This window comes from Qipengyuania atrilutea (genome assembly GCF_013370205.1).
GTDB classification, from domain to species: Bacteria; Pseudomonadota; Alphaproteobacteria; order Sphingomonadales; family Sphingomonadaceae; genus Actirhodobacter; species Actirhodobacter atriluteus.
The window spans coordinates 230687-286902 of sequence record NZ_JABWGV010000003.1 but is presented as its reverse complement, the minus strand read 5'-3'; the positions used below and the strand labels follow the sequence as shown (position 1 = coordinate 286902).

Annotated in this window: 54 protein-coding genes, 1 tRNA gene and 2 pseudogenes (2 of these 57 running past the window's edge); 36 read left to right on the top strand and 21 right to left on the bottom strand. The window is 61.4% G+C overall.

What is annotated here, in order from left to right; all coding sequences use genetic code 11:
- The 3 genes from rpoC to gltX all read left to right on the top strand — a co-directional run.
- On the top strand, positions 1–3123 hold the 3' portion of the coding sequence (gene rpoC / locus HUV48_RS09550; RefSeq protein WP_176267556.1) for a DNA-directed RNA polymerase subunit beta'. 1203 nt of this gene lie to the left of the window's left edge; the window shows 3123 of its 4326 coding nt (coding positions 1204–4326); the start codon falls outside the window, past its left edge; the stop codon is at positions 3121–3123.
- A gap of 206 nt (positions 3124–3329) precedes the next feature.
- Complete coding sequence (locus HUV48_RS09545; RefSeq protein WP_217906764.1) at positions 3330–5711, top strand: putative bifunctional diguanylate cyclase/phosphodiesterase; 2382 nt, start codon at positions 3330–3332, stop codon at positions 5709–5711.
- A 49-nt stretch (positions 5712–5760) separates the two neighbouring features.
- Positions 5761–7107 (top strand): glutamate--tRNA ligase, encoded by a 1347-nt coding sequence (gene gltX / locus HUV48_RS09540; protein ID WP_176267554.1) that lies wholly within the window; start codon positions 5761–5763, stop codon positions 7105–7107.
- Between the two features lies 1 nt (position 7108).
- Here the strand turns inward: gltX and HUV48_RS09535 are convergent, their stop codons facing one another.
- Positions 7109–7921, bottom strand: a complete 813-nt coding sequence (locus HUV48_RS09535; protein WP_176267553.1) for a TerC family protein — start codon at positions 7919–7921, stop codon at positions 7109–7111.
- Positions 7922–8100: 179 nt separating this feature from the next.
- On the opposite strand from HUV48_RS09535, the gene HUV48_RS09530 reads away from it, so the two are divergent.
- Positions 8101–9141, top strand: a complete 1041-nt coding sequence (locus tag HUV48_RS09530; protein ID WP_176267552.1) for a histidine kinase dimerization/phosphoacceptor domain -containing protein — start codon at positions 8101–8103, stop codon at positions 9139–9141.
- On the opposite strand, the gene pyk is transcribed toward HUV48_RS09530, so the two are convergent.
- The gene (gene pyk / locus HUV48_RS09525) at positions 9138–10649 is read right to left on the bottom strand and encodes a pyruvate kinase (protein ID WP_176267551.1); all 1512 of its coding nucleotides are present in this window, start codon (positions 10647–10649) and stop codon (positions 9138–9140) included. The two genes, HUV48_RS09530 and pyk, sit on opposite strands and share 4 nt — an antisense overlap.
- Positions 10650–10711: 62 nt before the next feature.
- Here pyk and HUV48_RS09520 point away from each other — a divergent pair, with 62 nt between their 5' ends.
- The 4 genes from HUV48_RS09520 to HUV48_RS09505 all read left to right on the top strand — a co-directional run bounded on the left by HUV48_RS09520 (position 10712) and on the right by HUV48_RS09505 (position 12690).
- Positions 10712–11020 carry a DUF1244 domain-containing protein gene (locus HUV48_RS09520; protein WP_176267550.1) on the top strand — a complete coding sequence of 103 codons (309 nt, stop codon included), beginning with the start codon at positions 10712–10714 and terminating at the stop codon, positions 11018–11020.
- Between the two features lie 88 nt (positions 11021–11108).
- The gene (locus HUV48_RS09515; RefSeq protein ID WP_160682945.1) at positions 11109–11345 is read left to right on the top strand and encodes a DUF2312 domain-containing protein; all 237 of its coding nucleotides are present in this window, start codon (positions 11109–11111) and stop codon (positions 11343–11345) included.
- 186 nt (positions 11346–11531) lie between these two features.
- The gene (locus HUV48_RS09510) at positions 11532–12347 is read left to right on the top strand and encodes an SDR family oxidoreductase (RefSeq protein WP_225871652.1); all 816 of its coding nucleotides are present in this window, start codon (positions 11532–11534) and stop codon (positions 12345–12347) included.
- Positions 12348–12372: 25 nt separating this feature from the next.
- Complete coding sequence (locus HUV48_RS09505; RefSeq protein ID WP_176267833.1) at positions 12373–12690, top strand: heavy metal-binding domain-containing protein; 318 nt, start codon at positions 12373–12375, stop codon at positions 12688–12690.
- 9 nt (positions 12691–12699) lie between these two features.
- On the opposite strand, the gene HUV48_RS09500 is transcribed toward HUV48_RS09505, so the two are convergent.
- Complete coding sequence (locus tag HUV48_RS09500; protein ID WP_176267548.1) at positions 12700–13485, bottom strand: CPBP family intramembrane glutamic endopeptidase; 786 nt, start codon at positions 13483–13485, stop codon at positions 12700–12702.
- Positions 13486–13536: 51 nt separating this feature from the next.
- On the opposite strand from HUV48_RS09500, the gene HUV48_RS09495 reads away from it, so the two are divergent.
- The 7 genes from HUV48_RS09495 (at position 13537) to HUV48_RS09465 (ending at position 17992) form a co-directional block, all read left to right on the top strand.
- The gene (locus HUV48_RS09495; protein WP_176267547.1) at positions 13537–14283 is read left to right on the top strand and encodes a YebC/PmpR family DNA-binding transcriptional regulator; all 747 of its coding nucleotides are present in this window, start codon (positions 13537–13539) and stop codon (positions 14281–14283) included.
- 9 nt (positions 14284–14292) lie between these two features.
- On the top strand, positions 14293–14757 hold the full coding sequence (gene ruvC / locus HUV48_RS09490) for a crossover junction endodeoxyribonuclease RuvC (RefSeq protein WP_176267546.1): 465 nt from the start codon (positions 14293–14295) through the stop codon (positions 14755–14757).
- 110 nt (positions 14758–14867) lie between these two features.
- Complete coding sequence (locus tag HUV48_RS09485; protein WP_176267545.1) at positions 14868–15212, top strand: hypothetical protein; 345 nt, start codon at positions 14868–14870, stop codon at positions 15210–15212.
- Between the two features lie 254 nt (positions 15213–15466).
- Entirely contained in the window at positions 15467–15703 is a 237-nt protein-coding gene (locus HUV48_RS09480) for a hypothetical protein (RefSeq protein WP_176267544.1), read from the top strand.
- Positions 15704–16111: 408 nt separating this feature from the next.
- A complete protein-coding gene (locus HUV48_RS09475) occupies positions 16112–16468 on the top strand; it encodes an ArsC family reductase (RefSeq protein WP_176267543.1) in 357 nt (118 codons plus the stop codon).
- A complete protein-coding gene (locus HUV48_RS09470) occupies positions 16455–17501 on the top strand; it encodes a glycerophosphodiester phosphodiesterase (RefSeq protein ID WP_176267542.1) in 1047 nt (348 codons plus the stop codon). Before HUV48_RS09475 ends, HUV48_RS09470 begins: the two co-directional genes overlap by 14 nt.
- Positions 17498–17992: a nucleoside deaminase gene (locus HUV48_RS09465; protein WP_176267541.1), complete on the top strand. Its 495-nt coding sequence runs from the start codon at positions 17498–17500 to the stop codon at positions 17990–17992. Before HUV48_RS09470 ends, HUV48_RS09465 begins: the two co-directional genes overlap by 4 nt.
- A gap of 3 nt (positions 17993–17995) precedes the next feature.
- Here the strand turns inward: HUV48_RS09465 and ubiG are convergent, their stop codons facing one another.
- Positions 17996–18733, bottom strand: a complete 738-nt coding sequence (gene ubiG, locus HUV48_RS09460) for a bifunctional 2-polyprenyl-6-hydroxyphenol methylase/3-demethylubiquinol 3-O-methyltransferase UbiG (RefSeq protein ID WP_176267540.1) — start codon at positions 18731–18733, stop codon at positions 17996–17998.
- Positions 18734–18786: 53 nt separating this feature from the next.
- Between ubiG and HUV48_RS09455 the strand changes: the two genes are divergently transcribed.
- The gene (locus tag HUV48_RS09455; protein WP_318656078.1) at positions 18787–20067 is read left to right on the top strand and encodes an aspartate kinase; all 1281 of its coding nucleotides are present in this window, start codon (positions 18787–18789) and stop codon (positions 20065–20067) included.
- 169 nt (positions 20068–20236) lie between these two features.
- On the opposite strand, the gene HUV48_RS09450 is transcribed toward HUV48_RS09455, so the two are convergent.
- Complete coding sequence (locus HUV48_RS09450; protein ID WP_176267539.1) at positions 20237–20758, bottom strand: hypothetical protein; 522 nt, start codon at positions 20756–20758, stop codon at positions 20237–20239.
- On the bottom strand, positions 20748–21296 hold the full coding sequence (locus HUV48_RS09445) for a hypothetical protein (protein ID WP_176267538.1): 549 nt from the start codon (positions 21294–21296) through the stop codon (positions 20748–20750). The genes HUV48_RS09450 and HUV48_RS09445 overlap by 11 nt, the downstream gene beginning before the upstream one ends.
- A 136-nt stretch (positions 21297–21432) precedes the next feature.
- Between HUV48_RS09445 and HUV48_RS09440 the strand changes: the two genes are divergently transcribed.
- Positions 21433–21894: a hypothetical protein gene (locus tag HUV48_RS09440; RefSeq protein WP_225871624.1), complete on the top strand. Its 462-nt coding sequence runs from the start codon at positions 21433–21435 to the stop codon at positions 21892–21894.
- A gap of 102 nt (positions 21895–21996) precedes the next feature.
- Here HUV48_RS09440 and katG read toward each other — a convergent pair whose 3' ends face one another.
- Positions 21997–24213, bottom strand: coding sequence for a catalase/peroxidase HPI (gene katG / locus HUV48_RS09435; RefSeq protein ID WP_176267831.1), 2217 nt, complete (start codon positions 24211–24213; stop codon positions 21997–21999).
- 248 nt (positions 24214–24461) lie between these two features.
- On the opposite strand from katG, the gene HUV48_RS09430 reads away from it, so the two are divergent.
- Complete coding sequence (locus HUV48_RS09430) at positions 24462–25472, top strand: NAD(P)H-dependent flavin oxidoreductase (RefSeq protein ID WP_176267537.1); 1011 nt, start codon at positions 24462–24464, stop codon at positions 25470–25472.
- On the opposite strand, the gene HUV48_RS09425 is transcribed toward HUV48_RS09430, so the two are convergent.
- The gene (locus HUV48_RS09425; RefSeq protein ID WP_176267536.1) at positions 25473–26900 is read right to left on the bottom strand and encodes an aldehyde dehydrogenase family protein; all 1428 of its coding nucleotides are present in this window, start codon (positions 26898–26900) and stop codon (positions 25473–25475) included. It lies immediately after the preceding gene.
- Positions 26901–27077: 177 nt separating this feature from the next.
- Here HUV48_RS09425 and HUV48_RS09420 point away from each other — a divergent pair, with 177 nt between their 5' ends.
- The 3 genes from HUV48_RS09420 to HUV48_RS09410 all read left to right on the top strand — a co-directional run bounded on the left by HUV48_RS09420 (position 27078) and on the right by HUV48_RS09410 (position 29547).
- Positions 27078–27959 (top strand): dienelactone hydrolase family protein, encoded by an 882-nt coding sequence (locus HUV48_RS09420; protein WP_176267535.1) that lies wholly within the window; start codon positions 27078–27080, stop codon positions 27957–27959.
- 68 nt (positions 27960–28027) lie between these two features.
- Positions 28028–29020, top strand: coding sequence for an SPFH domain-containing protein (locus tag HUV48_RS09415; RefSeq protein ID WP_176267534.1), 993 nt, complete (start codon positions 28028–28030; stop codon positions 29018–29020).
- Positions 29021–29034: 14 nt separating this feature from the next.
- Positions 29035–29547: an NfeD family protein gene (locus tag HUV48_RS09410; protein WP_176267533.1), complete on the top strand. Its 513-nt coding sequence runs from the start codon at positions 29035–29037 to the stop codon at positions 29545–29547.
- On the opposite strand, the gene HUV48_RS09405 is transcribed toward HUV48_RS09410, so the two are convergent.
- Positions 29535–30485, bottom strand: a complete 951-nt coding sequence (locus tag HUV48_RS09405) for a complex I NDUFA9 subunit family protein (protein ID WP_176267532.1) — start codon at positions 30483–30485, stop codon at positions 29535–29537. The genes HUV48_RS09410 and HUV48_RS09405 overlap by 13 nt on opposite strands.
- Before the next feature lie 187 nt (positions 30486–30672).
- Here HUV48_RS09405 and HUV48_RS09400 point away from each other — a divergent pair.
- Together HUV48_RS09400 and HUV48_RS09395 are read left to right on the top strand one after the other, a co-directional pair.
- Positions 30673–30759 (top strand) — tRNA-Leu (locus HUV48_RS09400).
- Between the two features lie 165 nt (positions 30760–30924).
- The gene (locus tag HUV48_RS09395; RefSeq protein WP_176267531.1) at positions 30925–32148 is read left to right on the top strand and encodes a tyrosine-type recombinase/integrase; all 1224 of its coding nucleotides are present in this window, start codon (positions 30925–30927) and stop codon (positions 32146–32148) included.
- Positions 32149–32284: 136 nt separating this feature from the next.
- Here HUV48_RS09395 and HUV48_RS14685 read toward each other — a convergent pair whose 3' ends face one another.
- From HUV48_RS14685 to HUV48_RS09380, 3 genes are all read right to left on the bottom strand, one after another.
- Complete coding sequence (locus tag HUV48_RS14685; RefSeq protein WP_176267530.1) at positions 32285–32479, bottom strand: DUF6961 family protein; 195 nt, start codon at positions 32477–32479, stop codon at positions 32285–32287.
- The gene (locus HUV48_RS09385) at positions 32470–33021 is read right to left on the bottom strand and encodes a thermonuclease family protein (protein ID WP_176267529.1); all 552 of its coding nucleotides are present in this window, start codon (positions 33019–33021) and stop codon (positions 32470–32472) included. Before HUV48_RS09385 ends, HUV48_RS14685 begins: the two co-directional genes overlap by 10 nt.
- A gap of 64 nt (positions 33022–33085) precedes the next feature.
- Positions 33086–33670, bottom strand: coding sequence for a lytic transglycosylase domain-containing protein (locus tag HUV48_RS09380; RefSeq protein WP_176267528.1), 585 nt, complete (start codon positions 33668–33670; stop codon positions 33086–33088).
- Positions 33671–33907: 237 nt separating this feature from the next.
- On the opposite strand from HUV48_RS09380, the gene HUV48_RS14680 reads away from it, so the two are divergent.
- The gene (locus tag HUV48_RS14680; protein WP_176267527.1) at positions 33908–34606 is read left to right on the top strand and encodes a DUF7146 domain-containing protein; all 699 of its coding nucleotides are present in this window, start codon (positions 33908–33910) and stop codon (positions 34604–34606) included.
- Positions 34549–35289, top strand: a pseudogene (locus HUV48_RS09370) (IS3 family transposase); the annotation flags it as partial. The gene HUV48_RS14680 and the pseudogene HUV48_RS09370, both read left to right, overlap by 58 nt.
- 138 nt (positions 35290–35427) lie before the next feature.
- Here the strand turns inward: HUV48_RS09370 and HUV48_RS09365 are convergent.
- From HUV48_RS09365 to HUV48_RS14370, 3 genes are all read right to left on the bottom strand, one after another.
- Positions 35428–37014, bottom strand: coding sequence for an ABC1 kinase family protein (locus tag HUV48_RS09365; RefSeq protein WP_006834199.1), 1587 nt, complete (start codon positions 37012–37014; stop codon positions 35428–35430).
- A complete protein-coding gene (locus HUV48_RS09360) occupies positions 37011–37577 on the bottom strand; it encodes a MarR family winged helix-turn-helix transcriptional regulator (RefSeq protein ID WP_006834198.1) in 567 nt (188 codons plus the stop codon). Before HUV48_RS09360 ends, HUV48_RS09365 begins: the two co-directional genes overlap by 4 nt.
- Positions 37578–37907: 330 nt before the next feature.
- Entirely contained in the window at positions 37908–38093 is a 186-nt protein-coding gene (locus HUV48_RS14370; protein WP_228135198.1) for a MarR family transcriptional regulator, read from the bottom strand.
- 263 nt (positions 38094–38356) lie between these two features.
- On the opposite strand from HUV48_RS14370, the gene HUV48_RS09350 reads away from it, so the two are divergent.
- Both HUV48_RS09350 and HUV48_RS09345 read left to right on the top strand, forming a co-directional pair.
- Positions 38357–39244, top strand: coding sequence for an alpha/beta fold hydrolase (locus HUV48_RS09350; protein WP_006834196.1), 888 nt, complete (start codon positions 38357–38359; stop codon positions 39242–39244).
- On the top strand, positions 39241–39654 hold the full coding sequence (locus HUV48_RS09345) for a hotdog fold thioesterase (protein ID WP_006834195.1): 414 nt from the start codon (positions 39241–39243) through the stop codon (positions 39652–39654). The genes HUV48_RS09350 and HUV48_RS09345 overlap by 4 nt, the downstream gene beginning before the upstream one ends.
- Positions 39655–39810: 156 nt before the next feature.
- On the opposite strand, the pseudogene HUV48_RS09340 reads toward HUV48_RS09345, so the two are convergent.
- The 6 genes and pseudogenes from HUV48_RS09340 to HUV48_RS09315 all read right to left on the bottom strand — a co-directional run.
- Positions 39811–39990 (bottom strand): annotated as a pseudogene (locus HUV48_RS09340) (IS3 family transposase); the annotation flags it as partial.
- A gap of 311 nt (positions 39991–40301) precedes the next feature.
- Complete coding sequence (locus HUV48_RS09335; RefSeq protein WP_063506921.1) at positions 40302–43034, bottom strand: TonB-dependent receptor; 2733 nt, start codon at positions 43032–43034, stop codon at positions 40302–40304.
- A 166-nt stretch (positions 43035–43200) separates the two neighbouring features.
- Entirely contained in the window at positions 43201–44271 is a 1071-nt protein-coding gene (locus HUV48_RS09330; protein ID WP_006834193.1) for an acyl-CoA dehydrogenase family protein, read from the bottom strand.
- A gap of 18 nt (positions 44272–44289) precedes the next feature.
- A complete protein-coding gene (locus HUV48_RS09325; RefSeq protein ID WP_006834192.1) occupies positions 44290–45501 on the bottom strand; it encodes an acyl-CoA dehydrogenase family protein in 1212 nt (403 codons plus the stop codon).
- A 68-nt stretch (positions 45502–45569) separates the two neighbouring features.
- Positions 45570–45896 (bottom strand): 2Fe-2S iron-sulfur cluster-binding protein, encoded by a 327-nt coding sequence (locus tag HUV48_RS09320; protein WP_006834191.1) that lies wholly within the window; start codon positions 45894–45896, stop codon positions 45570–45572.
- A 28-nt stretch (positions 45897–45924) separates the two neighbouring features.
- On the bottom strand, positions 45925–47187 hold the full coding sequence (locus tag HUV48_RS09315) for a cytochrome P450 (protein ID WP_176267526.1): 1263 nt from the start codon (positions 47185–47187) through the stop codon (positions 45925–45927).
- Positions 47188–47388: 201 nt separating this feature from the next.
- On the opposite strand from HUV48_RS09315, the gene HUV48_RS09310 reads away from it, so the two are divergent.
- The 9 genes from HUV48_RS09310 to HUV48_RS09270 all read left to right on the top strand — a co-directional run.
- The gene (locus HUV48_RS09310; RefSeq protein ID WP_006834189.1) at positions 47389–48117 is read left to right on the top strand and encodes a FadR/GntR family transcriptional regulator; all 729 of its coding nucleotides are present in this window, start codon (positions 47389–47391) and stop codon (positions 48115–48117) included.
- 50 nt (positions 48118–48167) lie between these two features.
- Positions 48168–49310 carry an NAD(P)H-dependent flavin oxidoreductase gene (locus tag HUV48_RS09305; RefSeq protein WP_006834188.1) on the top strand — a complete coding sequence of 381 codons (1143 nt, stop codon included), beginning with the start codon at positions 48168–48170 and terminating at the stop codon, positions 49308–49310.
- Between the two features lie 80 nt (positions 49311–49390).
- The gene (locus tag HUV48_RS09300) at positions 49391–50083 is read left to right on the top strand and encodes a Coq4 family protein (protein ID WP_006834187.1); all 693 of its coding nucleotides are present in this window, start codon (positions 49391–49393) and stop codon (positions 50081–50083) included.
- Complete coding sequence (locus HUV48_RS09295; protein ID WP_006834186.1) at positions 50080–51252, top strand: thiolase C-terminal domain-containing protein; 1173 nt, start codon at positions 50080–50082, stop codon at positions 51250–51252. Before HUV48_RS09300 ends, HUV48_RS09295 begins: the two co-directional genes overlap by 4 nt.
- Positions 51249–51725: a Zn-ribbon domain-containing OB-fold protein gene (locus HUV48_RS09290; RefSeq protein WP_006834185.1), complete on the top strand. Its 477-nt coding sequence runs from the start codon at positions 51249–51251 to the stop codon at positions 51723–51725. The genes HUV48_RS09295 and HUV48_RS09290 overlap by 4 nt, the downstream gene beginning before the upstream one ends.
- A 6-nt stretch (positions 51726–51731) precedes the next feature.
- Positions 51732–52982, top strand: a complete 1251-nt coding sequence (locus HUV48_RS09285) for an acyl-CoA dehydrogenase family protein (protein ID WP_063506922.1) — start codon at positions 51732–51734, stop codon at positions 52980–52982.
- Entirely contained in the window at positions 52982–54073 is a 1092-nt protein-coding gene (locus HUV48_RS09280) for an acyl-CoA dehydrogenase family protein (protein ID WP_050599567.1), read from the top strand. The genes HUV48_RS09285 and HUV48_RS09280 overlap by 1 nt, the downstream gene beginning before the upstream one ends.
- A 63-nt stretch (positions 54074–54136) precedes the next feature.
- Positions 54137–55747: an acyl-CoA synthetase gene (locus HUV48_RS09275; protein WP_006834182.1), complete on the top strand. Its 1611-nt coding sequence runs from the start codon at positions 54137–54139 to the stop codon at positions 55745–55747.
- Positions 55744–56216 carry the 5' end (the start) of a flavin-containing monooxygenase gene (locus tag HUV48_RS09270; protein ID WP_160682993.1) on the top strand. Its footprint extends 1165 nt past the window's final position, so the window shows 473 of its 1638 coding nt (coding positions 1–473); it begins with the start codon at positions 55744–55746; the stop codon falls past the right edge of the window. The genes HUV48_RS09275 and HUV48_RS09270 overlap by 4 nt, the downstream gene beginning before the upstream one ends.

The window sequence follows — 56216 nt, the reverse complement described above, 5'->3', positions numbered from 1 at the left end:
GTTGAGAAGGAGCGCAAGGAAGTCTGGGACATCCTCGATGAGGTGATCCGCGAGCACCCGGTTCTGCTGAACCGTGCGCCCACGCTTCACCGCCTCGGCATCCAGGCGTTCGAACCCGTCCTGATCGAGGGCAAGGCGATCCAGCTCCACCCGCTCGTCTGCTCGGCCTTCAACGCCGACTTCGACGGCGACCAGATGGCCGTCCACGTGCCGCTTTCGCTGGAAGCCCAGCTCGAAGCGCGCGTGCTGATGATGTCGACCAACAACATCCTCTCGCCCGCCAACGGCAAGCCGATCATCGTGCCCTCGCAGGACATGGTCCTGGGTCTCTACTATCTGTCGATGGAACGGCAGGAAAAGCACCCCGAGTATGTCGACGGCGACGACGGTGAAGAGCACGAGAAGCTGAAGACCTTCGCCGACATGGCCGAAGTTCACCAGGCGCTCGAAACGAAGAGCGTATCGCTCCACACCCGGATCATGGCCCGCGTCCCGCAGGCCGATGAAGACGGCAAGGTGGCGATGAAGCGCTTCGTCACGACGCCGGGCCGGATGCTGATCGGCGAATGCCTGCCCAAGAACCACAAGGTTCCCTTCGACATCGTCAACCGCCTTCTCACGAAGAAGGACATCGGTGACGTGATCGACGAAGTGTATCGTCACACCGGTCAGAAGGACACGGTGCTGTTCGCCGACGCCATCATGGTGCTGGGCTTCCGCAACGCGTTCAAGGCCGGCATTTCGTTCGGTAAGGACGACATGATCATCCCTGACAGCAAGGACGGGATGGTCGAGGAAACCAAGTCGCTGGTCGCTGATTACGAGCAGCAGTACCAGGACGGCCTCATCACGCAGCAAGAGAAGTACAACAAGGTGATCGACGCCTGGAGCCGCTGCGGCGACCAGGTTGCGGACGCCATGATGGACGAGATCAAGTCGCGCCCGATCGACAAGGAAGGGCTCGAGGCGGAGATCAACTCGATCTACATGATGAGCCACTCCGGTGCGCGTGGTTCGCCAGCGCAGATGAAGCAGCTTGCCGGGATGCGCGGCCTGATGGCCAAGCCTTCGGGCGAGATTATCGAAACGCCAATCATCTCGAACTTCAAGGAAGGTCTGACCGTTCTTGAATACTTCAACTCGACCCACGGCGCCCGTAAGGGTCTTGCCGACACGGCGCTCAAGACGGCGAACTCGGGCTACCTGACCCGCCGCCTCGTAGACGTGTCGCAGGACTGCGTCATCGTGGAAGAGGACTGCAAGACCGACAACGCGCTCGACATGCGTGCCATCGTGCAGGGCGGCAGCGTGATCGCCTCGCTCGGCGAGCGCATCCTTGGCCGGACGCTGGCCGAAGACATCGTTAACGCGGCGACCGGCGAGGTCATCGTGAAGGCAGGCACCCTCATCGATGAGCCCATGGTGAAGGATATCGAGGCTGCGGAAACGCAAGTCGCGAAGATCCGTTCGCCGCTGGTCTGCGAAGCCGATCAGGGCGTGTGCGGCAAGTGCTACGGCCGTGACCTCGCTCGCGGTACGCCGGTGAACATCGGCGAAGCCGTCGGCGTCATCGCGGCGCAGTCGATCGGTGAGCCGGGTACGCAGCTGACGATGCGGACGTTCCACATCGGCGGTGCGGCACAGCTGAACGAGACGAGCCACCTCGAATCCATCTCGGACGGTAAGGTCGTTTACCGCGACATGCCGACCATCGTAGACAAGAAGGGCCGCATCCTGTCGCTCGCCCGAAACGGCGAACTCGCGGTCATCGACGCCGAAGGGCGCGAGCGCGAGATCCACAAGGTGCCTTACGGTACGGTGCTGATGCACAAGGACGGCGAGCAGGTTAAGGACGGCGACCGGCTGGCGGAATGGGATCCGTTCTCGCTACCGATCATCACCGAAACCGCCGGTGTCGTGAAGTATCAGGACCTGATCGAAGGCAAGACGCTGGAAGAGCGCGTGGACGAGGCCACCGGCATCGCCCAGCGCGTCGTGACCGAGAACCGGGCGACCGGCCGTGCGAAGAAGGACGATCTTCGTCCGCGCATGACCCTGCTCGGCGAAAGGGAGACCGACGAAGATACCGAAGCGCAGCGCTATCTGCTCGCTCCGGGAACGACGCTCTCGGTCGATGACGGCCAGTCGGTCGAGGCAGGCGACATTCTCGCCCGTGCCAGCCGCGAAGCGGCCAAGACCCGCGACATCACCGGCGGTCTGCCGCGTGTTGCGGAGCTGTTCGAAGCGCGTAAGCCTAAGGATAATGCGATCATCGCCAAGATTTCGGGCAAGATCGAATTTGTCCGCGAGTACAAGGCCAAGCGCAAGATCGCGATCGTGCCGGAGGAAGGCGAACCCGTCGAGTACCTGATCCCCAAGACCAAGGTGATCGACGTTCAGGAAGGCGACTTCGTGAAAAAGGGCGACACGCTGATTTCCGGCTCGCCCGACCCGCACGATATCTTGGAAGTACTTGGTATCGAGCCGCTGGCGGAATATCTCGTCAACGAAATCCAGGAAGTCTACCGTTTACAGGGCGTTAAGATCAACGACAAGCACATCGAGGTGATCGTTCGCCAGATGCTGCAGAAGGTCGAGATCACCGATGGCGGCGATACCACGCTGCTGCCGGGCGAACAGGTCGATCTGGAAGAGATGAACGCAGTCAATGCGAAGCTGACGAAGAGCAAGAAGCCGGCAGAAGGCAAGCCCGTGCTGCTCGGCATCACGAAGGCTTCGCTGCAAACCCGCAGCTTCATCTCCGCCGCTTCGTTCCAAGAAACTACGCGCGTGCTGACGCAGGCCGCGGTCGAAGGGAAGAAGGACACGCTGATCGGTCTGAAGGAGAACGTGATCGTAGGCCGCCTCATCCCTGCCGGTACCGGTGCGGGCATGAACCGGATGCGCGTCACTGCCTCCAGCCGCGACGCTGCCCTGAAGGCGCAGTGGAAGAAGCAGCAGGATGCGCTGGCCGCTGCCGAGGAAGCCAAGGAAGAGGCGAAGGCCGAAGCCGCGGCAGAAACGGAAGAGCCGGTCGACACCGTGGCCGACGAAGATGCGATGCGCGCCGCAATGGCGGGCAATGCGCCGGCCGCAGCCGAGACGGACGCCAGCGAAGACTGAGCCTTACCGCTGGTTGCTGAACTGAAAGACCCCGCCGGAGGAAACTTCGGCGGGGTTTTTCGCGCCCGCTCCGCCTTGCCGCAGAGAGCGCTCGTCCAAGCGCCCTTGGCTCCGGTGGAATTAGCCACGCGCCATGAGCGCCACCATTTCCCGGGACCGTTTCACTGCGGTGAAACATTAAGAATTCTTAGGAATGATCGGTTAGCTTGCCGAAAGCTTATACCGCACGGGAATTGTCGAACGCGATGGCGCGAGCGTTGTCCATAGAGGAATCGATCAAGCGGGAGCTGCTCGTCCGGCGGCTCGACGCCGTGATGCGTGCCGCGCCGCTCGGGCTGTTCGCCTCGCTCGTATCCGTGCTGGTGCTCGCCGCTTCGCTCGTGAACGTCGTAAATGCGTTCTTCATACTCGGTTGGACGCTGGTGAGCGCCGCCTCGATCTTTCACCGTGCCTGGCTGCTGCGCGACATCAGCCTCGGCCAGACCCCGCTTCCCGATCTCGAACGCCTGTGGAAGCGGGTCAACCGCGCGATGCACGCCAGCAGCGCGGGCTGGGCGATCAGCCTGGTCGTCGCGGCGAGCGTTTCCAGCGGACTGGCGCTGACGCTGGTGGTGGCCGTCGGAACGGGCATCTTCGTGTCCGCCCTGCTTATGTGCCGCCACGCACCGGCAGCAGCGCAGGTCCACGTCACGCTGCTGTGCATCGGTTTTCTCGTGGCGGGCTGGATCGTCGCCGGCGAGACGTCGCTGATCTTCAGCCTACTGATCCTTGCATACGCCTTCACGCTTCTCAGATCGATCAGCATTCAGGAGCGGACCTTCGTCGCGAGCGTGCGCCACGAGGTCGAACGCGCGGAAAGCGCCTCGACCGTCCGGATGCTGCTTAATGATTATGAGGAGCATTCCTCAGACTGGCTGTGGACGGTCGACAAGGCGGGCAAGCTTCTCGACGTTTCGCGGCGCTTCGGACAGGCCGCTGCGCGGGTGCCGGCAAACCTCGAAGGCCAATCGTTCCTAGAACTGTTCGAACAGGGCAGCGCGCGCAGCCGCCTCGCCGAACACCTGAACGCGCTCGAAGCTTTTCGAGAACTCGTCGTCCCGATCAAGGCGGCGGGCGAAACGCGGTACTGGGAACTGTCCGCGCGGCCGCGGGAAAACGGCATGATGAGCGGCGTGGCCCGCGATGTCACGGATACGCAGCTTGCCGAACAGCGCGTCAGCCAGATGGCGCATTTCGACGGCCTGACCGGCCTTGCCAATCGCTACCTGTTCAACGAGCGGCTGCGCAGCGCGCTCGATCGCGCCTGGTGCGAGAAGCGCAACGTCGTACTGTTCTATCTCGACCTCGACGATTTCAAGGGCATCAACGACACCAAAGGCCACGTCGTGGGCGATCTGCTGCTGTGCGAAGTCGGCGCCCGGCTGCAGCTCGAGGTCAGGCCGGACGACCTCGTCGCGCGCCTCGGCGGAGACGAATTTGCCATCCTGATCGAGACGAGCGCTGGCGATGCCACACTCATGGAACGCGCGCACCGTTTCCTGACCGTCATGCGTGCGCCGTTCGAGATCGATGGGATCATCTACCGCATCTCGACCAGTGTCGGGGTCGCACGCTGCGCGGATGCGGACTGCAACGCGCTCGAACTGCTGCGGCAGGCCGATCTCGCGCTCTATGCAGCCAAGGCGAAAGGCCGCGACCAGTTTGCGCTGTTCGACCCCTCGCTCGACGATGCGAGCCGCGATCGCCGCATCATCGAACAACAACTGCGGGAGGCGATAGTGCGCGAGGAGCTGGTCATGCATTACCAGCCGGTCGTCTCGCTCGCGACTGGCGCGCTGACCGGCTACGAGGCGCTGGTTCGCTGGAAGCATCCGGAGCGCGGATTGCTGCACCCCAACGCTTTTCTCGACGTTGCCGAGACGAGCGGGCTCATCGTGCCGCTGGGCGAGTGGATCACGCACTGCGCGATGATGGATGCGGCACGTTGGCCCGATAACCTGCGCGTCGCGATCAACCTCTCGCCGACGCAGGTCAAAAGCCCCCGGCTCGCGAGTGCCGTCAGCGAAGCGATCGAAGACAGCGGTATCGACCCGGCGCGCGTCGATTTCGAGATCACCGAGCACGTCATACTCGACGGCAGCGAAGCCAACCAGCAGACGCTCATCAAGCTTCGGGAAATGGGCACATCGATTTCGCTCGACGATTTCGGAACGGGCTATTCCTCGCTTAGCTACCTCAGGAAATTCCCCTTCGACCGGATCAAGATCGACCGCGATTTCGTGACTGAGGTGGCCGAAAGCCGCAGCAGCCAGGCGATCGTCACGACTATCACCCGGCTTGCCGATGCGCTCGGCATGACGACCATCGCGGAAGGGGTGGAACGTCCCGAACAGCTCGAACTGCTTCGGCGGCTCGGCTGTACGGAAGCGCAGGGGTTCCTCATCTGCGAGCCGCTGCCCGCCGGCCGGCTTTCAGGCGCAGCGCTCGATACGAGCGGGCTCGGCGAACCCGAAGAGGGCATTCTCGACTACCGGCGCAAGCGCGACGAAGCTCGCGGACGGACTTCCGATAGCGACCTGCGCGCCTGAACTGCCCTTCCCTATCGCCAAAACGCAGGCGCGCCGCTAAACGCCGCGCATGTCTGATACCCCTCGTACCGTAACCCGTTTCGCTCCCTCGCCGACCGGCCGCCTGCACGTCGGCAATATCCGCACGGCCCTGCACAATTTCCTGAAAGCGCGGCAGCAGGGCGGCACGTTTTTGCTGCGGATCGACGATACGGATGCGGAGCGTTCGAAAGAGGAATATGTCGAAGCCATTCGCAGCGATCTTGCTTGGCTCGGCATGGGGCCCGATGGCGAGGAACGTCAGTCGCAGCGCCTCGAAACTTACGAAGCTGGTTTTGCGAAGCTCAAGACGAGCGGGCGCGTATATCCGGCCTACGAAACTGCACAGGAACTGGACCTCAAGCGCAAGATTCTGCTCGGCCGCGGCAAGCCACCGATCTACGACCGGGCAGCCCTCGCGCTGACGGACGAGCAGCGCGCCGAGAAGGAAGCCGCCGGGATCGCGCCGCATTGGCGCTTCAAGCTTGACCACGATACCCCCATCAGCTGGGAGGACGGGGTGCGCGGGCCGCAGTCGTTCGATCCGGCGCAGCTATCCGATCCGGTAATCCGCCGCGCGGACGGCTCGTGGCTCTACATGCTGCCGAGCGCGCTCGACGATATCGCGATGGGCGTAACCGACGTAATCCGCGGCGAGGATCATGTGTCCAACACCGCGATGCAGATCCAGATGTTCGAAGCGATGGGCGCGGCGCAGCCCGCTTTCGCGCACACCGCGCTGCTGGTCGGCAAGGAGGGCAAGCTGTCGAAGCGGCTCGGTTCGCTCGGCTGCGATGCATTCCGCGAGGCCGATATCGAGCCGATGGCGATAAACGCCTTGCTCGCACGGCTTGGCACCTCGCGGCCGGTCGAGCCGATCGCCGACATGAACACGCTCGTGGAAGGCTTCGACCTCGCAACTTTCAGCCGTGCTCCGGCGAAATTCGACGATGAAGAACTGACGCGCCTCAATGCCGCGCTGGTCCACGCGATGGACTACGCCGAGGCAGCACAGCGCCTGCCCGAAGGGATGGACGAAGCCGCGTGGCACGCCGTCCGGCCCAACCTTAGCAAGGTAAGCGAGGCGCAGGACTGGTGGCGCATCGTCACCGGCCCGATCGAGCTTCCGCAGTTTTCGGTAGAGGACCAGTCCTTCCTCGCCCTCGCTGCCGATACCCTGTCATGGGACAGCGAAGACCCGTGGCATGAGCTGACCGGCGCGCTGAAGGAACAGACAGAGCGCAAGGGCAAGGCGCTGTTCCTGCCACTGCGCCTTGCGCTCACCGGACAGGGCTCTGGCCCCGACATGCGCGAATTGCTGCCCGTCATTGGGGAAGAAAAGGCGCGCTCGCGGCTGCAGCGCGCCGCCGGCGGCTAGGCTATTCGCCGGCCGCCACGGCCCTTTCCTTCGCCCGCCGGTTCCGCTGAACCATGTTGAGCAGTTCGACCCCGACCGAGAAGCCCATCGCCGCGTAAATATACCCCTTGGGCACATGGAAGCCGAGGCCGTCCGCGATCAGCACCAGGCCGATCATCACGAGGAACGCCAGCGCCAGCATCACCAGCGTCGGGTTCTTCTCGATAAAGCGGGCCAGCGGGTCGGCGGCGACCATCATCACGCCCACGGTGATGACGACGGCGGTGACCATGATCGGAATCTCGTCGGTCATGCCGACTGCGGTCAGGATGGAATCGACCGAGAAGACGAGGTCGATGGCGATGATCTGCGCGATGACTGCACCGAAGCTCGCCTTGGCGGCGTCCGCCATGCTCGGCGTCTTGTCCATGATGTCGCCCGAATTGTCTTCCGGTTCCATCGAATGGTGGATTTCCTTCGTCGCCTTCCACAGCAGGAACAGCCCGCCTGCGAGAAGGATCAGGTCGCGGCCTGAAAAGGCGGTTTCGAAGCTGGCTTTGTTCGTGCCCTCGACCGGCGGACCGGTAATGCCGAGATCGAACAGCGGCTCCTGCAGCGTCACGATCCAGCCGATCAGCATAAGAAGGCCGATGCGCATAATCAGCGCCAGCGACAGGCCGATGCGCCGCGCCTTCGACTGCTGATGCTCGGGCAGCTTGTTCGACAGGATCGCGATGAAGATGAGATTATCGACGCCGAGAACGACTTCCAGCGCGATGAGGGTCAAAAGCGCGAGCCAAGCGGCAGGATCGCTCAGAAGGGCAATGATATCCATGCGCATCGTTTGTCCGTACGCAGACAAAAATACAAGAGTCCGCGGTGCTGATGAGCGAAACGATTTTCGCCTGAGGACTTAACTATGTTGGCCGTGGCGCAATTCATTTTACCAATAAGACGATACGATCTAATGTAGCGGTGAGGGAAGCTGTCTTGAGCAGGGGTCAATTAAGAGCGATGGCAAATGCCCCACTGATCAGCAGGTTGACCGAGTTCGACGTCGTCCGGCTCGTCGAAGGCAAAGCAAGCCAGAGGCTCGCGCAGGTCGTGTTCGGCCTCACCTGCGCCGTGGCGATGATCCTGCTGCGCAGTCTGATCGATATCGTTGCGCCCACGTCAGGTCCATTTGCCTTCGTTTACCCCACGGTGCTGCTCGCGACATTGTTCGGGCGCTGGCTGTCAGGCCTCGTCGCCTATCTCATCTGTTTCTTCTGGGCGTGGTATTTCGTGCTGCCGACCGCGAATTCGCTGCATTTCGAGGACCCAAGCGATCCGGCGCGCGTCGTGCTCAATTCCACCGCCGCTCTCATCGTCCTCATCTTCGCCGAGATGTTCCGCTATTCGGGCTGCGTCTACGCGCGGGAGCGCGACGAAGAGATCGAACGCCGCCAGATGCTGCTGAGCGAACTCGACCACCGGACGAAGAACAACTTCGCGTTGTCGGTCAGCCTGCTCGAACTGCAGCAGCGCGGGCTCGAAAACGAGGAAAGCAAGGCGGTCCTCACCCAGGCGATCGGCCGGCTGCATTCCTTCGCCAGCGCCTATACCAATCTCAGCGACAGTCACGGCAAAGGCGCTGCGGTCGAGATGGACAGCTATCTGCGCGACGTGGTCGAGCGGTTTCGCAAGGCAGCGCTCGACGATACGATCAAGGTCATGGTACAGGTCGATCCCGTCGAGATGGACCGCGAAACGGCAGTGGCGATCGGCCTGTTCACCAACGAGGCGCTCACGAACTGCGCGAAATACGCTTTCGCCGATGGTGAAGGCGGACGGATCGACGTGGCTCTGAGCCAGCGACCCGAAGGATGGTCGCTCGTCGTCAGCGACACCGGACGCCCGAGCGAAGCCGCGCTGGCGCAGGCGCAATCCACCGGGCTCGGTACACGGCTGTTCGAAGCGTTCGCGCGCCAGGCCGGAGCGAGCTTCGATATTGATCTGACCCCGCAGGGTTGCCGCGTCAGCCTGACGCAGCAACAGGCAGAACCCGCCGCCTAGCCCGGTTCGAGCGCCCGCTGTGCGTCGTATTCGTCGAGTTCGTTACCCGTCAGCGTGACGACGTGCAGCAGGTTGGTCGCGCCGGGTGTGCCGAACGGGACCCCTGCCAGCGCGATGAGCTTGTTGCCAGCTTCGCCAAACCCGTGACGAAGCGCCATGCGCTTGCCCTTGGCGATCATCTCCTCGAAGCTGCCGATGTCCTTGGTGGCGACCGGATGCGCGCCCCACAGCAGCGCCACGCGCCGCGCCGTGCGCTGCGAGGGAGTGAGCACCAGCATTGGCACCGAAGGCCGCTCGCGCGCCACGCGCCGCGCGGTAGAGCCGGAGCCGGTGAAAACGGTAATCGCGCGGATGTCGACCGTGTCGGCGATGGTCATGCAGGCATGGCTGAGCGCGTCGGCGGTCGTCCGGTCGGGCGGCGTGTCGAGCAGCCGCACGCGTTCCAGATAGGCGTCATCCCGCTCCACCTGAACCGCGATCCGGTCCATGATCGTGACCGCTTCCTCCGGCCATTCGCCTGCCGCGGTCTCGGCCGACAGCATCACGCAGTCCGCCCCGTCGTAGACCGCGTTCGCCACGTCGGAGACTTCGGCGCGGGTCGGCGCAGGGCTTTCGATCATGCTTTCGAGCATTTGCGTGGCGACGATCACCGGCTTGCCCGCGTTGCGGGTGGCATTCACGATCTTCTTCTGCAGCGGCGGCACTTCTTCGGGATTGAGTTCCACGCCGAGGTCGCCGCGCGCCACCATGACGCCGTCCGACAGTTCGATGATCTCGTCGAGCCGGCGAACCGCCATCGGCTTCTCGATCTTGGCGCACAAAGCGCCGTACCCGCCCATCAGCTTGCGGGCTTCGGCAAGGTCTTCGGGCCGCTGCACGAAGCTGAGGCCGATCCAGTCCGCATCGTGCTTCACCGCGAAGGCAAGGTCCCGGCGGTCCTTTTCGGTCAATGCGGGAATCGGCACTTCGGCATCGGGCACGTTGACGCCCTTGCGGTCGGAGATGACCCCGCCGACTTCCGCCGAGCACAGGATTTCGTCGTCGTCGGCGCGGATCACCTTCAGGCGGATCTTGCCGTCGTTGATAAGCAGGCGTTGCCCCTTCTCCAGCAGTCCGAAAAGCTCGGGATGCGGAAGCTGGACGCGAGTCTCGTCGCCGGGCTCGTCGCGCCGGTCGAGCGTGAAATGCCCCGAATGGCGGATGACCGCCTTTCCGTCCTTGAATGTGCCGACGCGCAGCTTCGGTCCCTGCAGGTCGCACAGGATCGCGATGGGGTGGTTCACCTCACGTTCGAGCGCACGGATATTACCAATCGTTTCGGCATGTGTGGCGTGGTCGCCGTGGCTCATGTTGACGCGGAAGGCATCCACGCCCGCCTTGAACAGCCGCCTGAGCATTTCGGGCGAGCGGCTCGCCGGGCCGATCGTCGCCAGGATCTTGATCTTGCGGCCGCGGGGATCGAGGTCGGGCTTGCGGTCGTTCTCGGTCTGCATATCGGGGTTTTGCATGGCGCAGTCCTATGGCAGACGCGCATTCCAACACAAGTTATATAGAAAGCGGGAAGCAAGCGATGGATACGAATTCTGCAGACGAACTGGACCGGCTGGACGATGCTGTCGCAGCGGAAGCCTTCCGGCGGCTGGTGCGCCATCTGCGGCACCGACACGATGCACAGAACATCGACCTGATGGGTCTGTCGGGCTTCTGCCGCAATTGCCTCGCCGACTGGATCCGCGATGCGGGCTACGAGGGGGACAAGGTCGAAGCGCGCGAACTCATCCACGGCATGCCGGCAGACGAATGGAAAGCGACGCGGCAGACACCCGCGACCCAAGAGCAGCTCGACCGGATGCAAGCGAGCGTCGCGAAAAACGCTTGAGGATAATTGCGCGCTCCGGTTCACGGCTCCCGATTGGCTGGCTATCGAGGCGCCAACCGATTCTCACATCCAATCCGGAGACTACCCCATGGCCGAAGCCACCGACGACCGCCTGCGCCTTCTGATCGAGCGGATCGAGCGCCTCGAGGAAGAAAAGAAAGGCATCGCCGACGACATTCGCGACGTCTACGCCGAAGCGAAAGCGGTTGGCTACGATCCCAAGATCATGCGGCAGGTGGTGCGCCTTCGCAAAATGAAGCCCGACGACCGCAGCGAGATGGAAACGATTCTCGATACCTACAAAGCGGCACTCGGCCTCGGCTGATATAGCCGCGCTGCCATAGCCGGGCGGGCGCGTTCGTGCGCCGGGATGCGGAACGCGCCCCGCCCCACCTTCGTTGAATGGTTAACGAGCCAATCAGCGAAGGAAGACCCCATGAGCAGCGACAATGACACCCTCGACAAGCACGAGAACGCCGACTTCATCGAGCCGATCTCCGAAGAACCGCGGATGCCGGGCCACGAAAGCAAGATGGAGCGCAAGCCCAAGTGGCAGCCGCGCTATCTCGGTTCCGGTCGGCTCAAGGACAAGGTTGCGATAATCACCGGCGCGGACAGCGGCATCGGCCGCGCGACCGCCGTGCTGTTCGCACGTGAAGGTGCGAAGGTCGCGATCTCCTACCTCTGCGAACACGACGACGCTGCAAAAACGAAGGAACTGTGCGAGGCGGAAGGTGCGGAAGCCTTCACGCTCGCCGGCGACCTCGGCAAGAAGGAAGAAGCGGACAAGCTAGTAGCCAAGACGATCGAGATCTTCGGCCGGATCGACACACTCATCCAGATCGCGGGCGAGCAGCACCCCGATTACGATGTCGAGGACATAACGGCGGAGCAATTGCAGCGCACCTTCCAGTCGAACATCTTCTCCATGTTCTACATGGTTCAGGCCGCCCGCCCCCATCTGAAAAAGGGCGCGACCATCGTGAATTGCACGAGCGTGACGATGTACAAGGGCGCACCGATCCTGCTCGACTACAGTTCGACCAAGGGCGCGATCACCGCTTTCACTCGGTCGCTCTCGGGCAATCTCGTCGAGGACGGCATCCGCGTGAACGCGGTCGCGCCAGGACCGATCTGGACCCCGCTCAACCCCTTCGGCGGCCAGCCGGAAGAGGAGATGGACGACTTCGGCGAAAGCACGCCCATGGGCCGTGCGGGCGAGCCGAACGAAGTTGCGCCCGCCTTCCTGTTCTTGGCCTGCGAGGACTCCTCCTATATGTCGGGACAGGTTCTTCATCCCAACGGAGGAATAATCGTCAATGGCTAGTCCGTGGAGTAACGCAAAAGGCGGCATGATCGTCACCACCACCACCTCGCTCGAAGGGAGGCCGGTGAAGCAGTATCTCGGCGTCGTGACGGGCGAGGTCATTGTCGGCGCGAACCTGTTCCGCGACATCTTCGCCTCCATCACCGACCTCGTCGGCGGGCGCAGCGGGAAGTACGAGGAAGTGCTTTCCCGCGCCCGCAAGGAAGCGATCGCAGAAATGCAGGCGGAGGCCACCTCGCTCGGCGGCAATGCCGTGATCGGCGTCGATATCGACTACGAAGTGCTCGGCCAGAACGGCTCGATGCTCATGGTGTCGGTCAGCGGAACCGCCGTCAGCGTCTAGGGCGCCGGTCTAGGTCGCCGCTTCCCCGATACTCAGCACCAGTGCGACAGCGAGACCGTTATGCAGGGCGTGGGTCAGGATGCTGGCCCACAGCCCGTAATGCACGCGCACGTAGCCGAAGATCGAGCCGGCCACGAACTGCGGCACTACGAAGGGCAGCAGGTAGGCGAGCGAGCCTTCGGTGTAATTCCACAGGTGCACCAGCGCGAATGCCAGGGTGCTGAGCCAGAAAAGCAGCGGGAACAGGCGTTTGAACCACCCCATAGCGGGCGCCTTGCGAAAATAGTACAGCGCGCCGACGATCAGGGCGAGCATCACGGCTAGCGCGATATAGGACGCCGCGCCGGTCTCGGTCCCGGTTGCCCTCGCAACGTAGCTCAGCACCGCTCCCGTAAGGAGGAAGACCGCCCAGGCGAGGATGTGTCCCGGCCTTCCCGACAGCCAGCCGCGGAAGCCGGTTTCCTCGACGATCGGCGCGACGATCACCACCGCCGCGATGATTTCCGGCCCCCAGCTTAGGCCGGACAGCGCATTCTCCGGCAAATCGATGCCGATCATCACGATGAGGCCCGCAATGCTGAGCAATATGCCCATCAGCACCACGTCGAGTGCCCACATCCGCGCGATACCGAGCACGCTCCCGCCGCTCACCGTGTGCGCCGCATCGGGCAGCACGGGGCGGCGAACGAAATCGAGGTAGCGTCGCCACTCGCCGAACATCGTGTCGGCAGCGACTGCGCGGGTCTTCAGCGGCGCATCTTCGCGCTCTGAAAGGCTTGAGGTTTCGGTCATCATGGGGCTATGCGCTCGCCTAGTTAATAAAAACCAGACTGGTGTAGAAAACCCATGGCCGGCCATTCCAAATTCAAGAACATCATGCATCGCAAGGGCGCTCAGGACAAGAAGCGTTCCAACCTCTTTTCCAAGCTGAGCCGCGAAATCACCGTAGCGGCGAAGATGGGCATGCCCGATCCCGACATGAACCCGCGGCTGCGGCTGGCAGTCAATGCGGCCAAGGCCCAGTCGATGCCGAAGGACAACATCCAGCGCGCGATCGACAAGGCGAGCGGCGGCGACGACGAGAACTACGAAGAAGTGCGCTACGAGGGCTACGGCCCGGGCGGCAGCGCGATCATCGTCGAGGCGCTGACCGACAACCGCAACCGCACCGCCACCAACGTCCGCACCGCCTTCAGCAAGAACGGCGGCAACATGGGCACCGAAGGCAGCGTCGCCCACGGGTTCGAGCGGCTGGGCTTCATTCTCTACCCTGCCGATGCGGGCAGCGAGGAAAAGGTGCTCGAAGCCGCAATGGAAGCGGGTGCGGAGGATATCACCTCGACCGAAGACGGGCACGAAATCTGGACCGCGCCCGAAGACCTGCACCAGGTCGCAGCCGACCTCGAACAGGCGCTGGGCGAAGCGGAAACGGTGAAGCTCGCATGGAAGCCCAACCTCACCGTCGACATGGACGAGAAGAACGCCGCGACGCTGCTTAAGCTGATCGACGCGCTCGACGATGACGACGACGTGCAGACCGTGTGGGGCAATTACGACATTTCCGACGAGGTGATGGACAAGATCGACGCCTGATCTGCGCTAATGCTGATCCTCGGCCTCGACCCCTCGCTTTCCTGCACCGGCTGGGGCGTGATCCGCAGCGAGGGAAGCCGCATCACGCATATCGCCAACGGTCAGATCGCGACCAAACCGGGCGAGTCGATGCCGCTGCGCCTCGCCGCGCTGCAGACGGGCCTGCGCGAAGTCATTCGCGAGCACCGGCCCGACCGCGCGGCGGCAGAAGAAGTGTTCGTCAACAAGAACCCCCAATCAACGCTCAAGCTGGCGCAGGCGCGCGGCGCGGTGCTGGCGACTTGCGGCATGGCCGGGCTAGACGTGCGCGAACACGCGGCGCGGCTGGTGAAGAAGGCGGTCGTGGGAACCGGCGGGGCGGACAAGGCGCAGGTTCAGGCGATGCTGAAGGTGCTGCTTCCCGGCGCGGAAATCGCCGGAGCCGATGCCGCCGACGCGCTCGCGGTCGCCATTGCCGACGCGCATCTGGGCTGACCTGACTAGCCCCGAGCCGGACCCTCGCTCGGAACAAGCCGCATGGGGTTTGCGTAGATTATCCATCAGGCGCGGGTAGGGCGTGTCGCTAACCAAGTGGAGAACAACCCATGCGCAAACTATTCATTCCCGCCGCTCTCGCCGCAACGCTCGCCCTTGGTGGCTGCGCTTCGTACGGCGGTCTTGGCGGTGGCCTCGGCGGCATCTTCGGCGGCGGCAACGATTACGGCTACGGCTACAACAATAACAGCAACGTCGAGTTCGAGCGCGCCGCCGTGCGTGCTTGCGGCCGTGAAGCGGAACGCTACGGCCAGGCGCGCATAACCTATGCCGAAGAGCGTTCGCGCGGCGTCTACACCGTACAGGGCCAAATCGACACGCGCGACAACCGCCGCGACCAGTTCACCTGCGACTTCCGCGACGACGGTCGCATCGTCGACTTCCGCTTGGGCTGATAGCTCGGCAATTTGGTGCGAAAGGGGTCGGCATTGACTCGGTCCCACTTTGCATTCGGGCGCTTCCAGAGTGGGGGTTGAAAGCCTCAATTCTCGCGATCGGTTATGTCATGCTCCATTGGCAGGGAGCTGTGATCTCGAAATTGGTCAGCGTAAAACCCTGATTGCATTCATCGCGCTCAAGCTTTAGTGTGTTAATACAGCCGTACGCAGGAGCAATCGCAACTTTGGAAAGTTCATCGTTACAAGCGCGAGTGAACCCGGATACTGTTCCTCGTTTTCGGACCCTCGCGCAAGGCATCTTGTTTGCCACGGTGTTGGCCGCGGGTGTTTCCGGTGGTTACTTGATCTCATCCTCACAGGAAAGCTATTCACCGGTTGCCTACGAAGCCGGCAGCCTTATCGCTGTTGGCGAACTGGAAAGCGTTCTTTACAACCCAACGTTAAATACGGGCGAGGATGGTCGCATGGTAGGGGGACGAGTTCCGTAACTCGGTTGGAGAACTTTGCCGCACGTTCAGCGAAAGATCCGTGACCGGTGTTGCATGTCGGCGCCGTGGTGACTGGAGCATCAGCGAACTCCATCAGCAATCTATCCTCCCCGCTACGAATGGTTTGGAAAAGTAGAGGTTGGATTTGCATTATGCGAGCATGCGAACTCAACCAGTCGAAGGAAATATGCTACGGCAGGTTCTTGCGATCAAACTAACTTTCGCACGTGGTTGCCGAACAACTAGCGGTCCGCTGGTCGTCAAGCGTGGTAACTCGAAAACTTCCGCAATGAGGGCGTCAGCGGCTGGGCCGGTTTTTGCTATGGCGCTAGGAATGCAGCAGTAGCTTTTGGCATACGCGATTGCGTGCGGTAGAGGATGCCAGCGCAGCAACCCGTTCGGAAAACAATGACCAACATCACCATCTACGGCATCCCCAATTGCGACACCGTCAAGAAGGCACGCAAGTGGCTGGATGCGGAATGCATCGACTACACCTTTCACGACTACAAGAAGGAAGGCGTCGACGAAGCGGAACTGGCGCGCTGGGCCGATACGGTCGGCTGGGAAGTGCTGCTCAACCGGCGCGGCACGACTTACCGCAAGCTGCCCGACGACGAGAAAGCCGACGTCGACCGCGAGAAGGCGCTGCGGCTGATGGCGGAGCATCCCTCGCTCATCAAGCGGCCCGTTGCGATGAAGGAAGACGCGCACGCCATTCTCGTCGGCTTTACCCAAAGCGAGTGGGAGAATGCCTTTGCCTAAGCGCCTCGCTGCGGCGGTGCTGCTATCCTTGATCGCCGCACCCGCCCTTCCCGCAGCCGCCCAAACGGACAACGACGACATGCTCATCATCGCACATCGCGGAGCCAGCGGAGAGCGGCCCGAACACACGCTCGCCGCCTACGAGCGCGCGATCGATCAGGGGGCGGACTATATCGAGCCTGACCTCGTGGTCACGAGCGACGGAGTGCTGGTCGCGCGGCACGAGAACGACATTTCCGGCACGACCGATGTCGCCAGCCGCAAGGAATTCGCGGGCCGCGAGCGCACGAAGGAGGTCGACGGGCAGCTCATCACCGGGTGGTTCGTCGAGGACTTCACGCTTGCCGAACTCAAGACACTGCGCGCAAAAGAGCGGCTGCCCGGTATCCGCACCGCAAATGCGCGCTTCGACGGGCTGTACGACATCCCGACCTTCGCCGAGATCGTCAGCTTGCTGCGTGCCAAGGAGGCCGAGACCGGCCGCACCATCGGCGTCTATCCCGAACTGAAGCATCCCGAATTTCTGCTGCAGGAAGTCGGCATCGACGTGGTCGATCTGATGGTGAACGAGCTTCAGAAAGCCGGTTACGACAGCGCTGATGATGCGATTTTCGTCCAGTGTTTTGAGGTCGGCCCGCTCCAGCGGCTCGACAAGCGCACCGACGTACGGCTGGTGCAGTTGATGGCGGCGGAAGGCGGCCCGGCGGACGAACCGGCCATGCGCTATGCCGAGATGGCGAGCGCTTCCGGGCTCGCCGAAGTCGCTGCCTATGCCGACGCGATCGGGGTAGACCTCGTTATGATCGTGGGCGCGGACGGGCAGGCGACGCCGCTCGTTGGCGACGCGCATGACGCAGGCCTCGAGGTTCACGGCTGGACGCTGCGCAAGGAGAACGTCTTCCTGCCCGCCCCCTTCAAGTCCGGCGGCGGCGAAAGCGCGGTCGGTAATTACGCAGGCTTCTATGGCGCACTCGCGGCAACCGGGCTCGACGGGATCTTCACCGACGATCCGGCGCTCGCGGCGCGGCAATGAGCAAGTCCGACGAAGACTGGATGCGGATCGCCCGCGATCATGCGGTCGCGGAGAAAGGCACCGATCCTGCAGACACGCCGATCGGCGCGATCCTCGTGCTGGACGGCAAGGAAGTCGCGCGCGGCATCAACCGGACCGCGGAGGACTGCGATGCGACCGCCCATGCCGAGATCGTCACGCTGCGCGCCGCGGGAAAAGCGAAAGGCGAAATGCGGATCGAGGGCGCGACGCTCTATTCGACGCTGCAGCCGTGCGGCATGTGCACCTTCGCCAGCATCTGGGCGGGCGTCAGCCGGATCGTCTACGGCGCAGGCCGCGAAGACGTGCACGAGATGTATTTCGAGGACCGCCACCTATCGACGCTGGACTACATCGCCGATGCCTATGCCGACGACCTCGAACTGGCGGGCGGCGTGCTGAAGGATGAATGCGCGCAGCTCTACTTCCGCCCGTGGGACGACGTGCCCGAAGACATGCAGGCGAACGATTAGGCCTTACGCGCGGCGCGCGGTGACGATGTAATTGAGCGACAGGTCGCCGGACAGGTGCAGCCCCTTGACCGGCGAGAAGGCGATGCCCTCCGGCTCGCCCATCGTCAGCCCCGCCCCGCTGAGCAGATCGCGCAGTTCTTCGGGCGTCAAGAAGTCGTTCCAGTCGTGCGTCCCGCGCGGGATCAGGCCGACCGCTTCCGCCGCGCCGACCATCAGCACGCGCGATTGCGGCGTGCGGTTCGGCGTGGAGAGGATCATCAATCCGTCCGGCGCCAGCCGCGCCGCCAGTTCGCGCATGAAGGCGCGCTTGTCGGCCACATGTTCGAGCACTTCCATCGCCGTGACGAGATCGAACGTGCCGATGTCCTGCGCGGCAAGCTCGCCCGCCATGTAGCGGATGTCGAGCCCCGCCCCTTCCGCATGGGCGCTCGCCGCCGCGATATTCTCGGGCGCCGCATCGACGCCGGTGACGTCTGCGCCGAGTCTCGCCAGCGGTTCGCTCAGCAGTCCCGCCCCGCAGCCGACGTCGAGCGCGCTCTTGCCGGAAAGCGGCTTTCGCGCTTCGACATCGCTCGCCCAGTGCATATCGATCGCCCGCCGGATGAACTTGAGCCGCACCGGATTGAGCCGGTGGAGCATCGCGGACGAACCCTTCGGGTCCCACCACTCGGCCGCCAGCTTGCCGAAATGGGCGGCTTCATCTTCGCGGATAGTAAGATTTGCTACGGTTGCATCGGGCATGGGCGGACCTTAACAGCCAATCCCGAGCGGTTCCAGCAGGGAGACAGCCAAACGTGGCCCGCATAGTGATGAAATTCGGCGGCACGTCGATGGCCGGGACCGAGCGCATTCGCCGGGTCGCCAATATCGTGCGCCGCCAGCAGGCCGCCGGGCACGAGGTGGCGGTAGTCGTCTCCGCCATGGCTGGCGAGACCGACCGGCTCGTCAACTTCTGCCGCGAGGCGCACGCGCTTTACGATCCGGCTGAATACGACGTTGTCGTCGCCAGCGGCGAGCAGGTGACGGCGGGACTTCTCGCGCTCACATTGCAATCGATGGGCGCGAAGGCGCGCAGCTGGCTCGGCTGGCAGCTTCCGATCAACACGATCGAGGCCCATGCGAAGGCGCGGGTCGATACGATCGACGCGCCCGACCTCGTGGCCTCGCTCGAACGCGGAGAGATCGCCGTCATTCCGGGCTTTCAGGGCGTGTCGGCGGAGGGCCGGATAACGACCATGGGCCGGGGCGGTTCGGATACCTCGGCAGTCGCGGTGGCGGCGGCGCTGAACGCCGACCGGTGCGACATCTACACCGATGTCGACGGGGTCTACACGACCGACCCGCGGATCGTCGCCAAGGCGCGCAAGCTGAAGGCGGTGACTTACGAGGAAATGCTCGAACTCGCGAGCGTCGGCGCGAAAGTGTTGCAGACGCGCAGCGTCGGGCTTGCCATGAAAGAGGGCGTGCGGGTGCAGGTCCTCTCCAGCTTCATCGACGACGACGCTACCCCGGCCGACGATCTGCCCGGCACGATGATCGTCTCGGACGAGGAAATGGAACGCATTTACGAGGAGGGCGATATGGAACGCCAGCATGTCACCGGCATCGCGCACGACAAAAACGAAGCGAAGATCATCCTGACCCGCGTACCGGACAAGCCCGGCGCGGTGGCGCATATCTTCTCGCCGCTCGCCGATGCGTCGATCAATGTCGACATGATCATCCAGAACGTCGGCCGAGACAAGGGCGAGACCGACGTGACCTTCACCGTGCCGCAGACCGACCTTGCGCGGGCGCAGGCGCTGCTCGAGGACCGGCGCGGCGAAATCGGCTTCAACCGGATCATCACCGACAGCAAGATCGCAAAGATTTCCGTCGTGGGCGTAGGCATGAAGAGCCATGCGGGTGTCGCGGCGACAATGTTCACCGCGCTGTCCGAACGCGGCATCAACATCCAGGCGATTTCGACTTCGGAGATCAAGGTTTCGGTGATGATCGACGAGGACGAAACCGAGCTGGCCGTGCGTGTGCTGCACACCGCCTACGGGCTCGACGCGAAGGACGAAGCAGCCTGAGAGCGGTCGCCAGTGCTGTCCTACAGGGCGGCGGCCGGGTAGACTTCGCGCCGCTCCTTCCCATCGTAGAAACCGCTGAATTCCTACGCGTTACAGTGCGAGATTTGTTTGCCCTGTACCGTGTTCCATGCGTTCCATCCTGTAGGACTTCGCACAGGGCTCGCGGAACTCAGCGCAACGTAATGTCCCGGTCTAGCACCGCGATCAGCGGCGTACCTGCGGGAATGACCGCGCTTTTGCCGGTAATCACGAAGGCGAACCCGCTGACGAGCGCCGTTGCCGCAGTCGCAAGACCCGTCTGGCTCCGCCCTGCGGCTGCCAGTTCGCCCGACAGGCGCACCGGACCGGACGGCAGCTCAATATAGAGCGTGCGCGCCTCTAGCTTGCCCGCGTGGCCCATCAGCCCCTTCTTCTCCACCAGCGTCAGTTCGGCGACGACCGGCGTGCCTTTCGCAATGGCAAGGTGCCCGTCGATGACGACGTCCTCGCCGACTTCGAGCGTCACGAGATCGCCCTTCCGGTGCCGCTGACTGGTCAGCTCCTCGCGCGTCACGACCGGGACGAGCGAGCCGCTCGGCAGCGTGACCGGCACGGGCTCGGGAAGAACGATCGCCGGCGCGGCGTCCTGCGCGAATGCCGGGGCAGCGAGTGCAGCGAACAGAACCACAGCCGTCAGCGCATCACGGCGCATGGGGAAGCTGCGTGTCTTCGGCGACGAAGGCGGTCATCTTCTCGCCCGCCTTGATCTTCGCATTGTTGCCCTTGGCGAACAAGCCGAGCGGACCCATCGCCAGAACGCCGAGCAGCGTCTCGCCCTTACCGCTCTTGCCGTCGGCGGTCGTTCCGCCCTCGATCGGAATGGCGAGACTGCCGAGTTCGATATGTGTCAGCCGCGCAGACAGCTTGCCGGACTTGCCCGCATTGCCGCTGCTTTCCGCTTCGGTCAGTTCGCCCCAGGCGGGCGTTCCCGCCGGAACGAGGGTGCGGCCCGCAACCACCACCGGCTTGTCGACCCGCAGGCGGAAGCGGTGGCCCGCATCATGATCCTTTGTCGAGACCTCGTTCAGCACCATCAGGTGCACCGGCGTATCTCGCGGCAGCATGAGCGCGCTCGGCGCAGCTGGCTCCGGCAGAACGATTGCCGCCGGTGCGCTGGCCGTTTCCTGGGCCGCAACAGGCGCAGCGATAAGCGTTGCGGCAAAAAGCCCGCCCATTCCAAGCGATTTCATATTCCGTTTCCCCCTTGTCCCGCGCAATATAGCGAGACGCGATTCCTGCAGAAAGCCAATAATTGAAGGGGGTTAATCAACTTTTTACAGGGCCGAGTGCAATTGCAAGTCACCTAACACGACGGGGGATTACAGTATGACTTTTGCTAAATACGCCGCAGCACTTGCAGCGGCTTCGATGGTTCTGCCGACTACTGCCGCGCTTGCCGGCAAGAAAGACGAACACGTCATCGTCAACGAAGAAGTCGGCGTGCCCGTATTTCCCTACGATCTGACCGACCGGCCCTATGTCGTCCTCGGCCCGGTGAAGGCCGGCGTGCGCAAGGCCACGATCTTCAGCAAGGAGCCCTCGCAGGAGAAGATCTACAAGGAACTGTGGGAACGCGGCGAGAAGATGGACGCCGATGCGGTCATCAACGCGACCTACGGCGACAGCCACATGACGGCATTCAGCTGGGGCAAGACCAACGCGCTCGGCATCGCTGTGCGCTTCCTCACGCAGGCGGAGATCGACGCCGGCGCCGTCAGCGACCACGCACCGGCGCCTGAAGACTTCACCGAAGAAATGTTCGACGACGCGAACCAGGAGCGCGGCTAACACAAAGCATTCGTTGATAACGAAAAACCCCCCGGCATCGCTGCCGGGGGGTTCCCGCGACCCGGAGGCACTTGAATGCGCCTCTAGGGTGTTTGTTACCGATCAGTGATACTTGGCGTAGGTCAAGTCGAACCGGTCGGCATCCATCACTTTGGTCCAGGCAGCCACGAAGTCGTTCACGAACTTCCGCTCATTGCCGTCCTCGGCATAGACTTCGGCAATCGCGCGTAGCTGCGAGTTCGACCCGAAGACGAGATCGGTACGCGTCGCGCGCCACAGCTCGCTCCGGTCGCCGCGCTTGCGGCCGACGAATTCCTCGTCGCCGCTCTCGTCCACGACTTCCCACAGCGTGCCCATGTCGAGCAGGTTGGTGAAGAAGTCGTTGGTCAGCTTGCCCGGACGGTTCGTCAGCACACCGATGCTGGTTCCGTGCTCCGCGTGCTTCGACACCGCGCCGAGGACGCGCAGTCCGCCGACCAGCACGGTCATCTCGGGGATCGACAGGCCGAGCAGATTCGCCCGGTCCACCAGCATATCCTCGGTCTTCACCTGCGCCTTGGTCTTGAGGTAGTTGCGGAATCCGTCGGCGAACGGCTCCAGCGGCTCCCAGCTTTCGGCGTCGAAATGCTCTTCGCTCGCATCGCCGCGGCCGATCGTGACCGGAACGGTGATGTCGAAGCCGGCGTCCCGCGCCGCCTTCTCCACCGCGGCCGAACCGGCGATCACGATGGCGTCGGCCAGCGAGATGTCGCCGCGCAGTTCGTCGAGCTTGTCGAGCACCGGTCCCAGTTCTTCGGGATCGTTCACCGCCCAATTCTTGATCGCATCGAAGCGGATATGCGCGCCGTTCGCGCCGCCGCGGTGATCCGAATTTCGATAGGTCGAAGCCGAAGCCCACGCTGCCTTGACGAGCGAGGATATGGACAGACCGCTATCCAGAACCTTGTCCGCGAACGCCTGTACGACACTTTCGGACTGCTGCGTTCCGGCGGGGATCGGGTCCTGCCAGATCAGGTCTTCGGAGGGTACGTCGGGGCCGAGATAGCGGATCTTCGGTCCCATGTCGCGGTGCGTCAGCTTGAACCAGGCGCGTGCGAATGCGTCGTCGAGTGCAGCCTGATCGTCGCGGAACCGCTCCGAAATCTTGCGGTATTCGGGGTCCCGCTTCAGCGCCATGTCCGCCGTGGTCATGATGGTCGGAACCTTCTTCGAAGGATCGCGCGCATCAGGCGCCATATCGGCTTCTTCCGGATCGATCGGGGTCCACTGCTTCGCACCGGCCGGGCTTTCCGTCAGTTCGTATTCGTATTTGAACAGCAAGCGGAAATAGTCGTTGCCCCACTCGGTCGGGTTGGGCGTCCACGCACCTTCGATCCCGCTGGTGGTGATGTGGCCCTTGCCGATCTCTTCAGGATCGGTGAGCCAGCCGAAGCCCATCGTGTGAAGCGCTTCGCCTTCAGGAGCCTTGCCGAAAGTATCGGCCGGCTTCGCGCCGTGGCACTTGCCGAACGCGTGGCCCCCGGCGGTGAGCGCGACCGTTTCCTCGTCGTTCATCGCCATGCGGGCGAAGGTCTCGCGCATGTCGCGCGCCATGCCTTCGGCATCGTGCGGATTGCCGCCCGGGCCTTCCGGGTTAACGTAGATGAGACCCATCTGGATCGCGGCGAGCGGGTTCTCGAGCGCCTTGCCTTCGTCGGGCTGGATGCGCGTTTCCGCGCCGGTATCGACCCACTGCTCTTCCGTGCCCCAGTAGACCATTTCGGGCTCGAACACATCTTTGCGGCCGCCGCCGAAGCCGAACACCGGCCCGCCCATGCTTTCGATCGCCATGTTGCCGGTCAGTACGAAGAGGTCGGCCCAGCTGATGTGCTTGCCGTATTTCTTCTTGATCGGCCACAGCAGACGGCGTGCCTTGTCGAGGTTGCCGTTGTCCGGCCAGCTGTTGAGCGGAGCGAAGCGCTGCTGGCCGCTCGATGCACCGCCGCGGCCGTCGCCTGTGCGATAGGTGCCGGCTGCGTGCCACGCCATGCGGATGAAGAAGGGACCGTAATGGCCATAGTCGGCCGGCCACCACTCCTGGCTGTCGGTCATCAGCGCCTTGATGTCGTTCTTGATTGCCGCGTAATCGAGCGCGTTGAACGCCTCGCAGTAATCGTAATCTTCGCCCATCGGATCGGCGCTGCGGCCTTCGATGGTAAGGATGTCGAGCTGCAGCGCATCGGGCCACCAGTCGCGATTGGTACGCCCAAGCAGGTCGCGCATATCGCCGTTTCCGGTGAAGGGGCACCCGCCCGAAATTGAACCTGTCTTGGCATCCATCATCTGTCTCCTCGGAATTACTTATCTACGAGAGGTACTCTATGCTGCCCCTGCAATCGAGCCAAGCGGACAAAACCAGTCAGCCTTATCGGATGAGCCGATTAGTCTCGCAGCGTCGGTTCGCGGATTTTTCATAGTGCACCCTCATACTCCTAAAGCCCTCGTCCGCCTTGGGGTTCCGGTGGGTTTGCGCGAAGGCGCGCGAAGCGCTCTTGCCGGAAGGCGGTGTGCGCCGTAAGCGCCCGCCCATGAGCGAATTCACCAAAACCGCCGCGCTGATGAAACGCGGCACGGACTTTCTCGGCAGCAAATACGCGATCCTGTGCGGTGCGATGAGCTGGGTGTCGGAGCGTAATCTCGTCTCCGCGATCAGCAACGCAGGCGGCTTCGGGGTGATCGCGTGCGGCGCGATGACCCCCGATCTTCTCGATACGGAGATCGCAGAGACGCGCAAGCTGACGGACAAACCCTTCGGCGTGAACCTTATCACGATGCACCCTGATCTGATGGATCTCATCGGCGTGTGCGCAAAGCACGGGGTCGGGCACGTGGTACTGGCAGGCGGCATTCCGCCCAAGGGAAGCGTCGAGGCGATCAAGGCCTTCGGTGCAAAAGTCATCGTCTTCGCCCCCACCCTCGCCCTGGCCAAGAAGCTGCTCCGCTCCGGCGGGGATGCACTCGTCATCGAGGGCATGGAAGCGGGCGGGCACATCGGTCCCGTCTCGACCAGCGTGCTGGCGCAGGAATTTCTGCCTTCGCTATCCGAAGACCACCTCGTCTTCGTCGCTGGCGGGATCGGCCGGGGCGAGGCGATCGCGGGCTACCTTGAGATGGGCGCAGTCGGTGTACAGCTCGGCACGCGCTTCGCCTGCGCGGCGGAAAGCATCGCGCACCCGAATTTCAAAAAGGCCTTCTTCCGCGCCAGTGCGCGCGACGCCGTCGCCTCGGTGCAGGTAGATCCGCGCCTGCCGGTCATTCCGGTGCGCGCGCTCAAGAACAAGGGCACCGAGGCGTTTACCTCGAAGCAGCGCGAAGTCGCGGGCCTGCTCGATACCGAAGGCCTCGAGATGGCCGAAGCGCAGCTGCAGATCGAGCACTACTGGGCGGGCGCGCTGCGCCGCGCGGTGATCGACGGCGACATCGAGAACGGATCGCTGATGGCCGGTCAGAGCGTCGGAATGGTCAAGGAAGAGGAGCCAGCCGCCGCCATCGTCAGTTCACTGATGGAAGAGAGCGAGGCGGCGCTGACCCGCCGCTGATCAGACCTTCGCGTCCCGCTTGACGGTGATGACCTGCGGGTAGGTGAATTCCTTCAGACCTTCCTCGCCGTATTCCGCGCCGAAACCCGACTGCTTGTGCCCCCCGAAGGGCGCGAAGGGCGAAAGGTGCATATATTCGTTGATCCACACCGTCCCGGTTTCGAGCCGTTCTGCGAGCGCTACGCCGCGGTCCGTGTCCTTGGTCCATACCGCACCGGCGAGACCGTATTCGGAATTGTTGGCCCGCTCGACCGCCTCGTCCTCGCTCGAGAACTTCATCAGCGGCATCACCGGACCGAACTGCTCTTCGGCGACGATCCGCGCATCTTCGGGCGGATTGTCGAGAATAGTGATCGGCACGTAGTAGCCCGTGCCCGACGGGTCGCTGTGCTCCCCGCCGACGAGGAACTTGTAGCCGTTGTCCTTCGCATCCTGGATCAGTTCGAGCACGCGCTCGTACTGCTTCTTGTTCTGGATCGGGCCGACGCCGGTGCCCTGCTGCGAACCGTCGCCGACGACGATGTTCTTCGCATAGTCCGCGATCGCCCGGCTCAAGTCGTCGTAGATATCCTCGTGGATATAGACGCGCTTGGCCGCGATGCAGACTTGGCCGGCATTGGAGAAGCTCGACCAGAAGAGCTGCTCCGCAACCTTTTCGACGTCGGCATCGGGCAGCACGATGGAGGCATCGTTGCCGCCGAGTTCGAGGGTGATGCGCTTCAGGTCCGCGCTCGCGCCTTCCATGATCTTCTTGCCCGTCGCGGTCGAGCCGGTGAAGGTGATCTTGTCGATGTCGGGATGCTCGGTGATGAGCGGGCCGAGCGTGTCTTCGCCGGTAATGATGTTGACGACGCCGGCGGGCACCACGTCCTTGATGAGCTCGGCAATGCGCAGCGTCGTGAGGGGCGTGAAGGGCGACGGCTTCATCACGATCGTGCAGCCCGAAAGGATGGCGGGCGCGATTTTCTGCATCGCCATCATGACCGGGAAGTTCCACGGCACGATGCCGCCGACCACGCCCACCGGAACGCGGCGCGTGCGCGAGAGCCGGGTGTCGCTGTCTTCGTTGATGACATCGTCGAGCTTCAGCGTCGACTGTGCCGCGACCATGCCCGCAGCGCCGTAGATTTCGCCCTTGGCCTGACTGTGCGGCTTGCCCTGCTCGCTCGTCAACAGGCGGTAGAGCTCGTCCGCATTGTCCTTGATCGCGGCGGAGATCTGCTGGATGACCTTGCGCCGTTCGTCGATCGGCGTCTTCTTCCACGTGCTGAACGCATCGCGCGCGGCGGCAACGGCACGGTCGAGTTCGTCCTTGCCGCAGGCCGGGACGATCCCGATCACTTCCTCGTTGGCCGGATTGACGACTTCCATCGTCGCGGAGGTTTCAACCATCTCGCCGCCGATCAGATTGCGATAGGTGGTGGTCATCAGAAGTCTCCCATGTTTGTTTCGAAAGCGCTGTCCTTTGTGTCGTCACGTGGCCACTGCCGCGGCACGGCGCAAGCCCTTACTGCAATGGGCGGCGCGTCTCTTCGCTTGTCCAACAGGGTCCGAACGCATACGTCTGCACGCGGACGGGTGAGCTGACGAAGGGACGACGAAGCGATGTGCGATCAAGATCAAATGGCGCGATGGGCGAAAAATCTGAACCGGCGCCAGTTCGGCGTTCTCGGCGCGACCGGCGCACTCGCAGCGTGTACGGCGAACGGCGGCATGGACGATACGGACGCGGCAATGTCGTCTGGCTCCAGCGGACTAGTCGAGGACAACGTCAGCTTCCGCACCGCGGACGGAACGATGGATGCATTCTTCGTGCGTCCGGCTTCCGGACCCAGTCCGGCGGTGATCATGTGGCCGGACATCGCCGGAGTTCGCGAGGCGAAGCGCATGATGGCCCGCCGGACGGCAGCGGAAGGTTTCGCGGTCCTGCTCGTCAATCCCTACTACCGCGACGTGACCGGCGAGCAATTCGCCGACTTTGCCGAATTCGCCGCAGGCAACGGCTTTCAGAAGGTGAAGCCGTGGCGCGACAAGCTGTCCTCGCAGGCCATCATGCGCGATACGACCAGCATCGTGAACTGGCTCGACGCGCAGGAGCTCGTCGATACGGACGCGGGCATCGGCGCCGAGGGTTACTGCATGGGCGGTCCTTTTACGGTCTATTCCGCCGCGGCCGTTCCCTCGCGCGTCAAGGCGGCCGCCAGCTTCCACGGCGGCGGGCTGGTGCGCGATGATGCGGACAGCCCGCATAAGCTTATCCCGCAGACTGACGCGAGCTTCCTTTTTGCCATCGCGCAGGATGACGATGCCGAGCAGCCGGGAGCGAAGACCGCGCTGCGCGAAGCGGCCGAAGCGGCATCGCGCGATGCCGTCGTCGATGTGTACGCTGCCGATCACGGTTGGACCGTGCCGGACGCGCCCGCTTACGACCGTGCCGCGGCAGAACGCGCCTATGCGGCGAAGATGCGCCTTTACGATACGCTGTGAAGCGCGGCCTTGCGTGGGGGCGCCTGCACCGGTAGCTTCGCTGACAGGGACAATGATGGGGTGATGCGATGGGTTATGTCGTTCTAGGGCTGCTGGTATTCCTGCTACTCATATTCCTGCTGATGGCGGTGCGCGTCGTCCGGCAAGGCTACGTCTATACCATCGAGCGGCTCGGCAAGTTCACGCTTGCCGCAGAGCCGGGCTTCCACCTCATCATCCCGTTCATCGACCGCGTCGGTCATAAGATCAACATGATGGAACAGGTGCTCGACATTCCGGGCCAGGAGATCATCACGGCCGACAATGCGATGGTCGGGGTCGATGCCGTCGTGTTTTTCCAGGTGCTGGAAGCCGGTAAAGCAGCTTATGAGGTGTCCGGGCTGCAGAACGCGATCATGGCGCTGACGACGACCAACCTTCGCACCGTCATGGGCTCCATGGATCTCGACGAGACCCTGTCCAAGCGCGACGAGATAAACGCGCGCCTGCTGTCCGTCGTCGATCACGCGACATCGCCATGGGGCATCAAGATCACCCGTGTCGAGATCAAGGACATCCGCCCGCCGATCGACATCTCGGAAGCGATGGCGCGTCAGATGAAGGCCGAACGTCTGAAGCGTGCCGAAATCCTCGAAGCGGAAGGCGACCGCCAGAGCCGTATCCTGCGCGCCGAGGGCGAAAAGCAGTCTTCGATCCTCAAAGCGGAAGGCCAGAAGGAATCGGCTTTCCGCAATTCCGAAGCGCGCGAACGAGAGGCGGAAGCCGAAGCGAAAGCGACGCAGCTCGTGTCCGACGCCATCGCTTCTTCGGGCAACCAAGCGATCAACTACTTCATCGCTCAGGAATATACGAAGGCCGTCGGCAAGTTCGCCGACAGTCCGAATGCGAAAACCATCCTGTTCCCCGTCGAGGCGACGCAGCTGATCGGCTCGCTGGGCGGGATCGGAGAACTTGTTCGCGGCTCCTTCTCCGATGCCGGCGTTGTCAAGAGCGAAGACAGCGGTACCTCCATCGACGAGAGCCGCCAGCGGGCCAGCGTTCCGCGAACGCGCAGTTCGTGACGGAGCGCGGCTGAATGGACGAGTTCGGCGGTATCGACGCGCACTGGCTATGGGTCGCGCTCGGGCTTATCCTCGCCACGGCCGAAATGCTGATCCCCGGCGTGTATCTGCTGTGGCTTGCGCTGGCTGCGATCGCCACCGGCCTGCTGACCTATATGCTCGAACTGAGCCTGACAATGCAGGTCATCGACTTCGCATTTCTGTCGCTCATCATCGTGTTCAGCGTGAAGCGCTTCCTGAGGGATTCGCCGATCATTAGTTCCGACCCGCTGCTCAACAACCGCGGTGGCAGGCTCATCGGGCAGACGGCCGTGGTGACCGCGCCCATTACGCATGGCGAAGGCCGGGTACATCAAGGTGACAGCGACTGGACCGCGCGCGGACCGGACATGGACGTAGGCCAGCGTGTACGCATTACCGCGGTCGAAGGCACCATACTGCGCGTCGAGCCGCTCAATCTGCTAAAGAACGAGACCTCCTCGACCGTGATCGAGTCAGAGACGCGCCAAGACGATCAAAGCGCGTAATCGCCCTTCTCGCTGAACCGGCCGTGCTTGCGGTACCGGACCATCCACTTGTCCAGAAACAGGTCGAGCGGCCGCGGCTCGATACCGAGCTTCTCGATACCCGGATGCGCGCCCGACGGCACGTCGCCGTCCTTCAGCATCAACCACTGGTCGGTGCTCATCGGCGTACCGGGCATCATCGCAAACAGTTTCGAGACTGAATCTGGCAGCGGAATGAAATGCCGGTCGCGGCGCTGTGCTGCGGCGATCATGCGGTTGAGTTCCATCATCGTAACCGCTTTCGGTCCCGCTATCTCGTAAGTGTTGCCGCCATGCACCTCCGCATCGGCGAGCGCCACCGTCACCGCCTCCGCTGCATCGTCGACGTAGAGGAGTTGCAGCTTCGCGTCGGGCGCGAACACGGGAAGGACCGGGAAGGTCGAGATCAGACCCGCAAACATGTTCACGAACTCGTCGTCCTTGCCGAACAGCACCGGCGGGCGCAGGATCGTGGCCTCGGGAAAGGCATCGCGTATGAGGCGTTCGCCCTTGGCCTTAGCCCGTGCGTATTCAGCCTCGCCATTCGGATCGGCGGCAAGCGCGCTGATCTGGACGAAGCTTCGCGCGCCGGCCTCTTTTGCCTTCGCGGCGAGCCGGCCCGCGGCATCGCCCATCAGCAGTTCCATGCTGCCGCCGAATGCGCCGACCATGTTCACAACGCCGTGCGCCCCGGCGAGGCAGCGCTCGACGCTCTGCTCGTTCAGCAGATCGCAGCGCGCGAACTGCAATTGCCCCAGATTGGCGAGCGGCTTGAGCGAGAAAGCGTCCTCGGGATGACGGCTCGCGATCCGGAGGCGCGCCCCACGGTCGATCAGCGACTGCGCGACGTAATTGCCGAGAAACCCGCTCCCCCCGAACAGGACGATCAGCTTGTCCTGCAGTTTACCGCCTTGCGCCATATCGGCCTATATCCTTCAGCTTTGTGATACATGGTCCAATGCCGCATGACGGCCCTTGCCGCAAGCGTGCGGCACGCAGCTTTTCGGCCGGATCGTCAAAGCCGCCATTGACAGAATCGCGGCAAGACGCTTAACGCCGCGCTCCTGACCACGAACGGGCCGCCGAAGCGCACCGTTCGCACGGTGTGCCCAGATGGCGGAATTGGTAGACGCGCTAGCTTCAGGTGCTAGTATTCGCAAGGATGTGGAGGTTCGAGTCCTCTTCTGGGCACCATTTGTTCTTCTCACGTTCTCCCAAATAATCTATAAAACCCGCAGAAATCCTAGGGATTTGGCCCTTGGATCGTTCCGGATCGTCCCGCCTGTTCTCGGGGGTTCCAGACACTTTTGTGGGCCTTTTGAGGCCGTTTCGCAAAGGCCCAGATGAAAAGGCCCCCACATGCCGCTGACAGATACTCGCCTCCGCGCTCTCAAGCCCAAGGACAAACCGTACAAGGTAACCGATGAGCGCGGCCTATATGTCGAGGTCACGCCGACCGGCAGCAAGCTTTGGCGATTCCGATACCGGATCGGTGGTGCGCAAAAGAAGCTCTGCATCGGCAGCTATCCTGACATCAGCCTCAAGCAAGCCCGAGACGCAGCCTACGAGGCACGACGAGCTGTTGCTTCTGGGGGCGACCCGGCCTTTGAGAAGCGGAAGCGGAAAATCCGCGCCGAGTTCCTTTCTGCACAGACGTTCGAGGCAGTCGCGCGTGAATATATCGAGCAGATGATGGTCCAGAATGGCCGCGCCGATGGCACGATCGTCAAGGCCAATTATTTCCTCGACAAGCTTTCGCCTGCCATCGGTAACCGACCCATCCACGAGATCGAGCCGTTCGAAGTCCTGGCTCCTCTGAAACGACTGGAAGCCACTGGTAAGCACGAGACTGCGAAGAAATGCCGCTCGTTCGCAGGCCGCGTGTTTCGTTACGGTGTCGCTACCACCCGCTGCAAATCCGATCCGACCAGTATGCTGAAGGGCGCTCTCGTAACGCCGAGAGCCACGCATTATGCAGCAATCCTCGAGCCCACCGAGCTAGGCGGGCTGCTGCGCGCAATCGACGACTTCACTGGCTACATGGTGACCAAGTTTGCTTTGCAGATCGCGCCGCATGTGTTCGTACGTCCCGGCGAACTCCGCCACGCCGAATGGCATGAGATCGACCTGGTCGATGGGGTCTGGAAGATCCCTGCCGGTAAAATGAAAGCGCGCCGAGCGCATGCCGTCCCGCTGTCCAAGCAAGTTAGAGGTTATCTCACAGACCTGGCCGAGATGCTCGGCCGCGAAGGATATGTCTTCCCGTCTGCGCGCAGCTCCAAGCGTCCCATGAGTGAAAACACGCTCAATGCCGCATTTCGTCGCATGGGATATTCGAAGGAAGAAGTCACCGCGCATGGACTCCGGGCGACAGCATCGACATTCCTGAACGAGTCGGGCCTTTGGAATCCCGATGCGATCGAGCGTGCCCTGGCACATGGCGACAGCAATGTTGTGCGTGGCATCTACCATCGCGGCAAACATTGGGAAGAGCGCGTGCGCATGGCTCAATGGTGGAGCGACTACCTCGATGAGCTCCGGACAGGAGGAAAGGTCATCATGGGAAAGTTTGCGAATGGTTGATCGGAAGAACGAATTTCTTCTCAGCCAGTGCAGGATTGAAGGCTCAGGACGAGCCCTATCAGGGACACTGACGCGAGCAAGGCGAACTCAATTCTGATGCCCCAGACTTTAAGCCACTTCCGCATCGTGCTGAGCCTCAGTTCGCAGAGCTTTGGCAGCTAAGCTGATCGAACCGTTCAGCAACAGTCTTCCACGTTGCTATGCCTGCCTCGTCCCCTTCGTTGGAAAGTCGCTGGATCTGCTTTGCGATAAACGCGGCTCCCTCTTCGCCATGGTTCTTTTCGACCCAAAGTGCAACGGCCCACAATTCTTGATCGCGGTTCAGCACCATGGTTCACGTCGCCCGGTCCAGGTCCGCGCCAGCCCTTCGCTGACCAACTGATCGCCAAGCGAGCGGCCGCCGCGCGTTACGACCCGCAGTTTACGACCGTACTGATCCTCATCTCTGCTTCCGATGGTCCTCAGTTCAAAGGGTCCGCCATTGAGCAATTCGACAAGGCGATGCGTCGCGCGCATGCCGAGTTGGTATTCATAATCGCAACGAGGCTCGCTGATCTCTGGTGTATCGATGTCAGCAATGCGGATCTTTACGCCATCAAGCCAGAAGGTATCTCCATCCACGACGCATGTGCGCCGGACGGATCCGCAAATGTCGAATTGTGGGAAGCTCGCTTGCTGGAATAAAGTTTGAGGCTGCTGATCGTCGTTAGCAATGCTGGCATCATGGACTGGCCAGGTGAGTGCCAGCATCCCTCCAGCAAATACGATCGCGAATGCTCCCAATCCCAACGCGATCTCCTTTCTCAGCTTCCGGCGCTTCTGTGCCTTCAACGACTTGCGAAAATCGAACGGCTCACCGGGGGTCTCATTCACTAGCGTTGTCCGTTTTCATTCCGGCACATGATTTCAGACAATAGCCGGAAATCAGGCAGTTTCGTCAATTGTACGTACCAATTGCTTGCCAACGTCCCAACACGGACCGGACATATTGCGGTGTTTCACCGTTGCTGGGAATGCCGCGTGATCGGGAGACGGCACCTGGGCCCGCATTGTAACCAGCCAAGGCCAGGTGGACCGCGTCGAACCGGTCCAACATATCGCGAAGATACCGGGCGCCACCGTCGATCGATGCAAGAGGGTCATGACGGTTCCGGACGCCCAGTTCGCGCGCCGTGGCCGGCATAAGCTGCGCCAGCCCGGCAGCACCGGCTGGACTCACAGCCATCGGATTAAAGCGGGATTCAGCCCAGATAAGAGCACGAAGCAGGTTGGTCGGAAGCCCGTAACGGCGCTCAGCCTCGGCTATCGCCGCCATATACAGGCTTTCCCGATAGGATATGTTTGCTGGCTCGGCCTGGTAGATTGCAGGAAGATATTGCCTTGCCGGCTGCTGGTCCGTCTTCGGCGGAACGACCGCGTGTTCGAACAAGGTGAAATCCTGGGCGCGAACTTGCTGTGAGGAGGTCGCGATCATCCCCAGACAGGCGACCGCTATCGCGGTCAGACGATTGAGGGAGGTCATCTCGATTGGTGCTCCATTGATTCGAATCCCAAGAGAACATAGATAGAACATGTGCCTGTAGGAAAGCGGCGAACGCCTGCCTTTGGGAGAGGAGAGGAACGCTGATGAGGGGGCCACTTTGCACGCTGAGGAGCTCGCATGTCCCTGTCTGTCCAAACTCATCCCAACCGGTCGCTTGCCGGGACCGCCCGTCGCATTTGCGAATCGCGAGGGGGCAAATGGTCCGGCACAAAGGGCATGGCCTGTTGCCCCGCGCATGATGACCGCACGCCGTCACTCGGTGTGTCGCTCGGCCGACAGGCCATCCTTTTCCATTGCTTTGCGGGATGCGATCAGCAGAGCGTATTGTCTGCATTGGCGCGTGAAGGTTTCGAGGCACCGGCGCTTTTTTCAGGTTCTGCGACCACCAACGAACCCGAATCGACCAGCACCCGCAAACCCTCGGCGGTAGCGCTGAGGATCTGGCGCGATGCACAGCCACTGCGTGCCAGTCCGGTAAAGGCATATCTTGAAAGCCGCGGCATCCTCGCCGCATCTCCGGCGCTCCGCTTCCATCCACGAACGCCGCTTGGCCCGAAAGGACGGGCCCGCTTTCTGCCCGCCATGATCGCGGCAGTCAGCCTCGACGAGGGCCCGATCGCCATCCACCGCACGTTCCTGTCTACCGAGGCTTCAGGCAAGGCCGCTTTCGAAAAGCCGAAACGCGCGCTCGGCGCGCTCGGTGAAGCTGCCGTTCGTCTCTTCGCTCCAGTTTCCGGCAAGCTTGGCCTTGCCGAGGGGGTCGAGAGCGCGATGTCGGCCTATGCTCTCACCGGCATTCCCGTCTGGGCAACCCTGGGCAATGAGCGCTTCGGTCTCGTCAGCGTGCCTGAGAGCGTGGTCGCTACGGCTATCGCCGGATCACGGCGCTGCTGCGCAATGAAAGTTGGTTGGTGAACGCCAAGCGGGTCGAGCGGATCTGGCGCCGTGAAGGGCTCAAGGTTCCGCAGAGACAGCCAAAGCGCGGGCGTCTGTGGTTCAACGATGGATCATGCGTGAGGCTGCGTCCGCAATATAGTGGCCATGTGTGGAGCTACGACTTCGTCATGGATCGCACCCATGACGGCAAGGCCTTCCGCATGCTTACCGTGATCGACGAGTACAGCCGCCAGTGCCTGGCGATCCATGTCCAGCGCAAGCTCAAGAGCGATGATGTCCTGGCCGTGCTGACCGAGCTGTTCCAACGCCATGGTCCGCCTGATCACATCCGTAGCGATAATGGCGCTGAGTTCACTTCTCATGCCGTGCGCGACTGGCTCTGGCGGATTGGTGTGAAGACTCTCTACATCGAACCCGGATCACCATGGGAGAATGGCTACAACGAATCCTTCAACGGCAAGCTCAGGGATGAGCTTCTCAACGGGGAGATCTTCTACACTCTGAAGGAGGCAATCATCCTGATCGAGCGCTGGCGTATCCACTACAACACCGTCCGGCCACACTCTTCGCTGGGCTACCAGCCGCCGGCCCCACAAACGATCTTGCCTCGTCCTGCCATGCTGCCTTACGCTGCGCTCCAGGCCGCCCAGCAGGGCGACCCCAACCGCCGGAACTCTAACTTAACCGGTGGACCACCCTGATGGGGCAGGTCAGCAGCATGGTGGCGGCAGGCACCGCTTCGGCAGGTTTCTGTTCGGTCATTTCCACTCTTCTCCCTTGATGTAGCCAATATCGGTGCCGGGCGGCCGTGGTCTAAGCGTTCATTGTGTGTGGTCTTATCAGTTCCATCTAGGAATGAGTGCTATTCCCGCGAAAGCCAGAACAATTCCTGCCAGTAACAACGATTGGTCGGCCAGCAATGCGGCAGAGATGATCAACGCTGCCACCACCGGACCCTTGACGGGGGTGCTGCGGTCCTCTTCCCGCGTCAGATGGTTCAGACTGGCTGGGTCGATGGATACCTGAATCGTACCTGATCGAGCGACCGAGGCAACGTTATCGATTAGCTCGGGCAGCGATGCCGAGAAATCAAGCAGGCCACTGCGGACCTTGGCCAAATGATCCCGCGCGGCTCCGATCGAAAATCGCTCGGCAAACAATTGCATCACGATCGGCTTCGTTTCTTCGGCGATATTGTAGTCCGGCGCCAAAGAGCGAACGAAGCCCTCTGCGGTCAGCAGGGTGCGCAGCAAAATAGCGAGGTCGGGCGGCAATACGAGGCGATAATCGCGCAACAATCCGAAAACCCGATCGAAAATTGCCGCGAATTCTATCCCGGCAAGAGCTGTGCCGCTAAATTCCGCGATCAGCTCATCCAGGTCCATCACCAATTGCGCGCGATCCACGAGTGGATTGCCTGCCCAGTCGAGCAGCAGATCGGCCACCTTGTCTATCTGTCCGTTCGCGATAGCGAAAATCAGTCGGACGATTTCCTGACGCCGCGCGCCGCTGAGAAAGCCGACCGAGCCGAAATCGATGAAGCCTACCTGGTTCCCTTCCATCCAGAAGACGTTGCCGGGATGCGGGTCGCCATGAAACTCTCCATTGAGAAGGATCATCCGTAGCACTGCATCGGCATAGCGCTTCGCGAACTGGGCATTCCCTGCCGGATCAGTTGCCGGGTGCCGCGACGCGGGCTTTCCGCCCAGGGCTTCCTGCACATTGATCGTCAAGCCTGTGAGTTCCCAGTGGATCGCGGGCGTCTTCACCCCAAGCATCTCCAGATAACCGCCAATCCTTTCACAGGCACGTGCTTCTGCCGCCAGGTCCATCTCCCGCGCTAAATTCTTGGCGAATGTCTGAAGGAATTCCACGGGTCGATAGCGAGCAATGTCGCTTGACCGACGCTCGGCGAGGCCCGCGAGCCGTGTCAACAGCCTCATGTCCGCCTCGATCCTGGACGCCATGCCGGGTCGGCGGATTTTCACGATAGTCTCGCTTCCGTCCAGCAGGGTTGCGACATAAGTCTGCGCGATAGAGGCTGAGGCGATCGGGTTTCTCTCGAAAGCGGCGAATTCACGTTCCCAGTCGCTGCCCCAAGCCGATACAATCACCGGTTCGATCTTATCGAACGGCAGCGGTTCCACCTGGTCGTGGAGAGTGCCGAACGCGGAAATCCAGGGTTGTGTAAACAGATCGCTTCTGGTCGCCAGGAGCTGGCCAAGCTTTATTCCGACAGGGCCGACATCGCGCAACAGCGCCACCACCGATGCAGGACGCAAGTCCTCGGTATCTGGCTCATTCTCCGAAACCGGCATAAAGCCAAGCAAGCTTCCGAGATTTTTCAGACCGTGCCGGGCGAAAATCTGACCGAGTTCTGCTAGCCGCGTCAGTTCACCGACACTGTTTTCCAGATCATGCTTCATCGGCTTTCTTCGCAAGTGTCAGCCTGCTTCTGATTCTCCGCAACTTTTCGAAGCATCGTACGCAGGAGGTCGATTTGAGGCGCAGACATTCCCTTCCAGAGAATTTCGTGGAGTCGATCAGCCGCTTCGCGCAGTTCCGGCCAGATGGTTCTTACTTGCTCGGTGAGGTGGAGGTTCCAAACCCTTCGATCGTGCGCCGCCCGCTCTCGCTCGATCAAACCTTTTTCAACCAAAACTGCGACAGCCTGTCCTATCGTCGCCGATTCAAGCTCGAGCAGGCGAGAAATCTCGGTCTGTGTTAGCGTAGGTTCTCGCAACAAGGACGCGATGATCCGCCATTGTGTTTGATTGAGGTCGAGCCCCACGATCAGAGCGTCGAAGGTCCGCCGAGCGGTCCTGTTCACCTCTTCTAGCAAATAAAGGATGTCATCCTTTTCGTTGGGGGCGTAATCACGTATCTCATCTTTCGGCATATGCTTATCCATAGCGCTATCTTGGAAGGCTCGCGCATGCCTGGCGTGTTCAAGCTCAGCGTCAACCATATTCGCTAGCAGTGCCGCCATGCAAACACTCGCTGATTTCACGCTACAGCAGAAACTGAATCCGATGGTCGCTCAAGCTGATAAGGAACCGAACTGCGCTGGGTGAGTGCGGGGGCTCCGGCCACCTCGCCTGCCACGACTGCCGGGATGTTATGATCGCATGCGCTCGGCGTCCCTCATCTGAGCATCAGACCCCCTGAAGGGCAAACGCGGGCGTGAACGCGGGGCATGGGCTCGATTTCGAGTGATTATGGCTCGCTGCCCAGATTGTCATGCATCCTAGCCAGCGATCCGCGTAAGCGCTCCAGTTCCCCAAAACGGATCCCCCCGAGCAAGCGAGCATACATTGCATCAGCTTCTACTCGCATCTTGGGAAGTAGCTCGATTGCGGCAGGGCGTAAATGAACCCGCCAAACGCGCCTGTCGTTCTTCGCGCCTGCGTCTTTCCACCAGCTCAAGTTCTTCCAGGCGATCAATAGTCTGGCCGATGCTAGCGCGCTCTAGCTTCAGTTCCCGAGCCAGCTCTGTCTGGGTCATGCCTGGGCTCCGAAAGATAAGCCAATATACTCCATTGCGTCCGCGTGAGCCCGAATTGTTCAACCGAAGAATCGGCGGTCCTGCGCAAACGCCGGGTCACTTCCTCCATAAGAAAGAACAGCCGATCGGTATCGGTGAGGGAACTTGCCCCCCTTTGTATCCGCGTCATAGCCCGTCATGGCAGCCATCTAGGGCAACCTACCATAGCGGATCAGGAAATAAAGCCGTTTACTGTAAATCGATTTACAATATGAGGTTGCGGTATGCAGTCGCAAACTTTCCATATCGGGGGAAATGGTGGCATCTCCATAGCAGCCGAAGCGACCGGAAATGCCGATGCTTTACCGGTCTTGCTCGCGCATGGGGGCGGCCAGACCCGTCACGCATGGAAACGTGTCACAGCCGATCTCGCCAATGCGGGATTTCGTCCGATCGCAATTGATATGCGCGGTCATGGCGACAGCGAATGGTCTGCCGAGGGCGCTTACGAAACGCGCGACTTCGCTTCAGATCTCGTTGCGATCGCTTCAAAAATGGACCGCAAGCCAGCGCTCGTCGGGGCCTCCCTTGGCGGGTTGGCCGGACTGATCGCCGAAGGACACCTTGCGCCGGGCCGCTTCGCGTCGCTCACTCTCGTCGACATCGCGCCGCGTATGGAGACGGGGGGCGTTATGCGCGTAGTCGGCTTTATGGAGGAGCACGTGGAGACCGGTTTCTCTTCACCGGACGAAGCGGCAGAGGTCATCGCGCGCTACATGCCACATCGCCGCAAGCGCGGAGCCGGCAAGGGCTTACGGCGCTATCTGCGAGAGAAGGAAGACGGCCGCTACTACTGGCATTGGGATCCGGCCTTTATCCGCAACATCACACTAGCCAAGCGAAGCGATCCGGCTCATCAGGAACGCCAGTTTGATGCGCTGAACGATGCAGCCAGCAGGCTTTCGCTGCCATTGCATATTATTCGCGGCGGATCGAGCGATCTGGTTTCCGAAGACGCGGTCGCGCAATTGCTCGAACTTGTTCCACACGCTGAATACACCGACATCGCAGAGGCAACACATATGGTGGTTGGCGATGCCAACGATGCCTTTTCGGCAGCGATACTCGATTTTCTCAAGCGTAATCACAGTCCGCAGGGAGCCGTTACATGACCGATAATCTGACAAGGATCGATCCTAAGCGCCTCGAAGAGATCCTGCAGATTGCCCCGTTTCACCGGTGGCTTGGCCTCACTTTACGGTCATGCTCGAACGAGCAGCTTGAACTGGAGATGCCTTGGCGCGACGAGATCGTGTCAAACCCGGCAATCGGTTCAGCGCATGGCGGCGTGCTCGCCTCTCTGATCGATTTAACCGGGCTCTACACCTTATTGTCGCAAGGTACAGGGGCCAAGGCGACCGCCGATCTGAGGGTCGACTACCACCGCCCGGCAACCTCGGGACCACTCGTAGCATCGGGCAAAATAATCAAGATCGGTAAAAATATCTCGGTCGCTGAAACACGTGTATACGGTCCTACTGGCAACCTTTTGGCTAGCGGCCGCGGTGCCTACGTATGCTAACAGCGTTATCCTAATGGAACTAACTGCAGGGCGAAAATTAGCAGGTCTGTTCCTCGAAGACCTGCAAAATAGTCCCACGACTTTCAGAGCGAATTGCGTCGCGATAGCCGCCTTCCAATGAGTGACGTGACCCCCTGATCTTCCCCCCAGCCGGGATTAGAGCCGAGCTGCGTTGATGCGTATGAGCGCGGTTGAAGCAATGGGCTGCGCAGCGGAGCCCGTAGGGCGTGGCGAAGCAGGCCATTGCTTATCTAGTTCGGCGGCGAACGCCGCCGGTGTCGCGTAGCCAAGGGATGAGGGCGGTCTCTCTCGGTTGTAGTCTTCCACCTGACCTGCCCCATCAGGGTGGTCCACCGGTTAAGTTAGAGTTCCGGCGGTTGGGGTCGCCCTGCTGGGCGGCCTGGAGCGCAGCGTAAGGCAGCATGGCAGGACGAGGCAAGATTGTTTGTGGGGCCGGCGGCTGGTAGCCCAGCGAAGAGGGATTCATGCAGCGAACACCGCTGCCGGCCTCTCCCTATCACATCATCGACGATATTGAGCACACGGAACTTTTGTTCGGACGCCACCTAGTCGTGAGCAAATAAAAGTTCGAAAAAGAGGGCTCGACACAGCGAAGCGCCGAACCCTCTTGCAATTAGCGAGTAAGTTTAAAACTTGCCGCGCACGGTGATGCCGTAAGTCCGCGGTTCCGCAAGAAAAGCGGAGAACGTTTGTTGCGGAGCCACGAAAGGCGTGTTGAAGGCCACCTGCGTATACCCAACGTCAAACAAATTATTGACCCATCCCTCGATCGCGAAGCGATCCGCAATATTGGTCAGACCCACACGCCCGTTCACTACGACGAAGCTGTCCTGTTCCTTGCTGAAGAGCAGGTCGGAGCCGGTGTTGTAATCACCAGCCATACGAGCGTTCACGAAGACCAGGCCTTCGAGCCCACTGTCGCCGATTGGCGGCGTCCACGTAAGCGACGATGTTGCCACGATCTCTGGTGCATTCGACAGGTTGTCGCCTGGCAGCAAGCGTAGTGCGGGGTCGAGCGGTGCCCCGGTATCGTCCCCGATAAGATTGTCTTCAAAGCTCGTATCAGAATAGGTGACGCCAAGGGTAATATCCAAATCACGAGCGGGCCGTAGATAGGTTTCGATCTCGACACCTTGAGCGATCACACCTGGTGCAACTTCATCGGAAGAGCATGCACCGGTTGTCGCGCTTGCGTCTCTGTCGGCCCCGCCGAGATCGCTATCGCAACTATTGACCGTCTGCACAATGTAGAACGCCCCATTGAACGTGTTCAACTGGAAGTTACTGAACTCTTGCCGGAAGCCTGCAATGCTAACCCCGAACTCGCGTGTCGAGTATTTGAGGCCGATCTCATATGCATCGACTGTTTCTTCATCGAACTGCAGCGCGGCTGCCGAGATATTGGCCGGATCGAACGCAAGCGGATTTGACAGTGCAGACCTGTCGAGGTTGAAACCGCCCGCCTTGTAGCCGCGTGAATACGAACCGTAGACTAGCAGATCGGGAGTTGGCTTCCAGCTCAGGATAGCCGTGCCGGTAAACTCCTCTTCTTCGCGCGAGTCTTCGAGAGAAACTCCATCGAGCTCCGATGTCGAATTGCCTTGGCAGGAAAGGCTGATGATACCACCGGCCAGAGGTGCCAAAGTCGGAACACCCAGAAAGCCTCCGAGCAGATTGCGGTTTGTCGGACAAACCGTGTTGTCGTTGCGGAAAGTTGCGTCGAAGTCCTTGGTTTCGTTTGTATAACGAAGCCCCAGCGTCAAATCGAGCGTATCCGTGATCGCAAAGATATTATGCGTGAAGAACGCGAAGTTCTCACTCGTCTGATTGTAGACCTCGCTGACCGTTCCCAAATCGCTGATGCTTGCAAGGTTGTTGATACCTGCGAGGATCGCCGGGGTTGCAGCGCCGAATGCCGGGCTTCCGGTCAGCGTACCGTCCAATGCCGCCACGTTGGCACCCAGGCAATTGGAAGCCCCCGGATTGACCAAAGCCGGGTTGATCGCGATAGCGATGCGGCACGCTACGAAATTGCCGTACTGGGTGCCGAACCGCAGATTGTCACGCACCTGCAGTTCTTCATTGGCGTAATACGCGCCGATCAACCAATCGAGTTTGCCATCGAAGGCCTCACCGGTAAGGCGCAGTTCCTGAGTGAATGTTTCAAAGTCTCGAGCAAGAGCATTCTCGGTCGGAGCGCGGTAGAGAATATCGACAGTAGTGTAATCGGTGTCAGATCCCTGGCTGTTGGCATATTCACGGTAGCCCGTGATAGACGTCAACGTGACGTTCCCGAAATCCCAATTGATCTCAGCCGAAATACCGTAGTCTTCGGTTTCGCCTTCATAGCTTCTGCCCGGCGTAGGGTACAGGTCGCGGTTGAATGTATCCTGGGTGAGGGCACGCGGATCCTGCCCAAGCGCAAGCAACACGGGAACGATCGGATTTGCGGTACTCGTCAGGGCGGCCCCATCCGATGGCCTCGTAAAGGGATCAAATCCAGCGCTGATCCGTGCAAGCGGAGCAAACTCGGGCTGGACGAACGTCGCGGCACAGCACGCTTCGTCCTTTTTGGAATAATCCCCGACAAGGCGAATGGACAGGTCGTCATTGGGTTCGAACAGGAGCTGACCGCGGACCAGATAACGATCGCGATTGTTGATCGTCCCGCCGTTGGTAATATCGTTGTAGAAGCCGTCGCGCTCAAAATACACGCCGTCCACACGCGCAGCTACGGTGTCGCCAAGCGGAGCGTTTATGCCACCTTCGACGCGGATCGCATCATAGTTGCCATAAGTGAAGGCCCCGTATGCGCTGAAATCGAACTCGGGCGGTGCGGTGTAGATATTGATCAGGCCTGCCGATGAGTTCCGCCCGCCCAGAGTACCTTGGGGACCGCGAAGGATTTCGACCCTGTCGATAGGGCCGAGCTCACTCAGGGCGCTTCCCGAACGAGAGCGATAGACTCCATCGACAAAAACCGCGACCGAACTTTCCAGACCAGGGTTGTCGCCGACCGTGCCGATACCGCGAATACGCGCGGAACCGTTAGCTTCGTTGCCGGTGGAAGACACCAGCAGGGACGGTGCAACCTGGTTCAGCTCACGTATGTCGCTGGCGCCCGAATTCTGGAGGGTTTCTCCGGAAACAGCTGACACGGCGACTGGAACATCCGCCAAGACCTGCGATCGCCCTTGCGCGGTAACAATGATTACGTTTTGGTCTTCGACATCGGCCCCTTCAACCAGATCCGCATCGGGTTCGCCAACATCCTGGGCGAAGGCGGCTGTCGGTGTGAAGGCAAGTGCCGCTGCCAATGCACCAAGGGCGCAATGGTGGCGTGATGGAAATCTTTTCATGTGCCTCTCCTCTAAGAATGTGCCCCATCCTAGGCACTAGTCGATGTTAGAAACGATGCCGATAAGCGCGTTTCATTTCAAGACTTGGTAGATGAATTGACGGATTATTTCACATTGTCGACAAGCATGTGGCAAAAATGCCATGCAGGTCACTACATGCAGGTTTCTAGTAGCCAGAAAGCTTGGAAAATCGGTCCTTTAACCAGCTCGACGAACCGAAGCTCTGCTCCAGCACGCGGGCGCGCTTGAGATAGAAGCCGACGTCGTACTCATCGGTCATGCCGATCCCGCCGTGCAGCTGGATGCCCTCGTTTGCCATGGTGTGCATAACGCGGTTGGCTTCCGCCTTGGCGATGGTCGCCGCGCGCGCCACGCCGAAGCCGGCATCGACGGCTTGCAGGCCCGCCTCGACCGCGCTGCGCATCTGGGCGAGATCGGCGAAGAGGTCCGCCATGCGGTGTTGCAGCGCCTGGAAGCTCGCCAGCACCTGGTTGAACTGCACGCGCTGCTTCAGATAGTCGAGCGTGTCGTCGAACACTTGCTGCGCCATGCCGAGCATTTCGGCTGCGGTGAGCACGCGCGCGCGGTCGAGCACGTCATCGAGCAGGTTGTCGCCGCCATTGGCGAGCTTCTCCGCCGCCGCGCCGTCGAAGGTGACGTCGGCATGGCTGCGCTGGTCGGTCAGCTTGCGGGTGGTGAGCGCGACGCCGTCGCCTTTCTCGACCAGGTAAAGCCCGTCCTTCGCCGCGACGACGAACAGGTCCGCACCATGCGCTTCATGGACGAAGGCCTTGGTGCCGCTCAGCTTGCCGTCGGACACACTGGTCTCGATCTTCGCAGGATCGTGGCTCGGCCCTTCGTCGACGGCGAGGGTGGCGATGGCCTCGCCGCTCGCCAGCCTGGGCAGCCACCTGGCCTTCTGCTCGTCGCTGCCGCCAAGAACGATCGCCGAGGCGGCGACGGTGTTCATCACCAGCGGGCTGGCGGTGAGCGTCTTGCCGAGTTCCTCGACGACGAGGCCCGCGGACAGGAAGCCGAAGTCCGACCCGCCATGCTCTTCGGGGATGATGACCCCGGCCCAGCCCATCTGCGCCATCGTCGCATAGGCGTCGCGGTTGAAGGCTTCGGGCTCGCCGCTGGCGCGGACCTTGCGGAATTCGGTGACCGGGCTTTCGTTGACGGTCCATTCGCGCGCCATATCTCGCAGCATTTCCTGTTCTTCGTTGAGAACGGCCATTGTCCTTGCTCCCCTCTCTTACTGGTGGTCGAGCATGCCGAGCACGCGCTTGGCGATGATGTTGTTCTGGATTTCGGTCGAGCCGCCATAGATGGTGGTCGCCTTGCCGAAGAGCCACGCGCGCACGGCCCCGAGCTCGCCGTCCGAAAAGCCGTCGCCTTCCCAGCCGAGGCCCTGCAACCCGCGGATTTCGATCAGCAATTCGCTGCGTTCCTGGCTCAGCTTGGTGCCGAGCTTCTTGAGCACAGAGCTGATTTCGGAGACGCCGCCAGCTGCCTTGCTCTCTTCCATCGCGCGGCGCGCGGTGAGCAGGAAGCTGTTCCAGCGGATTTCGAAATCAGCGATCTTGTCGCGCAGCACCGCATCGGCGAGTTCGCCGTCGGCGCCCGTCGGCTGGTACTTCTTGGCGATATCGCCAAGGCTCTGGCCCATGAGTCGGGCGAGGCTGCCGCCGCCCGAGATGTTGGTGCGCTCGTGCTGCAGAAGGCGCTTGCCGATGGTCCAGCCCTGGCCTTCCTCGCCGACGAGGTTTTCCTTCGGGACCTTCACGTCGGTGAAAAAGGTTTCGCAGAACGGGCTGGTCCCGCTGATCATGGTGATCGGGCGGACTTCGACGCCGGGCGTGTCCATGTCGATCAGCATGAAGCTGATGCCCTTGTGCTTGTCGCTCTTGTCGGTTCGTACAATTGCAAAGCACTTGTCGGCCCATTGGCCGCCGCTGGTCCAGGTCTTCTGGCCGTTGACAAGGTAGTGGTCGCCCTTGTCCTCGGCAAAGGTCTGGAGGTTCGCGAGGTCAGAGCCGGCATTGGGTTCCGAATAGCCCTGGCACCAGCGGATTTCGCCGCGGCAGATCGGCGGAATATGCTCCTGCTTCTGTGCCTCGTTGCCGTATTCGAGCAGCGTCGGGCCGAACATCATGACGCCCATGCCGCCGATCGGGTTGTAGGCACCCGCCTTGGCGAATTCCTGGTCGATGATCTTGGCCTGCGCCTTGGTGAGGCCGCCGCCGCCGTATTCCTTCGGCCAGGTGGGGGTGCCCCAGCCGCGCGCGCCCACGGCTTCGCGCCACTTGGTCTGCGCCGGCGTTTCATTGGTGGGGCCGTCCACGCCGGCCAGCGCGTTCGACTGGCCCTTGAGTTCGGCGGGAAAATTGTCCGCCAGAAACTGCTGCACTTCCGCGCGGAAGGCGTCTTCGTCGGTCTGGGTTGCGGGCTCGATTTGTGTGGCCATGGGTGTTTTCTCGAAGAATCAAGGAAAGACAGATAAGAATGTAGGCTACGGGGACGAGGATCCCTCCGTCAGTATTGTTGTTCGGGTAGGTGAAGAACCAATCCATCCAGCATCGGCTTCATCGGAATCTGACAGGCAAGGCGACTGTATTCAGTGGTGCCTTCGGCGAACTGCAAGAGGTCGGCCTCCATTCCATCATGCATAAGCCGACCCACCTTGTCGATCCATTCGGGATCGACATGCACATGACAGGTCGCGCAAGCACATACCCCTCCGCAATCGCCATCGATACCCGGCACGTCATTGTATAGCGCCGCTTCCCTGGCTGTCTCGCCTTCTTCTATTTCGACCTCCCGTCGCTCACCATCGCTAGCCACGAACGTAATTTTGATCATCTTGAACTCCGCATTTCGATCTCGAGAGTCAGCGGGCGCGGAGCCGCACCGGCAGCCTGGTGATTCCGCGGACGAGGTTTGAAAAAAGACGCTCTGGTTCACCTGTAACCTCGACCCGGGAAAAGCGCTTGTGAATTTCTTCCCAGATGATCCGCAGCTGCAGTTCCGCGAGCCGGTTTCCCATGCAGCGGTGAATGCCATAGCCGAATGAGAGGTGATGGCGCGGATTTTTGCGGTCGATGATGAACTGGTCCGCGCGCTCGATAGCACTCTCGTCGCGGTTGCCTGACAGGTACCACATCACCACCTTGTCGCCCTTCTTGATCTGTTTGCCGCCGATCTCCCAATCTTCCAGCGCGGTGCGGCGCATATGAGTGAGGGGGGTCTGCCAACGGATGATTTCCGGAACCATTTTGCTAATGAGCGAAGGATCCGCGTCGAGTTTCGCGTACTCGTCCGGGCTTTGGTTCAAGGCGAGCACGCCGCCGCTGATGGAATTGCGTGTTGTGTCGTTTCCACCGACGATCAGCAGCATAAGATTGCCGAGAAACTCGAGGAACGGCATGTCGCGCGTGGCGGGAGAATGAGCCATCATCGAGATGAGGTCGTTCTTCGGCTCCTCGTTTATCCGTTCGTCCCACAGAGTCTTGAAATACATCGCGCAACCGATGAGTTCTTCGCGCCGCGCCTCGTAGGATTCGACGATCCCGGTTTCAGGTGCCGCAGTTGCTACATCGGACCAGCGCGTCAGCTTGCGCCGCTCCTCCCAAGGGAAATCAAACAAGGTTGCCAGCGTCATCGTCGTCAACTCGATCGCAACCTTATCCACCCAGTCGAAATCTTCGCCAATCGGGAGTTCATCGAGAATCTCTCCCGCGCGCTTGCGGATGATCGGCTCGAGCAGTTGCAGGTTGGACGGAGCCACTGCCGGAGTCACCGCCTTGCGCTGCTGATCGTGCTTGGGCGGGTCCATCGCTATGAACATTTCAAGTTCGAGCGCGCCTTCCACCGAATGCATGTCCTGGATTGCAATTCCGCCTAGCTTCGCTTCCGAAGAGAAGACCTTATGATTGGTGTCCAGCGCCATGATGTCGTCGAACTTGGTAATGGACCAGTAAGGGCCGACATAGCTCTCGCGGCAGTAGTGGACAGGTTCTTCGGCGCGCAACCTGTCAAAAAATAGACCGATGGTATCGTTCTGAAACAGGCTTGGCCGGGCCACGTCGATTTCCTCGATCGGAATTGACGCGATCCTCGCCGCGGCATCCGGCTCGGCGATCTGGCTGTCCATAAGAACTATTCCTTCTACATCTCAGGCCTGATCGGCCTTCAGTCATCCTTAAGGGAGACATCTCGTGCAGTCAATAAATCGTATACTCTTTTAGTCCCTTGCAGACACCAATCCCATCGGATAGTGTGCCGATCCAACGAAGGTTTGCTAATATCCTTATACTTTTTATTCGAGAGGTGCGGGTGTGCTGATGAGTGGCGGATGTCAGCGGTGAAGAAGGCCAAGCGTGCCCTTTCTCTTGCGCAAAGCATCGTGCGGGACATCGAGGCGGGTCGCCATAACCCGGGTGACAGGCTTCCGCGCGAGGATGAAATGCTCGCGCGTTACGAGGTTGCGCGCGCAACTTTGCGGGAGGCTTTGCGGTTCCTGGAATTGCAAGGGGTCATCCATCTCCAGCTCGGCCGTGGTGGAGGTCCCGTCGTAGCCCGTCCGCAGACCGGCGATTTTGCAAGCAGTTTGTCATTGATTCTGCATTTCATGGAAGCCGATTTGCGTGGTTTGCTTGAATTGCGCGAAGCAATTGCTCCCGATGTCGCAGGGTATGCAGCCCAGCGTGCAACTACCGCTGATCTCAGCGCGTTGGCAGGGTGTCTGGCGGAATTGAGGCATCATGAAGCCTCTGATCAATTCGAGGAACTTAATCGCAGATTTCACGACTTGTTGGGTTGGGCGAGCGGCAATCCGCTGTTCGGTTTGCTGACCTCTGCGATGCATCTGTTGACCCGCGAGTTTTCCCATTCGCTGGGATATTCGGCACAGGAACGGGCGGTGCAGATGAAGTTTCTGGTGCGGGTGCTCGAGGCAGTGCGGACTGGCGACAGCGCCGCGGCCCGTCAAGCAATGAGCCGGTTGGTGGCCGGCTCTGCCGTCTATCTTTCGGAGCGCAGCCCCGAGCTGGTCTCGCAGCGGGTGCGGTGGGGGCAGCTGTAGAATTTTCAATAGTTTGAGTGTGCGTTTAGGCAAGTGGCTGGAGAGGAAGAATGGCGTTGAAGAGCCGAATATGCGAAATGCTGGGGATCCGGTACCCGATCCTGCTTGCCGGGATGGGCGGAGCGAGCGTTCCGGCGCTGGCGGCTGCGGTTTCGAATGCCGGCGGGCTCGGGGTCCTGGGTGCCGCGGCGTGTTCGCCCGATCAGTTGCGTGACTGGATTCGCCAGACCCGGGAATTGACCGACAAACCTTTCGGTGTCGATACGCTGCTCCCCGCGTCGGTCAGGCGCGGCTCTGCCCCTCAAAGCGGTGCTGCACCCCAAAATCCCATGGATCTGATGGGTGAATATCAGCAGTTCGCGCGCGACTTCATGGATCGTGAAGAGCTTCCGGAGGTCGATGCTGCCGCCGCCATGCGGGCGGCGGGCGCGCCTGAAATGGGCAAGGGCGGCCCGCAGTTGTTCTCGAAGGAATTCTTTGAGGCGCAGATGGAAGTGGTGATCGAGGAAAAGGTGCCGGTTTATGCTGCCGGCCTTGGCAATCCTGAACCGTGGATGGATCGGCTCCATGCCAATGGCACCAAGGTCATGGCGGTGATCGGCAAGGTCAAGCACGCCGAACAGGTCGTCGGGTCGGGCATCGACATGATCGTCGCGCAAGGGCACGATGGCGGAGGTCACAACTCGCCGATCGGGACTATTTCCTTGATTCCCCAGGTGGTCGACGCCGTTGGCGATCGTGTTCCTGTCCTTGGGGCCGGCGGTATCTCGGATGGCCGGGGTGTTGCCGCTGCGATGATGCTGGGGGCAGAGGGCGCGTGGGTCGGCACGGCATTTCTCGCGACCGAGGAAGCGGGCATCGAGCGCTTCCAGAAAGAGGCGATCACCGAAAGCGGCGATGCCGATACGGTCGTTAGTCGATCGCTTACCGGCAAACCGGCGCGCATGATCCGTAACAAATGGGCCGACGCCTGGGTGCAGGCCGGAAAGGAGCCTCTGCCGATGCCCTATCAGTCGATGATCTCCGGCCCGGTCATGGCCTCCGGGATCAAGGCAGAGCGCAAGGATGTCATCCCCGGCTTCGCGGGGCAAGGCATCGGCCTGATCGATTCGATCCGGCCTGCCGCCGAAGTGATGCGCGACCTGGTCGATGGAGCCGAGAAGGCGTTGGCGTCCGCTGGTATCTACAAGTGAAGCGCAGGAGGCAAGAAGATGGCTTACGCCAAAGGTCATGAATTGCGCCGCCCCGTAGAGCCTCTCAGAGCGCTGGGGCAATGAGGCAGTTGATTGCCGACAAGGAGGATACGGCGCAGGTGTTCCGTATCGTCAAGGCATTGTCGGGCAATTCCTATTATCGGAATTTCAATCGCTTCATGAAGTCGAGCGATGGGCGGCGTATCGCTTCCGACCGGGCCGACCTACTTGAAACCTTGTGCGATCGCAAACGCCTTGCGACCTGTGCGTCTGGCACGCTTGGCCGAGCCTACCTCGATTTTGTTTACGGGGAGGGTCTGACAGCAGAAGGTCTGGCGGAAGCCAGCGAGGCCGGAGGTCTGGAGGACCTCGGCGACCCCGATGTTTCCCTCTATCGTCGGCGCCTTCGCGATTCGCATGACCTGTTTCATGACGTCGCCGGATACGGCAGGGACGCACTGGGCGAATTGTGCGTGCTGTCCTTCGGAAACGCGCAATTCTATAATCACGGGATCGCTTTCATCTTGGGCGTCGGCATTCCCAAGATGAAACTGGAAGCTGCCCAGTTGCCAGTGGCGCGCGCTGCATTTGAAGCGTGGCGCCGGGGCCGGGCTGCAGCCGATCTGACCACCTTCTACTGGGAAGAAAATCTCGATCGTCCGTTGGAGGATGTCCGCCGCGAGTTGCGACTGCGTCCGCCGGAGACCTATCAGAGGGTGCGCGCTCTTTCCGAACAGCTCGAACGCGATTACCAGGCGGTCAGGCAGGCATGAGCTTAAGCGACAAATCGGCCATCACCGGAGTGGGCGAAACCGCTTTCGTGAAAGGCACCGAGAAAACCGCGGTCGACATGATGCTGGAAGCATCGCGCAAAGCCATAGCAGATGCAGGGCTGAAGCCGTCGGATATCGACGGCATGGTTCCTCCGCCGATCTACACCACCTCGGAAGAGATGGCGGCTAACCTCGGTATCGAAGTTCTGCGCTATGCCTCTACGGTCCACATGGGCGGGGCGAGCCCTACCACGGCACTCCAGAACGCCGCGATGGCAATTGCCAGCGGCTTATGCGACCATGTGCTGGTGACGCTCGGGTGGAACGGTTATTCCGCCTTGCGGCCCAAGCCTGGCGCACCGCCGACGCGGCCGATGAACATGAACACCCTGACGAATACGATCCAAGGCTATTACATTCCGTATGGCGTGTTCCTGCCGGTGCAGATGTATGCCTGGCTCGCCACCCGGCACTCCCGAATTTACGATATCGGCCCGGAAGCGATGGCGGCCGTTGCACTGGCGTGCCGTCGCCATGCGCAGATGAATCCGCAGGCCTTCACTTATGGCCGGGAACTGGATGCCGAAACCTACCATTCCGCGCGCTGGATATCCGAACCCTTTCGCCTCTACGATTGCTGTCTGGAGACTGACGGGGCATGCGCAGTCGTGGTTTCGCGAATAGACCGCGCCAGGGACATGCCGCATGTTCCCGTGAGCATCGCCGGTGCGGCTGAAGGGCATCCTTACCCCGCCGACGATATCCCTTCGCGTCCCGACCCCTTCAAGATCGGCCTGAGCTACGCCGCGCCGCGCGCGTTCGAAATGGCGGGGGTCGATCGCGAAGACATGGATTTTCTGCAGATCTACGACTGCTTCACCTACGTGGTTCTCCTTCAGCTGGAGGCCCTGGGCTATTGCGAACCAGGTGGACAGGCAGAGTTCGTCGCGAATGGCCAGATCGAGCTGGGCGGGCGCTATCCCGTCAACACCCATGGCGGCCTGCTGAGCGAGGCCCATGTTTGGGGACTGAACCATGTCGTCGAGGCGGTGCGTCAGTTGCGCCACGATTGTGGGGAGCGGCAGGTCGAAGGCGCCCAGACCGGCCTGGTGACCGGCTGGGGCGATCTGGGTGACGGCAGTATAGCGATTTTGAGGAGGTTTGCGTGAGCGACGAGAAAGATCTGCCGCCCAAGATGCGCCCCTCGGCGCAGGCCGCACCAGCCAAGCCAAAGCCGCGCCCGCAGGATCCGGTGGAGCAGGAATTCTGGAACCGGTGTCAGGACGGCAACCTTTACTTCCAGCAGTGCGAAGGATGCGGCAGTTTTCGGCATTTGCCGCGCTATATGTGCGCCCGATGCGGTTCTCCTGAATGGTCGTGGGAGCGTAGCACCGGCAATGGCACGCTGTTTTCCTGGACGGTGACCCATCAGGCACTGCATCCCGCCTTCGCCGGCGAGATTCCCTTCATCGCTGCGGTGGTGGAACTGGAGGAGGGAGTGCGCATGGCAACCCGGCTGGTCGATTGCGCGCTCGACGAGCTTGAGCTCGATCTGCCGGTCACGCTGGATTTCGAGCCGATCTCCGAAGATTTTCGCCTGCCAGTATTCCGACCCGTCGCGATCGCGCGCGCAGAAGGATAGACCAAGATGGATCTCGACTACGGACCCCAGTATGACGCGTTTCGCGAGGAAGTGCGCCAGTTCCTGCAAACCCACGGTCACCGCGCACCCGATGGCCAAGGCCGTGCCGCGCGCCCTTCCCCCGAAGCCGTCGAATGGCAAAAGCTGTTGATCCTGCATGGTTACACGGCGCGTACGATTCCCAAGGAATACGGCGGATACGGAGCCGAGCCGGACATCCTGAAATCGCGGATCATTGCCGAGGAATTTTCGCGCGCTGGCATCCCCGCAGGCCTTGCGAACCAGGGCATTTCCATGCTCGTTCCCACGCTGCTGGAACTCGGAACCGAAGCCCAGAAACGGCAATGGATCGAGCCGACCCTAAATGGCGAGATAGTCTGGTGTCAGGGATATTCGGAACCTGGAGCGGGATCGGACCTCGCCGCGCTCAAGACCAGCGCCCGCGTCGAAAATGGCGACTTTGTCATCAACGGACAGAAGATCTGGACCAGCACGGCCAAGCAGGCGGACATGATCTTTTGCCTTGTTCGGACCGAACCGGACGCGCCCAAGCACGGCGGCATCTCCTACTTGATCTTCTCGATGGACACACCAGGGATCGAGGTCCGACCACTCAAGACCATGACCGGTCATGCCGAGTTCAATGAAACGTTCTTTACCGACGTGCGGGTTCCCCTGGATCAGATCGTCGGGCAGCGCGGGCAGGGGTGGTACGTGGCCAATGCCACACTGGGCCATGAACGTGGCATGCTGGGCGACCCCGATGCACTGGAAAACCGGCTCCAGGCGCTGGTCAGGCTGATGCAAAAAGAACGCATCGGCCAGGGTTGCGCAATGGACAACGCCGTTCTGCGTGACCGGCTGGTTGCATTGCAAGCCGAAGTCGCGGCGATGAAATTCAACGGCATGCGCATCCTGTCGAACAGCCTTAGGGGGGATGCCGGCGGCATGGCGAAACTTGTCGTGAAGCTGCAGAGCTGTGAGCTCGCCCATCAGATTTCCGCGCTCGCGATCGACGCAATGGGCGAGATGGGCATACTCTATCACGGAAGCGAGCGCGAGCGCGAAGACGGTGCCTGGCAGTGGAACTACATGTTCCAGCTTGGTCTGATCATCGGTGGAGGCACCGCCCAGATCCAGAAGAACATCATCGCCGAACGCGGGCTGGAAATGCCGCGCGAACCCAAGTTCGCAACGCCTCCCGCCGTCGAACAGGCGACGGCCGTTGCAAGCGGGCAGAATAAGGGAGCCGCCTGATGGATTTCGGACTTTCGCAAGACCAAGAGATGCTCTGCGACGCGATCAGCCGCACTCTTGCTGATACTTGTCCGCTCGATCATGTGCGCGAATGCGCGGAGGGCTCGGTTCCCTTCAGCGACAACGTGCGTTCGGCGCTGGGCGAAATCGGCATTTGGGGAATGATGGTTCCCGAGCAACATGACGGGCTCGGGATGACAATGCTCGATGCCGCCGCTGTGGCCGAGCAGCTCGGCTATGCCGTCGCGCCGGTGCCTTTTATCGGTGCCCATGTACTGGCACCCCTTGCGCTGGCACAGGGCGGTAGCGAGGAGTTGAAGGCGCACTGGCTGCCGAGGATAGCGAAGGGCGAGGCGCAAATCGCCGTCGCGATCGCGGAAACGGTGGAGATCCGGGACCGGGCAGGCGTGGACTTCGACGGCGCAAAGCTCGACGGAACGGCTTTGTTCGCGCTCGACTTCCTGGAAGCCGACGCGTTTCTGGTAGCCGATACCGCCGGTCGTATGCACTTCGTAGCTGGCGATGCTGCGGGTCTGGAGAAGGTTGCTCTCAAAACGATCGACCGCACCCGGAGCGTAGGGGAGCTGCGGTTTTCTGGCGTAGCGGGCGAGGCTCTCGCGGACGATGGTGGGGCCACAGTCAGGCGCCTGCGGGACGCCGGCCGGGTGCTCCTGGCCGCCGATAGCCTCGGTGCGGGCCAGGCTATGATCGAAAAAGCGGTCGACTATGCCGGGCAGCGCGAACAGTTCGGACGAGTGATCGGCAGCTTCCAGGCGGTCAAGCATATGTGCGCGGAAATGGCTGCCCGCCATGAACCATGCCGTTCGCTGGTCTGGTATGCCGCCCATGCGTTCGATGCGACGCCCGACGAGGCTTCGCTGGTGGCATGCCATGCCAAATCACATACGGGCGAAGTCCACCGTTTTGTCGCCCGAACCTCAACCGAGGTGCATGGGGGGATGGGTTTTACCGATCTCCTAGGTCTGCATTTCTGGTTCAAGCGAATCGGTTTCGACCGCCAGGTTCTGGGAAGTCCCGAAGCGGTCCGGGCCGAAGCAGCGGCCTTGCAGGGGTGGACGCAGGTCGCATGAGACGATGAATTAGGCGCACGCTACCGACAAAATCGTGGCCACCAAGGAGAGAGGAATTAATACGTGATCGACTGGAACCTTGGCGACATCCTTGATGCAATCGAACCTGCGGTCCCGGAAGATGCTCCGGCGCTGATTCACGGCGACCGGATCATTAGCTGGCCCGAAATGTCGAAGCGTTCGAACAATTTGGCGCGCAATCTGCGCGCGCAAGGTGCAGGCGACGGGGCGAAGATAGCCTTCTACATGCGCAACCGTTCCGAATACGGGGAATTGATGGCCGCGTGCTTCAAGGGCCGCCTCACGCACGTGAACATCAATTATCGTTACCGTCCCGAGGAGGTTTTCTACATCTTCGACGATTCCGATAGCGAGGTAATTGTTTACAGTTCCGAGTTCCGCGACTGCATTCTTGAACTGAAGGAACGGTTGACCAAGGTTCATACATTTGTAGAAATCGGCGATGCTTCGCAGATCGCTTCCTTCGCGCTTCCTTACGAAAAACTTGTAGAAGGTAACGGCGCGCCTCTCGATATCGAGCGTTCTCCCGATGACCTGCTGTTCATATATACAGGCGGTACCACCGGCATGCCCAAGGGCGTGATGTGGCGACACGATGATATGCGCAAGGCTCAGCTCGACGCGCAAAAGCTGCTGGGTCCGGTTCCCCAGACCATGGAGGAAATGGTGGCCCTGGTGAAGCAGGGCGAGCTTGCGCGCATCACTTTGCCGGCGTGCCCGCTGATGCATGGAACCGGGTTCATTACTGCTATTGGCACGCTCATGTCGGGCGGGGCCATCGTCACGCTGTCCGATCCATCCTTCGACGCGGAAGAATTGTGGGATGCGGTGGACCAGCACAAGGTGCAGAGCATCGCCATTGTCGGTGACGCTTTTGCCAAACCCATGCTGCAGGCGCTGGACGCCCACCCGAAGCGCTGGGACACGAGCAGCCTGATTTCGATCATCTCGTCCGGCGTCATGTGGAGTAAACAGGTAAAGGCGGGCCTGTGCAAACATATCCCCCAGGTCATCCTCATGGACAGTTTTGGCGCTTCGGAAGGGCTGGGCTACGGCTTGTCGGTGACGACCGCACAGGGCGGCACCAACACCGCGAAATTCGGGATCGGGGAATTTTGCGACGTATTCGACGAGAACGACCGGAAGGTCGAGGCGGGGAGCGGCGTGCCCGGCTTTATTGCCCGCAAGGGCGCAATCCCCACAGGATACTACAAGGACCCGGAAAAGTCGGCCAAGACTTTCAGGACGATCGATGGCGTGCGTTACTCCATCCCGGGCGACTGGTGCCGGGTGGAATCCGATGGAAGCCTGACCTTGCTGGGCCGCGGCAGCGTCTGCATCAACACCGCAGGTGAAAAGGTTTACCCCGAGGAGGTGGAGGAAGTGCTCAAAACCCATCCCGCCATTGCCGACGCGCTTGTCGTCGGGGTGCCTGACGAAAAATGGGGCGAAGCGGTGACCGCTGTGGTGCATTTGACCCAGGATGCGGACTTCGACGCGCAAGCGATCAAGGATCACGTGCGCCAGCAACTGGCAGGTTACAAAACGCCCAAGGCGATTTGCCCAACGCAAACCGCCTTGCGCGCGTCAAACGGCAAGGCGGATTATACTACGGCTAAAGACATCGCGAAAGCGGGTGCCGGGGCCTCGTGAGCCATTCGCCCCCTCCTGACTATGATGTCGTAATCGTCGGGGCCGGGTTCAGCGGAATATACCTGCTTTACAAGCTGCGTCAGGCGGGGTTCGATGTTCTGCTGGTAGACGCAGCGGAGCAGCCGGGCGGAATCTGGTACTGGAACCGCTATCCGGGAGCACGGGTCGATTCCCAGGTTCCACTTTACGAATTTTCCATTGCGGAAGTATGGAAAAGCTGGACGTGGAGCGAACGATTTCCAGGCTGGGAAGAACTGCGCGCCTATTTCCTCCACGTCTGCGATACGCTCGACCTCTGGCCGGCAATGCGAATGAAAACACGGGTCGAAAGCGCGCCGTTCGATGAAGACACCGCCTGCTGGCGATTGAAGCTCGACGATGGCGGAAAAGTAAGCGCGCGTTTCCTCTTGCCGGCCCTGGGGTTCGCCTCGAAACCCTACATTCCCGATATCCCGGGCCTTAGCGATTT

Bases quoted from the DNA above. Each gene is read 5' to 3' on its own strand.
- gltX (WP_176267554.1), top strand. From the start codon at position 5,761: ATGTCTGATACCCCTCGTACCGTAACCCGTTTCGCTCCCTCGCCGACC.
- HUV48_RS09535 (WP_176267553.1), bottom strand. From the start codon at position 7,921: ATGGATATCATTGCCCTTCTGAGCGATCCTGCCGCTTGGCTCGCGCTT.
- HUV48_RS09530 (WP_176267552.1), top strand. From the start codon at position 8,101: ATGGCAAATGCCCCACTGATCAGCAGGTTGACCGAGTTCGACGTCGTC.
- pyk (WP_176267551.1), bottom strand. From the start codon at position 10,649: ATGCAAAACCCCGATATGCAGACCGAGAACGACCGCAAGCCCGACCTC.
- HUV48_RS09520 (WP_176267550.1), top strand. From the start codon at position 10,712: ATGGATACGAATTCTGCAGACGAACTGGACCGGCTGGACGATGCTGTC.
- HUV48_RS09515 (WP_160682945.1), top strand. From the start codon at position 11,109: ATGGCCGAAGCCACCGACGACCGCCTGCGCCTTCTGATCGAGCGGATC.
- HUV48_RS09510 (WP_225871652.1), top strand. From the start codon at position 11,532: ATGCCGGGCCACGAAAGCAAGATGGAGCGCAAGCCCAAGTGGCAGCCG.
- HUV48_RS09505 (WP_176267833.1), top strand. From the start codon at position 12,373: ATGATCGTCACCACCACCACCTCGCTCGAAGGGAGGCCGGTGAAGCAG.
- HUV48_RS09500 (WP_176267548.1), bottom strand. From the start codon at position 13,485: ATGATGACCGAAACCTCAAGCCTTTCAGAGCGCGAAGATGCGCCGCTG.
- HUV48_RS09495 (WP_176267547.1), top strand. From the start codon at position 13,537: ATGGCCGGCCATTCCAAATTCAAGAACATCATGCATCGCAAGGGCGCT.
- ruvC (WP_176267546.1), top strand. From the start codon at position 14,293: ATGCTGATCCTCGGCCTCGACCCCTCGCTTTCCTGCACCGGCTGGGGC.
- HUV48_RS09485 (WP_176267545.1), top strand. From the start codon at position 14,868: ATGCGCAAACTATTCATTCCCGCCGCTCTCGCCGCAACGCTCGCCCTT.
- HUV48_RS09475 (WP_176267543.1), top strand. From the start codon at position 16,112: ATGACCAACATCACCATCTACGGCATCCCCAATTGCGACACCGTCAAG.
- HUV48_RS09470 (WP_176267542.1), top strand. From the start codon at position 16,455: ATGCCTTTGCCTAAGCGCCTCGCTGCGGCGGTGCTGCTATCCTTGATC.
- HUV48_RS09465 (WP_176267541.1), top strand. From the start codon at position 17,498: ATGAGCAAGTCCGACGAAGACTGGATGCGGATCGCCCGCGATCATGCG.
- ubiG (WP_176267540.1), bottom strand. From the start codon at position 18,733: ATGCCCGATGCAACCGTAGCAAATCTTACTATCCGCGAAGATGAAGCC.
- HUV48_RS09450 (WP_176267539.1), bottom strand. From the start codon at position 20,758: ATGCGCCGTGATGCGCTGACGGCTGTGGTTCTGTTCGCTGCACTCGCT.
- HUV48_RS09445 (WP_176267538.1), bottom strand. From the start codon at position 21,296: ATGAAATCGCTTGGAATGGGCGGGCTTTTTGCCGCAACGCTTATCGCT.
- HUV48_RS09440 (WP_225871624.1), top strand. From the start codon at position 21,433: ATGACTTTTGCTAAATACGCCGCAGCACTTGCAGCGGCTTCGATGGTT.
- katG (WP_176267831.1), bottom strand. From the start codon at position 24,213: ATGGATGCCAAGACAGGTTCAATTTCGGGCGGGTGCCCCTTCACCGGA.
- HUV48_RS09430 (WP_176267537.1), top strand. From the start codon at position 24,462: ATGAGCGAATTCACCAAAACCGCCGCGCTGATGAAACGCGGCACGGAC.
- HUV48_RS09425 (WP_176267536.1), bottom strand. From the start codon at position 26,900: ATGACCACCACCTATCGCAATCTGATCGGCGGCGAGATGGTTGAAACC.
- HUV48_RS09420 (WP_176267535.1), top strand. From the start codon at position 27,078: ATGTGCGATCAAGATCAAATGGCGCGATGGGCGAAAAATCTGAACCGG.
- HUV48_RS09415 (WP_176267534.1), top strand. From the start codon at position 28,028: ATGGGTTATGTCGTTCTAGGGCTGCTGGTATTCCTGCTACTCATATTC.
- HUV48_RS09410 (WP_176267533.1), top strand. From the start codon at position 29,035: ATGGACGAGTTCGGCGGTATCGACGCGCACTGGCTATGGGTCGCGCTC.
- HUV48_RS09405 (WP_176267532.1), bottom strand. From the start codon at position 30,485: ATGGCGCAAGGCGGTAAACTGCAGGACAAGCTGATCGTCCTGTTCGGG.
- HUV48_RS09395 (WP_176267531.1), top strand. From the start codon at position 30,925: ATGCCGCTGACAGATACTCGCCTCCGCGCTCTCAAGCCCAAGGACAAA.
- HUV48_RS14685 (WP_176267530.1), bottom strand. From the start codon at position 32,479: ATGGTGCTGAACCGCGATCAAGAATTGTGGGCCGTTGCACTTTGGGTC.
- HUV48_RS09380 (WP_176267528.1), bottom strand. From the start codon at position 33,670: ATGACCTCCCTCAATCGTCTGACCGCGATAGCGGTCGCCTGTCTGGGG.
- HUV48_RS14680 (WP_176267527.1), top strand. From the start codon at position 33,908: ATGGCCTGTTGCCCCGCGCATGATGACCGCACGCCGTCACTCGGTGTG.
- HUV48_RS09365 (WP_006834199.1), bottom strand. From the start codon at position 37,014: ATGAAGCATGATCTGGAAAACAGTGTCGGTGAACTGACGCGGCTAGCA.
- HUV48_RS09360 (WP_006834198.1), bottom strand. From the start codon at position 37,577: ATGGCGGCACTGCTAGCGAATATGGTTGACGCTGAGCTTGAACACGCC.
- HUV48_RS14370 (WP_228135198.1), bottom strand. From the start codon at position 38,093: ATGACCCAGACAGAGCTGGCTCGGGAACTGAAGCTAGAGCGCGCTAGC.
- HUV48_RS09350 (WP_006834196.1), top strand. From the start codon at position 38,357: ATGCAGTCGCAAACTTTCCATATCGGGGGAAATGGTGGCATCTCCATA.
- HUV48_RS09345 (WP_006834195.1), top strand. From the start codon at position 39,241: ATGACCGATAATCTGACAAGGATCGATCCTAAGCGCCTCGAAGAGATC.
- HUV48_RS09335 (WP_063506921.1), bottom strand. From the start codon at position 43,034: ATGAAAAGATTTCCATCACGCCACCATTGCGCCCTTGGTGCATTGGCA.
- HUV48_RS09330 (WP_006834193.1), bottom strand. From the start codon at position 44,271: ATGGCCGTTCTCAACGAAGAACAGGAAATGCTGCGAGATATGGCGCGC.
- HUV48_RS09325 (WP_006834192.1), bottom strand. From the start codon at position 45,501: ATGGCCACACAAATCGAGCCCGCAACCCAGACCGACGAAGACGCCTTC.
- HUV48_RS09320 (WP_006834191.1), bottom strand. From the start codon at position 45,896: ATGATCAAAATTACGTTCGTGGCTAGCGATGGTGAGCGACGGGAGGTC.
- HUV48_RS09315 (WP_176267526.1), bottom strand. From the start codon at position 47,187: ATGGACAGCCAGATCGCCGAGCCGGATGCCGCGGCGAGGATCGCGTCA.
- HUV48_RS09310 (WP_006834189.1), top strand. From the start codon at position 47,389: ATGTCAGCGGTGAAGAAGGCCAAGCGTGCCCTTTCTCTTGCGCAAAGC.
- HUV48_RS09305 (WP_006834188.1), top strand. From the start codon at position 48,168: ATGGCGTTGAAGAGCCGAATATGCGAAATGCTGGGGATCCGGTACCCG.
- HUV48_RS09300 (WP_006834187.1), top strand. From the start codon at position 49,391: ATGAGGCAGTTGATTGCCGACAAGGAGGATACGGCGCAGGTGTTCCGT.
- HUV48_RS09295 (WP_006834186.1), top strand. From the start codon at position 50,080: ATGAGCTTAAGCGACAAATCGGCCATCACCGGAGTGGGCGAAACCGCT.
- HUV48_RS09285 (WP_063506922.1), top strand. From the start codon at position 51,732: ATGGATCTCGACTACGGACCCCAGTATGACGCGTTTCGCGAGGAAGTG.
- HUV48_RS09280 (WP_050599567.1), top strand. From the start codon at position 52,982: ATGGATTTCGGACTTTCGCAAGACCAAGAGATGCTCTGCGACGCGATC.